Annotated in this window: 54 protein-coding genes and 1 pseudogene (1 of these 55 only partly in view); 28 read left to right on the top strand and 27 right to left on the bottom strand. The window is 71.3% G+C overall.

The window, feature by feature from the left end:
* Together A37W_RS0107080 and A37W_RS0107075 are read right to left on the bottom strand one after the other, a co-directional pair.
* Positions 1–4, bottom strand: partial view of an NAD(P)/FAD-dependent oxidoreductase gene (locus A37W_RS0107080; RefSeq protein ID WP_018302330.1) — the beginning only. It extends 1301 nt beyond the left edge of the window; only the first 4 of its 1305 coding nucleotides appear in the window; the start codon lies at positions 2–4; its stop codon lies off the left edge, out of view.
* A gap of 127 nt (positions 5–131) precedes the next feature.
* The gene (locus A37W_RS0107075; protein WP_018302329.1) at positions 132–866 is read right to left on the bottom strand and encodes a class I SAM-dependent methyltransferase; all 735 of its coding nucleotides are present in this window, start codon (positions 864–866) and stop codon (positions 132–134) included.
* An 87-nt stretch (positions 867–953) separates the two neighbouring features.
* On the opposite strand from A37W_RS0107075, the gene A37W_RS0107070 reads away from it, so the two are divergent.
* The gene (locus tag A37W_RS0107070) at positions 954–1472 is read left to right on the top strand and encodes a GFA family protein (protein WP_367834163.1); all 519 of its coding nucleotides are present in this window, start codon (positions 954–956) and stop codon (positions 1470–1472) included.
* A gap of 244 nt (positions 1473–1716) precedes the next feature.
* Here A37W_RS0107070 and A37W_RS0107065 read toward each other — a convergent pair whose 3' ends face one another.
* From A37W_RS0107065 to A37W_RS21145, 3 genes are all read right to left on the bottom strand, one after another.
* A complete protein-coding gene (locus A37W_RS0107065; protein ID WP_018302327.1) occupies positions 1717–3069 on the bottom strand; it encodes a glutamine synthetase family protein in 1353 nt (450 codons plus the stop codon).
* Complete coding sequence (locus A37W_RS0107060; protein WP_018302326.1) at positions 3066–3746, bottom strand: type 1 glutamine amidotransferase; 681 nt, start codon at positions 3744–3746, stop codon at positions 3066–3068. Before A37W_RS0107060 ends, A37W_RS0107065 begins: the two co-directional genes overlap by 4 nt.
* A 157-nt stretch (positions 3747–3903) precedes the next feature.
* Positions 3904–4944, bottom strand: coding sequence for an ion channel (locus tag A37W_RS21145; protein ID WP_018302325.1), 1041 nt, complete (start codon positions 4942–4944; stop codon positions 3904–3906).
* Between the two features lie 531 nt (positions 4945–5475).
* Between A37W_RS21145 and A37W_RS0107050 the strand changes: the two genes are divergently transcribed.
* Complete coding sequence (locus tag A37W_RS0107050; protein WP_018302324.1) at positions 5476–5862, top strand: hypothetical protein; 387 nt, start codon at positions 5476–5478, stop codon at positions 5860–5862.
* A 6-nt stretch (positions 5863–5868) separates the two neighbouring features.
* On the opposite strand, the gene A37W_RS0107045 is transcribed toward A37W_RS0107050, so the two are convergent.
* The 8 genes from A37W_RS0107045 to rlmJ form a co-directional block, all read right to left on the bottom strand.
* Positions 5869–7200 carry a glutamine synthetase family protein gene (locus A37W_RS0107045; RefSeq protein ID WP_018302323.1) on the bottom strand — a complete coding sequence of 444 codons (1332 nt, stop codon included), beginning with the start codon at positions 7198–7200 and terminating at the stop codon, positions 5869–5871.
* On the bottom strand, positions 7200–8009 hold the full coding sequence (locus A37W_RS0107040) for an ABC transporter permease (protein WP_018302322.1): 810 nt from the start codon (positions 8007–8009) through the stop codon (positions 7200–7202). The genes A37W_RS0107045 and A37W_RS0107040 overlap by 1 nt, the downstream gene beginning before the upstream one ends.
* 127 nt (positions 8010–8136) lie before the next feature.
* Positions 8137–9024, bottom strand: coding sequence for an ABC transporter permease (locus tag A37W_RS0107035; RefSeq protein ID WP_018302321.1), 888 nt, complete (start codon positions 9022–9024; stop codon positions 8137–8139).
* 46 nt (positions 9025–9070) lie between these two features.
* Positions 9071–9793 (bottom strand): transporter substrate-binding domain-containing protein, encoded by a 723-nt coding sequence (locus A37W_RS0107030; protein ID WP_018302320.1) that lies wholly within the window; start codon positions 9791–9793, stop codon positions 9071–9073.
* Between the two features lie 184 nt (positions 9794–9977).
* On the bottom strand, positions 9978–10748 hold the full coding sequence (locus A37W_RS0107025) for an ABC transporter ATP-binding protein (protein WP_018302319.1): 771 nt from the start codon (positions 10746–10748) through the stop codon (positions 9978–9980).
* Positions 10749–10833: 85 nt separating this feature from the next.
* Positions 10834–11592: a phosphate/phosphite/phosphonate ABC transporter substrate-binding protein gene (locus A37W_RS0107020; protein ID WP_018302318.1), complete on the bottom strand. Its 759-nt coding sequence runs from the start codon at positions 11590–11592 to the stop codon at positions 10834–10836.
* Between the two features lies 1 nt (position 11593).
* Entirely contained in the window at positions 11594–12037 is a 444-nt protein-coding gene (locus A37W_RS0107015; RefSeq protein WP_018302317.1) for a tellurite resistance TerB family protein, read from the bottom strand.
* A gap of 556 nt (positions 12038–12593) precedes the next feature.
* Positions 12594–13370, bottom strand: coding sequence for a 23S rRNA (adenine(2030)-N(6))-methyltransferase RlmJ (rlmJ, locus tag A37W_RS0107010; RefSeq protein ID WP_018302316.1), 777 nt, complete (start codon positions 13368–13370; stop codon positions 12594–12596).
* A gap of 99 nt (positions 13371–13469) precedes the next feature.
* On the opposite strand from rlmJ, the gene A37W_RS0107005 reads away from it, so the two are divergent.
* On the top strand, positions 13470–14204 hold the full coding sequence (locus A37W_RS0107005; protein ID WP_018302315.1) for a MipA/OmpV family protein: 735 nt from the start codon (positions 13470–13472) through the stop codon (positions 14202–14204).
* Between the two features lie 131 nt (positions 14205–14335).
* Positions 14336–14914 (top strand): EF-hand domain-containing protein, encoded by a 579-nt coding sequence (locus A37W_RS22740; protein WP_018302314.1) that lies wholly within the window; start codon positions 14336–14338, stop codon positions 14912–14914.
* A 135-nt stretch (positions 14915–15049) separates the two neighbouring features.
* Here the strand turns inward: A37W_RS22740 and pyrG are convergent, their stop codons facing one another.
* The 6 genes from pyrG to A37W_RS0106970 all read right to left on the bottom strand — a co-directional run bounded on the left by pyrG (position 15050) and on the right by A37W_RS0106970 (position 18385).
* Complete coding sequence (gene pyrG, locus A37W_RS0106995) at positions 15050–16693, bottom strand: CTP synthase (protein ID WP_018302313.1); 1644 nt, start codon at positions 16691–16693, stop codon at positions 15050–15052.
* A 144-nt stretch (positions 16694–16837) separates the two neighbouring features.
* Entirely contained in the window at positions 16838–17203 is a 366-nt protein-coding gene (secG, locus tag A37W_RS0106990; protein WP_018302312.1) for a preprotein translocase subunit SecG, read from the bottom strand.
* A 40-nt stretch (positions 17204–17243) separates the two neighbouring features.
* Positions 17244–17594, bottom strand: coding sequence for a hypothetical protein (locus tag A37W_RS0106985; protein WP_018302311.1), 351 nt, complete (start codon positions 17592–17594; stop codon positions 17244–17246).
* A gap of 54 nt (positions 17595–17648) precedes the next feature.
* Complete coding sequence (locus A37W_RS24520) at positions 17649–17780, bottom strand: hypothetical protein (RefSeq protein ID WP_018302310.1); 132 nt, start codon at positions 17778–17780, stop codon at positions 17649–17651.
* Position 17781: 1 nt separating this feature from the next.
* Positions 17782–17997, bottom strand: coding sequence for a helix-hairpin-helix domain-containing protein (locus A37W_RS0106975; protein ID WP_018302309.1), 216 nt, complete (start codon positions 17995–17997; stop codon positions 17782–17784).
* Entirely contained in the window at positions 17990–18385 is a 396-nt protein-coding gene (locus A37W_RS0106970; RefSeq protein WP_018302308.1) for a DUF6524 family protein, read from the bottom strand. The genes A37W_RS0106975 and A37W_RS0106970 overlap by 8 nt, the downstream gene beginning before the upstream one ends.
* Before the next feature lie 184 nt (positions 18386–18569).
* On the opposite strand from A37W_RS0106970, the gene A37W_RS0106965 reads away from it, so the two are divergent.
* Entirely contained in the window at positions 18570–19862 is a 1293-nt protein-coding gene (locus tag A37W_RS0106965; protein WP_018302307.1) for an adenylosuccinate synthase, read from the top strand.
* On the top strand, positions 19862–20077 hold the full coding sequence (locus A37W_RS0106960) for a DUF2842 domain-containing protein (protein WP_018302306.1): 216 nt from the start codon (positions 19862–19864) through the stop codon (positions 20075–20077). Before A37W_RS0106965 ends, A37W_RS0106960 begins: the two co-directional genes overlap by 1 nt.
* A 313-nt stretch (positions 20078–20390) precedes the next feature.
* Here A37W_RS0106960 and A37W_RS22735 read toward each other — a convergent pair whose 3' ends face one another.
* A complete protein-coding gene (locus A37W_RS22735) occupies positions 20391–23087 on the bottom strand; it encodes a hypothetical protein (RefSeq protein ID WP_018302305.1) in 2697 nt (898 codons plus the stop codon).
* Positions 23088–23232: 145 nt separating this feature from the next.
* On the opposite strand from A37W_RS22735, the gene A37W_RS0106950 reads away from it, so the two are divergent.
* The gene (locus tag A37W_RS0106950) at positions 23233–23925 is read left to right on the top strand and encodes a thiamine pyrophosphokinase (RefSeq protein WP_018302304.1); all 693 of its coding nucleotides are present in this window, start codon (positions 23233–23235) and stop codon (positions 23923–23925) included.
* Here the strand turns inward: A37W_RS0106950 and A37W_RS0106945 are convergent.
* From A37W_RS0106945 to A37W_RS0106930, 4 genes are all read right to left on the bottom strand, one after another.
* Positions 23867–24796: a DMT family transporter gene (locus tag A37W_RS0106945; RefSeq protein WP_018302303.1), complete on the bottom strand. Its 930-nt coding sequence runs from the start codon at positions 24794–24796 to the stop codon at positions 23867–23869. The genes A37W_RS0106950 and A37W_RS0106945 overlap by 59 nt on opposite strands.
* Positions 24797–24969: 173 nt before the next feature.
* The gene (locus A37W_RS0106940; protein ID WP_018302302.1) at positions 24970–25380 is read right to left on the bottom strand and encodes a hypothetical protein; all 411 of its coding nucleotides are present in this window, start codon (positions 25378–25380) and stop codon (positions 24970–24972) included.
* Between the two features lie 78 nt (positions 25381–25458).
* A complete protein-coding gene (locus A37W_RS0106935; RefSeq protein ID WP_018302301.1) occupies positions 25459–26832 on the bottom strand; it encodes an L-serine ammonia-lyase in 1374 nt (457 codons plus the stop codon).
* A complete protein-coding gene (locus A37W_RS0106930) occupies positions 26832–27497 on the bottom strand; it encodes a glutathione S-transferase family protein (RefSeq protein WP_018302300.1) in 666 nt (221 codons plus the stop codon). The genes A37W_RS0106935 and A37W_RS0106930 overlap by 1 nt, the downstream gene beginning before the upstream one ends.
* A gap of 613 nt (positions 27498–28110) precedes the next feature.
* Between A37W_RS0106930 and rpiA the strand changes: the two genes are divergently transcribed.
* The 6 genes and pseudogenes from rpiA (at position 28111) to A37W_RS0106895 (ending at position 35217) form a co-directional block, all read left to right on the top strand.
* Complete coding sequence (rpiA, locus tag A37W_RS0106925) at positions 28111–28896, top strand: ribose-5-phosphate isomerase RpiA (protein ID WP_026198340.1); 786 nt, start codon at positions 28111–28113, stop codon at positions 28894–28896.
* A 237-nt stretch (positions 28897–29133) separates the two neighbouring features.
* A complete protein-coding gene (locus A37W_RS0106915) occupies positions 29134–30570 on the top strand; it encodes an FAD-dependent oxidoreductase (RefSeq protein ID WP_026198350.1) in 1437 nt (478 codons plus the stop codon).
* A gap of 91 nt (positions 30571–30661) precedes the next feature.
* Positions 30662–31849: an FtsH protease activity modulator HflK gene (gene hflK / locus A37W_RS0106910; protein ID WP_018302297.1), complete on the top strand. Its 1188-nt coding sequence runs from the start codon at positions 30662–30664 to the stop codon at positions 31847–31849.
* A 4-nt stretch (positions 31850–31853) separates the two neighbouring features.
* A pseudogene (hflC, locus tag A37W_RS21130) lies at positions 31854–32706 on the top strand (protease modulator HflC); the annotation flags it as partial.
* A gap of 399 nt (positions 32707–33105) precedes the next feature.
* Entirely contained in the window at positions 33106–33303 is a 198-nt protein-coding gene (locus A37W_RS0106900) for a DUF2065 domain-containing protein (RefSeq protein WP_018302295.1), read from the top strand.
* A 441-nt stretch (positions 33304–33744) separates the two neighbouring features.
* Entirely contained in the window at positions 33745–35217 is a 1473-nt protein-coding gene (locus tag A37W_RS0106895) for a Do family serine endopeptidase (protein ID WP_018302294.1), read from the top strand.
* Positions 35218–35289: 72 nt separating this feature from the next.
* Here A37W_RS0106895 and A37W_RS24020 read toward each other — a convergent pair whose 3' ends face one another.
* The 3 genes from A37W_RS24020 to A37W_RS0106885 all read right to left on the bottom strand — a co-directional run bounded on the left by A37W_RS24020 (position 35290) and on the right by A37W_RS0106885 (position 38116).
* Entirely contained in the window at positions 35290–36213 is a 924-nt protein-coding gene (locus tag A37W_RS24020; RefSeq protein WP_018302293.1) for an ABC transporter ATP-binding protein, read from the bottom strand.
* Positions 36210–37154 carry an ABC transporter ATP-binding protein gene (locus tag A37W_RS24015; protein ID WP_018302292.1) on the bottom strand — a complete coding sequence of 315 codons (945 nt, stop codon included), beginning with the start codon at positions 37152–37154 and terminating at the stop codon, positions 36210–36212. Before A37W_RS24015 ends, A37W_RS24020 begins: the two co-directional genes overlap by 4 nt.
* A 65-nt stretch (positions 37155–37219) precedes the next feature.
* Positions 37220–38116 carry a LysR family transcriptional regulator gene (locus A37W_RS0106885; protein ID WP_018302291.1) on the bottom strand — a complete coding sequence of 299 codons (897 nt, stop codon included), beginning with the start codon at positions 38114–38116 and terminating at the stop codon, positions 37220–37222.
* A 133-nt stretch (positions 38117–38249) separates the two neighbouring features.
* Here A37W_RS0106885 and A37W_RS0106880 point away from each other — a divergent pair, with 133 nt between their 5' ends.
* From A37W_RS0106880 to A37W_RS21110, 15 genes are all read left to right on the top strand, one after another.
* Positions 38250–40175, top strand: a complete 1926-nt coding sequence (locus A37W_RS0106880) for an ABC transporter substrate-binding protein (RefSeq protein ID WP_018302290.1) — start codon at positions 38250–38252, stop codon at positions 40173–40175.
* Positions 40176–40227: 52 nt separating this feature from the next.
* The gene (locus A37W_RS0106875; RefSeq protein WP_018302289.1) at positions 40228–41265 is read left to right on the top strand and encodes an ABC transporter permease; all 1038 of its coding nucleotides are present in this window, start codon (positions 40228–40230) and stop codon (positions 41263–41265) included.
* The gene (locus A37W_RS0106870) at positions 41262–42134 is read left to right on the top strand and encodes an ABC transporter permease (RefSeq protein ID WP_018302288.1); all 873 of its coding nucleotides are present in this window, start codon (positions 41262–41264) and stop codon (positions 42132–42134) included. The genes A37W_RS0106875 and A37W_RS0106870 overlap by 4 nt, the downstream gene beginning before the upstream one ends.
* 10 nt (positions 42135–42144) lie before the next feature.
* Positions 42145–43803 carry a serine hydrolase domain-containing protein gene (locus A37W_RS0106865; protein ID WP_018302287.1) on the top strand — a complete coding sequence of 553 codons (1659 nt, stop codon included), beginning with the start codon at positions 42145–42147 and terminating at the stop codon, positions 43801–43803.
* Between the two features lie 4 nt (positions 43804–43807).
* Positions 43808–44911 carry a mandelate racemase/muconate lactonizing enzyme family protein gene (locus A37W_RS0106860; RefSeq protein WP_018302286.1) on the top strand — a complete coding sequence of 368 codons (1104 nt, stop codon included), beginning with the start codon at positions 43808–43810 and terminating at the stop codon, positions 44909–44911.
* Positions 44911–46005: an aminotransferase class I/II-fold pyridoxal phosphate-dependent enzyme gene (locus A37W_RS0106855; protein WP_018302285.1), complete on the top strand. Its 1095-nt coding sequence runs from the start codon at positions 44911–44913 to the stop codon at positions 46003–46005. Before A37W_RS0106860 ends, A37W_RS0106855 begins: the two co-directional genes overlap by 1 nt.
* Positions 46006–46016: 11 nt before the next feature.
* A complete protein-coding gene (locus A37W_RS0106850; RefSeq protein ID WP_018302284.1) occupies positions 46017–46814 on the top strand; it encodes a M55 family metallopeptidase in 798 nt (265 codons plus the stop codon).
* A gap of 10 nt (positions 46815–46824) precedes the next feature.
* A complete protein-coding gene (locus A37W_RS0106845) occupies positions 46825–47868 on the top strand; it encodes an N-acetyltransferase DgcN family protein (RefSeq protein WP_018302283.1) in 1044 nt (347 codons plus the stop codon).
* Between the two features lie 77 nt (positions 47869–47945).
* Positions 47946–48818, top strand: a complete 873-nt coding sequence (locus tag A37W_RS21120) for a VOC family protein (protein ID WP_018302282.1) — start codon at positions 47946–47948, stop codon at positions 48816–48818.
* 139 nt (positions 48819–48957) lie between these two features.
* Positions 48958–49908: a TAXI family TRAP transporter solute-binding subunit gene (locus A37W_RS0106835; RefSeq protein WP_018302281.1), complete on the top strand. Its 951-nt coding sequence runs from the start codon at positions 48958–48960 to the stop codon at positions 49906–49908.
* 58 nt (positions 49909–49966) lie between these two features.
* Positions 49967–51913: a TRAP transporter permease gene (locus A37W_RS0106830; protein ID WP_018302280.1), complete on the top strand. Its 1947-nt coding sequence runs from the start codon at positions 49967–49969 to the stop codon at positions 51911–51913.
* Between the two features lie 2 nt (positions 51914–51915).
* A complete protein-coding gene (locus tag A37W_RS0106825; protein WP_018302279.1) occupies positions 51916–52932 on the top strand; it encodes an amidohydrolase family protein in 1017 nt (338 codons plus the stop codon).
* A gap of 10 nt (positions 52933–52942) precedes the next feature.
* The gene (locus tag A37W_RS21115) at positions 52943–53770 is read left to right on the top strand and encodes an MBL fold metallo-hydrolase (RefSeq protein WP_018302278.1); all 828 of its coding nucleotides are present in this window, start codon (positions 52943–52945) and stop codon (positions 53768–53770) included.
* 52 nt (positions 53771–53822) lie between these two features.
* On the top strand, positions 53823–54854 hold the full coding sequence (locus tag A37W_RS0106815) for a uroporphyrinogen decarboxylase family protein (protein ID WP_018302277.1): 1032 nt from the start codon (positions 53823–53825) through the stop codon (positions 54852–54854).
* On the top strand, positions 54854–55837 hold the full coding sequence (locus A37W_RS21110) for a zinc-binding alcohol dehydrogenase family protein (RefSeq protein ID WP_018302276.1): 984 nt from the start codon (positions 54854–54856) through the stop codon (positions 55835–55837). The genes A37W_RS0106815 and A37W_RS21110 overlap by 1 nt, the downstream gene beginning before the upstream one ends.
* Positions 55838–56220: the final 383 nt, after the last annotated feature.

Here is a 56220-nt window from a genome sequence, read left to right as displayed (position 1 = left end):
TCACGATTGGCTCCGTCTTTCGGGACCGGTGCGGGCGACAGGGCGACAGGTCGCGGCAGCCGGGACGCCGGCGATCGAGACTGTGCGCCCGCCTGCGATCCGGCGGACGGACCCGATCACCGGACCCCGCCTCATGAGGGTTTCTCCCAGACCGACACGTGCATCGCGCTCGCCGCGGTGAACGGCTCGCGCGCCCAGCCGCCCCAGCGGTCGCGCAGCCTCAGCCCCGCCATCCGCGCCATGAGGTCGAGCTCGGGCGGACGGGCGTAGCGCATGACCAGCGGCGACAGGCGGACGGCGCCCCCCTCGATCCGGGCCCGCTGGAAGTGCAGGCGCTGGGCGACCGGGTCATGCTCCACCGCCTCGAAGAACAGGCTGTCCATCGCCACGCCGCGCACCTTCATCCGCTGGTTCTCGGTGAAGCCGTCGAAGGAGGGGACGAAGGTCTCGACGAGGAAGGTGCCGCCCGGGGCCAGCCGGTCGGCGACGTTGGCGAAGAGACGCACCTGCGCCTCCTGCGAGGTGAGGTTGAAGATCGTGTTGAAGACGAGGAAGACGCAGGTGAACGGACCGTCGCGGTCCACGTCGGCCATGTCCCCGATGGTGACGGGAATCGCGTCGCCGCCCGGCTTGGCCGCGAGGCGGGCGGCCATGTCGGCGGAGCCCTCGATCCCCTCGATCCGGTGCCCCTTCGCCGCCAACGGCAGCGCCACGCGGCCGGTGCCGATGGCGAGCTCGAGGATGCGGGCTTCCGGTCCGGCAAGGTCCGAGATCAGGTCGACCGACGCGTCCAGCGTCGGCGGCATCGGGCCGTCATCGTAGCTGCCGGCGTAGAGCCGGCCGAACGTGTCGGGCTCGAAGTCCATCGGCGTCTCCTCTCGCCACCTTCTTGACCAATCGGCCCTGCGGATGCCAGTCTCGATGTCGGACGCGGGGTCCCCGACCCTCCGGCGATGCGTTCATCTCTCGACATGCTTGGATACGCGAGGATCGCGATGACCGGATCGACCCGATCGGGCGGCTGCCAGTGTGGCGCCGTCCGCTTTCAAGTGACGAAGACGCTTCAGAACGGCCACGTCTGCCACTGCCGAATGTGCCAGAAAGCGACCGGCGGCCTGTTTGCCGCGCATGTCTCGGTCGAGCGGGCGGACCTCGGCTGGACCCGCGGCGACCCGGCCGAATTCGAAAGCTCGGACGGCATCTACCGCGGCTTCTGCGGAAGCTGCGGCACCTACCTCTACTTCCGCAGGCGAAGCGGAGCGCGGCAGTCCCTGGCAATCGGGGCCTTCGACGATCCAGCGGCCTTCCCGCTGGTCATCGAACTTGGCTGCGAGAGCCGGCTGCCGCAGGTCGACCAACTGGGACGGGTGGAGCGGATCACGTCGGAGGAGGACGACGCGGAAGGAGTGGCCGTGATCGCGCGGACCAACCGGCAGCACCCGGACAGGGACACGGAGGCGTGGTCCGGGTAGGGGAGCCGGAGTCGCCGGCGCCGGCTGTTCCAGGTGGAACGGGGAGCTCGGGACTGGCAGGCCCCATCACGTGAGGGGCAGTTACCGGTCACGGTTTCCGCTGCAGCCCGAGGCGGGTCGGTGCCGACAGATACACCCGTCCCGGGCCTGACCCCGGACCTCCCTGCAATGGAAGCGCCCTGCCGCGCGAGGCCCGGGTCGGGCCCTCGGGGCGGGAGCCACGGTGGACCGTCGGCCTCCGCCCTCAGACGTTCAGCAGCAGGTGCTCCCGCTCCCACGGCGAGATCACCTGCAGGAACTCGTTGTACTCCGCCCGTTTCACGATCGAGTAGACGCGCGCGAATTCCGGGCCCAGCACCGTGTGCATGTCCGCGTTCGCGTCGAAAAGGTCGAGCGCGGCGTACAGGCCCTGCGGGATCTCGTCCTCGGCCTCGTAGGCGTCGCCGCGGTAGCGCTTGTCGGGCCAGATCTCGCGCTTCATCCCCAGATAGCCGCAGGCGAGGGAGGCGGCGATGCACAGGTACGGGTTGCAGTCCATGCCGGCGAGGCGGTTCTCCACCCGCCGCGCGGCGGGCGGCGCGACGGGGACGCGCAGCCCCGTCGTGCGGTTGTCGCGGCCCCATTCGAGGTTGATCGGCGCGGCGTGGTCGCGGACGTAGCGGCGGTAGGAGTTCACGTAAGGCGCGATCACCGCGATCACGCTCGGCAGGTATTCCTGCAGGCCGCCGATGAAGTGGAAGAAATCGTCCGTCTCGCCGCCCTGCGGGCCGGTGAAGATGTTGTGCCCGCGCTTGTCCGTCACCGAATGGTGCACGTGCATCGCGCTGCCCGGCTCGCCCTCGATCGGCTTGGCCATGAAGGTGGCGAAGCAGTCGTGCTTCAGCGCCGCCTCGCGGATCAGCCGCTTGAAGTAGAAGATCTCGTCGGCGAGCTTCACCGGATCGCCGTGCCGCAGGTTGATCTCCAGCTGGCCGGCGCCGCCCTCCTGGGTGATGCCGTCGATCTCGATCCCCTGGATCTCGGCGAATTCGTAGATGTCGTCGATGACCGGGCCGTATTCGTCCACGGCGGTCATCGAGTAGGCCTGACGGGCGGCGGCGGGGCGGCCGGTGCGGCCCATCATCGGCTCGATCGGCTTGGCCGGGTCGACGTTGCGGCCGACGAGGTAGAACTCCATCTCGGGCGCGACCACAGGCGTCCAGCCCTCGGCCTCGTAGAGCGCGACGACGCGCTTGAGCACGTTGCGGGGGGAGCAGCCGATGGGCACGCCCTTCTGGTCGTAGGCGTCGTGGATCACCTGCAGCGTGCCGTCCGCGGCCCAGGGGGCGGCGGAGGCGGTGTCGAGGTCGGGGCGCAGGATCATGTCCGGCTCGGTGAAGCCGCCCTCGCCCGCCGCCTCGCCCCAGTCGCCGGTGATGGTCTGGAAGAAGATCGAGTTCGGCAGGTGGAACTGCTGCTGCTTGTCCCACTTCGCCGCCGGCACCGCTTTGCCGCGGGCGATGCCCGGCAGGTCGGCGATCACGCACTCCACCTCGTCCAGGCGCTTGGTCTCGAGGTAGGCGCGCGCCGCCTCGGGGATCTTGTCCATCCAGCTCATGCCGCGACGCCTTCGCGGAAGAACCGGCCGATCATCGCGGCGAGGCGGTCATTGTCGACCGGCTCGTCCAGAAGCGCGCGGGCGCGGTCGAGGCGGTCCGGCTCCACCGCGGCGCCCCGGGTCTCGATCAGCGCGGCGAGCTGGTCACGGTCGAACTCGGGGTGCGCCTGCACGGTGAAGATCGTGTCGCCGTAGGCCAGCGCCGCGTTCTCGCAGAAGGTCGAGGTGGCGAGGCGCGTGGCGCCGTCGGGCAGGCGCGTCACCTGGTCCTGGTGCCAGGCGTTCAGCGCCAGCGGGCTGCCCTGCCAGTTGTAGTCCGACCGGCCGACGGCCCAGCCGCCCGCGTACTTCTCGACCATGCCGCCGAGGGCCTGGGCGATGATCTGGTGGCCGAAGCAGACTCCCACCAGCGGGCGGCCGTTCTCGCGGATTGCGCGGATCAGGTCCTCGAGCGGGGCGATGAACGGCAGGTCCTCGTAGGCGCCGTGGCGGCTGCCGGTGATCAGCCAGCCGTCGGCGTCGCCGGGGCCGTCCGGGAACTCCATGTCCACCACGTTCCAGGTCCGGAAGGTGAAGTCGTGGCCGGCCAGAAGGTCCTGGAAGAGCCGGGAATAGCCCGCGTCGCCGGGGACCAGGCCCGCGGGCGCATGGCCGGCTTGGAGTATGCCGATAAGCATGAAAGCACCGTTCGTTGAGTGGCGCGGAGGGTAGAGAGCGGCCGGAGGCGAGGCAAGGGGGGCCGCGGGCCCCTGCGGCCCGGACGAGTGCGGGCCGCAGAGCCGGCACCGCGGTTCCGGGAGGGACGCGTCTGAGGGAGGCCTGCGGTGCAGGACCTCATTCGGCGGTGTAGCGGTCCGTCAGGCGCCAGCCGATCTCGCTGGCGAAGAGCCGGAGGATGGCCCCGTTCACCGGCTCGGCCAGGCCGGATCCCTCGGGCAGGGCGATCGAGATCATCTGCGGGTCGAGACTGGTGGTTCGGACCGACAGCGTGAGGCCCCCCGTCTCGTCGAGAGCGTGGCGGACCAGTGGCGCGGTTCCGGCCGCGACGTCCGCCCGGCCCGCCTCGGCGGCCTCCAGCGCCTCGGCGAGCGTGGCGTGGGCGCGGGTCTCGATGCCTTCGTTCTGCAGGAAGGTGGCGGTGGAGGAGCCGTCGACCACGGCGACGGTGCGGTCCCGCAGGTCCTCGGGCACATCCGCCTCGCGCTGCAGGCCGGCCATCGTGACGACGGCGGCGGTGAGCGCGGCGCTGACGGCGAGGCCGGTCAGCATCCACAGCATCGCGACCGCCCGGCCGAGGAGCGTGATCGGGGCCTTGTCGCCGTAGCCGATGGTCGTCAGCGTCACGCCGGCCCACCAGAACCCGTCGCCGAGGCCGCGGAGCGGGCCCTTGGCGAACTGCTCGTCGTTGCGGCGGCGCTCCAGCGCCCAGATCACCGCGCCGACGATCAGCAGCAGGATCGACAGGCCGAGGACGAGGCGCAGGAACTGCCAGGACAGGAACCCTTCCAGCACCGAAAGGAGGCGGTCCTGGCGCGGCGTGGCGAGGCCGAGGGTCGCGGTGTAGAGCGGCAGGGAGAGGTCGAACGCCGCCTCGCGGGCGGGGGTCGCCTGCACGGGAAGGGCGAGATCGACGCCACCGTCCGCGAGGGCGGCGTCGAGGGCGGCCGGGTCCAGCGGGACCAGTTCGTAGGGCCAGCCCTCGCCCTCGGCGATGACGCGCCACATGTCGACCGCCATGCCCATCCACGCCCCGTCCCGGCTCGCCATCGCGAACGGCGGCGCCTCGATCACGCCGACGCGGAGCGGATCGTCCTGCGCCCGCAGGGCGGGGGCGACGAGGCAGAGAAGGAGGGCGAGAAGGGTCGGGCGGGGCATCGGGACGTCCTTGGAACTTCGCGGGCCAACGCGAGCGCGCGGGATCGGGTTCATCCGGCGGGCGTCGCCGGGGGAACGGAGGACGGCGGCACGGGGGGCGGCCGGCCGTCGCCAGGGCGGTTGGGGGGCTGGCCCGGGGCCGTAGGGTGGGTGAAACCCACCGATCTCAACGCGGTGGGTTGCACCCACCCTACAGCGACGCGAGGGCGGCACCTGTGCGCCGACTGACGCTCCTCCGGTGATGGTCCGTGCTTATGGCCCGCCCCCGCACGACCTCTTTCGTCGCGCCGGCGGCGAGGCAGCGTCTTGCCGGGGGGGGGGGCGGCCAGACGCAGCCCGGGCCGCTTCGCGGCTGATTCCGGGCGGGGGGAGGATCGGGTAGGGCGGTGGCTAGCAGCGGACGGACGCCTCCGGCGGTGATGGTCCGCAACTCATGGCGCCCTACCGCTGCTTCCGGGGCGCTTGCGGCTCGACGGGTCGGCGATCCGACGTTAACCTTTCGTTAACCTTCCTTAACGGACCTGCCGCACCGTGCTCGAGGCCGACTTCATCCCGATCCTCTGCGCGCTGTTCCTGAACGGAACGGCGGAGGTCAGCCACGGCTACTCGGTCGGCTACGACCTGCACCGGGTGCGGGTCGACTGCGAGACCGAGACGCAGGTGATCGAGATCGGGCTCGACCGGCGCTCGTCGCTGGACAGCCTGCAGCAGGCGCTGTTCTTCGCCGCGCTCACCGGCAAGGCGCCGGCGGTGGTGCTGATCGACACCGACGGCCGCGAGGGGCCGTACGAGCTGCAGATAAGGACCGCGGCCGAAGCGGCGGGCGTGTCCTACTCGGTCTTCTCCGCGGACTACCTGCTGCGCTGGCAGATGACGTCCTGGTTGCGTGAGCGGCGGGTGACGCTGCCGGGCTCCTGAGCCCGGTCACACCGTATCGAGATACAGCTCGATCTGCTGGGCGGGCGTCAGTTCGGCGATGTAGTGCAGTTCCTGCCGCTTGGTCATGACGAGGTTGTCGATCAGCTGCTGCGGGAAGATGCGGCGGGCGAGGTCCGACGCCTCGAACGCATCGATCGCGTCGGCCCAGGTGGCGGGGATCTGCGGCAGGTCCTGCTCGTAGGCGTTGCCCTCGATGGGCGGCGGCGGCGTCCAGCCCTCCTCGATCCCGACGAGGGCGGAGCCGAGGACGGCGGCGAGGAACAGGTAGGGGTTCACGTCGCCGCCCGCGACACGGTGTTCCACCCGCCGCGCGGCGGGCGAGCCCCCGGGGACGCGCACCGACGCGGTGCGGTTGTCGTGGGCCCAGCAGATGCCGGTGGGGGCGTGGCTCTCGGGGACGAGGCGCTGGTAGCTGTTGGCGTGGGGCGCGAAGATCAGCGACAGTTCGGGGATGCCCTTCAGCGCCCCGGCGATCGCGCTCTTCAGCGCAGGCGTGCCGGCGTGGGTGCCGTCGGCGAAGATGTTGCGGCCCTCGGCGTCCAGCACCGAGAAGTGGCAGTGCAGGCCGTTGCCGGCCCAGTCCTCGTAGGGCTTGGCCATGAAGCTGGCCGCCATGCCGTGCTTGCGGGCGAGGCCGCGGACCAGCATCTTGAACAGCCACGCATCGTCCGCCGCCTTCAGCGCGTCGGGGACGTGGACGAGGTTCACCTCGAACTGCCCCAGCCCGACCTCCGAGATCGCGGCCTCGGCCGGGATGTCCATCTCCTCGCAGCCGTCGTAGAGGTCGTTGAAGAAGATGTCGAAGGCGTCGAGCGCGCGCAGCGACAGGATGTCGGCGCCCATCCGGCGCTTGCCCGAGCGCGGCGAGACCGGCTGGCGGATCTCCTTGCCGCTGTCGTCGACGAGGTAGAACTCCATCTCGGTCGCCACCACCGGCGTCAGGCCGAGGGCCTTGTAGCGGTCGACCACGGCGCGCAGCGCGTGGCGGGGGTCGCCATCGAACGGCCGGCCGTCCTCGGTGGACATCCAGACCGGCAGCAGGGCCGAGGGGGTCGGCAGCCACGGCATCGGCACGTAGCCCCGCTCGGTCGGCCAGAGGACGCCGTCGGGGTCGCCGATCTCGAACACGAGCGGCGAGTCCTCCACGTCCTCGCCCCAGATGTCGAGGTTGAGGACGGAGAGGGGGAAGCGGGTGCCCTCCTCCTCCAGCTTCTTCGCGAATTTCACCGGGATACGCTTGCCGCGCGCCTGGCCGTTCAGATCGGCGGCGCCGCAGCGGACGTTGCGCACGTCCGGGTGATCCTCGAGCCAGCCCATCAGCGCGCCAGCTGCGGCATCATCCGCGGCCGGCGGGCGCGCCGCTCGGCCGGGAGATGGCGGTTGAGGCGGCGGTTCACGGCGCCGAAGACCGCGATGATGCACAAGGTGGCGAGGATGAAGTAGCCGGCGAGGATCGGGTAGGGGACGAACGGGTTGAACGTCTTGTCCGCGAAGTAGGACGCGTAATAGAGGGCGTCTCCCCGCTGCTGCGCCGCCGGGAAGCCGGAGAAGAAGACGAGCGTGGTGGCGTGGAACAGGAAGATCGCCTCGTTCGTGTAGGCCGGCCAGGCCAGGCGCAGCATGGTGGGCCAGGTGATGCGCCGGAACTTCGCCCAGCCGGCGAAGCCGTAGGCGTCGGCCGCCTCGGTGTCGCCTTTCGGGATCGAGCGCAAGGCCCCGTAGAAGATCTCGGCCGAGTAGGCGGCGGTGTTCAGGAACAGGACCAGCGCGGCGCCGAGCCAGGCGGAGGTGAAGGCGCCCCAGGCGGGGTAGGCCGACTTCAGCGACAGGAACAGGAAGTAGGCGAAGAAGAACTGGATGAAGAGCGGCGAGCCGCGGAAGACGAAGACGAACCACTCGGCCGGCTTGCGCAGGAGCGGGTTGCGGGACGCCTTGCCGAGGGCGACGGCGGTGGCCAGCGCGAAGCCGGTCAGCAGCGCGACGGTGCCGAAATAGATGTTCCAGATCATGCCCGAGCCGATCAGCGTGACCTGCTCGCAGAGGGTGAAGTCGCTGCGCGGCAGGAGGCGCTCGCCGATGCCGATGGAGCGCAGGGCGTAGTCGGCGATGGTGGCGGCGCAGGTCACGATGCGCGGCCTTCGGGTGGGGCGGGCAGAAACTGCGCAGTTTCTGGCGCCAGTTTCTGCGCAGAAACTGGCGTACGATCTCCGCGTGGAGATCGTGCACGGAAATCGCGTGATTTCCGGGGGGCGCTCATTGCGTGACCTCCTTGCGCAGCAGCTCGCCCCCCGTCGTCGCCTGGCCGTGGCTGAGGCGACGCATCAGCCGCTCCAGCCCGATCTCGGACACCTTGGTCACGCCGAGGTAGAAGACGAGGAGCGCGAGGAAGTACCACATCCGCCAGTCGCCGTGCGGGTAGTCGGTGAATTGCGGCGTCTTGGTCCCGCCCAGCTCGCGCGCCCAGTAGACGATGTCCTCGACGCCGAGGAGGAACAGCAGCGGCGTCGCCTTCACCAGCACCATCCAGAGGTTGGACAGGCCCGGCAGCGCATAGACCCACATCTGCGGCACCAGGATGCGGCGGAAGGTCTGGCGGCGGGTCATGCCGTAGGCCTCGGCCGTCTCGATCTGCGCGTGCGGCACCGCCCGCATCGCGCCGTAGAGGACGTTCGCGGCGAACGCCCCGAACACGATGGAGAAGGTGAGGACGGCGACGAGGAAGCCGTAGGTCTCGTGCACCCATTCGGGCGCGGTGGACAGCGGCAGCTTGGCCGCGGGGCAGACGAGGAAATCGTTGCCCTGCCGCACCGGGTCCGTCCAATCGGGGCACTTGATGCGGTGGCGGACGTACTCGAACGCCTGGTCGAGGGCGATCACGAAGAACAGGAAGAAGGCGATGTCCGGCACGCCGCGGACGACCGCGATGTAGCCGCGGCCGATCCACGCCACCGGCGGGATGTGGCTGCGCGCCATGACCGCGCCGCCGAAGCCGAAGGCCAGCGCCACCGGCGCGGTGATCGCGAGCAGCAGAAGGACCGTGCCCACCGACCAGTAGATCGCCATGTGCTTGCCCGTGGTCAGGTAGCAGGCGAGCCAGGTCAGGCCCTCGAGGCTAGCGGGATCGGCGCAGGCGGCGAACATGCGGAACTGGCGCGGGGCCGGCCGACCGGCCCCGCGCCCCTTGTCTTCAGTAGGTCGCGACCTGGTCGCCGAACCACTTGACCAGCAGCTCGTTCAGCGTGCCGTCCTCCTTCATCGAGCTGATGGCCGCGTCCATCGCCTCGCGCAGGTCGGTGTCGCTCTCGCGCAGGCCCATGCCGACGCCGCCGCCGAGCGGCACGCGGTCGCCCACGAACATCAGCTCGCCGCCCGACGCCTCGACGATCGGCAGGAGGTAGTCGTAGTCGGCGAAGACCGCGTCGGCCTCGCCCGAGCGGACCGCGGCGACGGTCTCGTCCGGCGTCGCGTACTCGAGCAGCGAGGCGCCGCTCTCGGCGACGTGGCCGGCCTGGATGGTGGCGGTCTGCGCCGAGACGACGCCCGAGGTCACGTCCACGTCCTCGGAGGCGGCGACATAGGCGCTCTCGGTCGGCGGGTAATAGTCCTGGGTGAAGTCGATGACCTCGTCCCGCTCGTCCGTGATGCTCATCCCGGCGATGATCGTGTCGTAGTTGCCCGAGACGAGGTTCGGGATGATCGAATCCCAGTCGTTGGTGACCCACTCGCAGGTCAGCTCGGCCCGCGCGCACAGCTCGTCGCCCAGCTCGCGCTCGAAGCCCGCGACCTCGCCGTCGTCGTCGATGTAGTTGTACGGAGGATAGGCGCCCTCGGTGCCCATGCGCACCACGTCCTGGGCGAGCGCGCCGCCGGCGATCAGCGCGGCGGTGGCCGTGGAAAGGATCAGTTTCATCGTGTCTCTCCCGTTGGGGGCCGCCGGTTCGGTCCGGCGGCTTTTCTCTCTGCCGCACAGGGTTATGCGAAACGGCCGCCTGCGCAAGCCTGCCGCTGCGCCGCGCGTTTCGCGGCGGTGCGGTCGATCGGACCTTCGGCGGACCTGCCGGCCGCGCTGGCGCCGGGCGCGCGGTCCGGGACCCTCATGCCGCCTCTCCCGCCGAGAGGAACTGCCGCAGGCGAGCGGTCTGCGGGTTGCCGAAGACCTGGCCGGGCGGGCCCTGCTCCTCGATCCTGCCCTGGTGGAGGAAGACGACGTGGTCCGAGCAGTCGTTCGCCATCTTCATGTCGTGGGTCACGAGGACCATGGTGCGCCCCTCGTCGGCGAGCGACTTGATGACGCGCACCACCTCCTGCTCCAGCTCGGGGTCGAGGGCGGAGGTTGGCTCGTCGAACAGCAGCGCCTTCGGCTCCATGCAGAGCGCCCGCGCGATCGCGGCCCGCTGCTGCTGGCCACCCGACAGCTGCGCGGGCCAGGCGTCGGCCTTGTCGCCAATGCCGACGCGGTCGAGGTAATGGCGCGCCCGCTCCTCCACCTCCTTCGGATCGCGGCCGAGGACGGTGACGGGGGCCTCCATCACGTTGCGCAGGACCGTCATGTGGGACCACAGGTTGAACTGCTGGAACACCATCGACAGGTTCGTGCGGATCCGCGTGACCTGCGCCCGGTCGGCCGGGTGGCGGCCGAGGCCGCTGCCGCGCCACGCGACCGGTTCGCCGCAGAAGATCACCTCGCCCTGCTGGCTGTCCTCCAGCAGGTTCGCGCAGCGCAGCAGCGTCGACTTGCCCGACCCGGACGAGCCGATGAGGCTGACGACGTGGCCCGCCGGTGCGGCGATGTCGACGCCCTTCAGCACCTCCAGCGTGCCGTAGGACTTGTGCAGGTCGCGGATCTCGATGACCGGCGTGTTCACGTGACTGATGGTCCCCTGTTCCCGCCGGCGAGTAGGGCGCAATTCGGCGGTCCATGCAATGGCGCGGGGCGGGTGCCGTGCCGTCTCAGGCGGCGATTGCCTGCGGATCGGGCGGAACGGCCAGGTCGTAGGCGGTGTCGGGCAGGCGAACGATGCCGCGCAGGCCGAGCGTGGCGGCGTGCTCGGACGGCAGCCCCGCGATGGCGGCGGCGAGGGCGGCGCGGATGGCGTCGGCATGCTCCGGGCGGGCGGTGACGAAGCTCTGCCCCGGGCTGGCGCCGGTGCGGCCGATCACGCGGAGGCGGGCCGCCGCCGGCTCCCACCTCTGCAGCGCGCGCCAGGTGATGGCGTCGATGGCGGCGAGGCCGGCGCGCCCGTCCGCGACGGCGCGGGCGCTCGCGGTATGGGCGCCGGTGGCGAGCGCCGGGGTCAGGAACAGGCCGTTTGCGTCGGCCCAGTGCCAGGGCGCGCCCCAGCCGGACCAGGACAGGGCGTCGTTGTAGGCGAATGGTTCGTGCACGGCGTCCTCGGGGCGGCGCGCCGGATGGTCGTCGCGCACCACGAAGAGCGAGCGGTAGAGGCCGGGCGCGGTGCCGTCCAGGCCGTAGTCGCCGCAGCCGAGGACGGTCAGGCGGCGACGGTGCAGGACGCGGAGCGGCAGGTTGCAGATCTGGCCGAGCAGCAGGTCGTCGCGGGCCCAGCCCGCCATGTGGTCCGTCTCGCGGTCCAGCGACGCCGGCGCGTCGATCCCGTCGGACCGCAGGCGGTCGCGAATGCCGGTCCACAGGGCGTCGTGCGCGGCCGCCGTCTCCGGCCGGTCGTACATCGGCAGGGCGGCGAACATCTCAGCCGAGGCGGGCCTGCACCCGCTGGCGGGCCAGCGCGCTGTCCTGATCCTCGACCCCGAGGAGCGGGGCGACGAGGCGCAGCAGGGCGTCCTCCTCGGTGTCGCGCTCGCCGTCGGCGAGCACCACCTCCCACAGCGCCTCGATCACCGTCGCGCGTTCCTCGTAGGGGATCGCGTCCTTGATCGCGCGGGTGAAGCGGACGGTGTCGGGAGCCTCGGCCTCCAGGGACTCGGCCTCCTCGCGCAGGCGGGCGGCGGCGTCCGGCGTCAGCGCGTCGCGGCGGGCGAGGATGCGGTCGATCCGCGCCCGCTCGTCCGGGTCGTAGCTGCCGTCGGAGCGGGCGATGCGGACGAGGAGCGCGGCGAGCGCGAGGCGGGCGTCGGGATCGGGCAGCCTGTCGGGCTCGGGGGCGGTCAGGCGCTTGAGGAAATCGGCGAACATGGGGGGCGATATAGCGGCGGGGCGGCGGTGCGGAAAGGGCGGGGGTGCTCACGAGGGCGGGGGAGGGCGTGCCGCGAGCCGCCGGGACCGAAGTCCGGGACGGACTTCGGCGCGAAAGCCGGTGCGGCTTCCGGACCGATCTCCGGATCGGAGGTCGTCACCCGCCGTCTCGAAGCCCGACGCCCTCGCGGGCGCGGCGGCACAAGGAGGGGTGCCGGCGCGACGGAGGGCATCGGCTGGCCGCGGGCAGACGCTCCTCCGGTGGAGTTTGTCGCCGCATGGCGCCGTCACGGGCTCCTCCCGAACGTCGCGCAGGCGGCACCGAAGCGTCCGGCCGTGGGGGCGGCCAGCCGCTGCCCGGGCTGCTGGCGCGGCTGATCCCGGGCGGGACCTGTCGCGCCGGGCTCTCGATGAATCGCACCGCACTGCAACCGCGGGGCCCCGGCGCAGGGCCGGGGCGGGTATTCCTGGACCGGAGGGAGGGCCTGACCGGGCGGCGGCAGGTCGCGGCCGGGCCGCTGGCGTGGCTGAGGCCGGCGGGTGGTCCCCGCGTGGCTCAGGCGAGGGTTGCGAAGCGGGCGGCGAGGCGCTCCGCCTCGCCCACGAGGCCCCAGGGCGGGTTCACCACGAACAGGCCGGAGCCGCGCATGCGGTGGCCGGGGCGGACCGGCGGGAAGGTCACCTCGGAGCGGAGGGCGGCCGGGTGGTCGGCGGCCAGCCGCTCCACCATCGGGGCGTGCGGCGCCTGCTCCAGCAGCGGATACCACAGGACGAGGATGCCGACGGGCCAGCGCTTCGCGAGGCGGCGGAACAGGTCGGGCATCGTCTCGTAGTCCGTCTTGATCTCCCACGAGGGGTCGCACAGCAGCAGCCCCCGCGCCGGGTCGGGCGGGCAGACGGCGCGGGCCATCTCCACGCCGTCGCGCTGCTCGACCACGGCGCGGCGGCCGAGGGCGGCGGCGAGGGCGGCGTGTTCCTGCGGGTGCAGCTCGGCCAGCCGCATCCGGTCGTCCGGGCGCAGCAGGTGGGCGGCGATCGCGGGCGAGCCGGGGTAGGCGTCGGGGCCGTGCGCGGCGCGGATGGCGGTCAGGGTGCGCGCGTAGGGGTGGTCCGCGTCGAACCGGTCGGCGGCGCGCACGATCCCGCCTGCCGCCTCGCCGGTCTTCGCGGCCTCCGGCGCGGAGAGGTCGTAGAGAGCGCGGCCGGCGTGGGTCTCGATGTAGGTGAGGGGTTTCGGCTTCCGCGCCATGTAGTCCAGCATCCACGCCAGCAACGCGTGCTTGTGCACGTCGGCGAGGTTTCCGGCATGGTAGGCGTGCTGGTAGCTGAGCATCGCCTGCCTTTAGGCGCGCGCGGCCCGGCCGGCAAGCTTGCCGCGGCGCGCCGGACCGCTAGGCTTGGGTTCATCCCCGTTCCGTGTCCGAGAGCCCCCATGATCCGTTCCGCCCTCCTCGCCGCCCTCGCCCTCGCGCCCGCCGCCGCCGCGGCGCAGGAGAGCGGCAACCGCCTGGTCTTCCGCCTCGGCGGCGGCGTCGCCTCGACGCCCGGCTATTTCGGCTCGGGCGAGTCCGAGCTGGGGCCGGACTTCGCCTTCTCCTTCGCCTACGGCCGGATCGGCGGGTTCGAGTTCGGCGATCCCGACCCCTATGCCCCGGCCAGCGGCCTCGGCTTCGGCGCGTCGTTCCGGCTGGTGCCGGAGCGGACGGCGGAGGACTACCCCGAACTCGCCGGCCTGCCCGACCTCGACCAGTCCGTCGAGCTGGGCGGGCAGATCAGCTATGCCGGTCCGGGCTACGAGGCCTTCGCGGCGGTGCGCTACGGCGTGACCGGGCACGAGAGCGTCGTCGCCGAGGCGGGAATCGACGCCGTGGTCCGGGTGCAGCCGGATCTCGTGCTGACGCTGGGGCCGCGGGTCCTGTACGGCTCGGACGACTACGCCGCCTACTACTTCGACGACCCGCGGGTCGGCTACGAGGCGGAGGGCGGGCTGATCTCGGCCGGGCTCGAGGCGGGCTTCGACTGGCGTTTCGCCCCCGCGTGGAGCCTTTACGGCGACGCCCGCTACGACCGGCTGCAGGACAGCGCGGCGGACAGCCCGCTCACGCTGGACGACGAGCAGGTCAGCGTCTCGCTGGGGGTGACGCGGGTCTTCGACCTGCGGTTCTGACGGGCGGGAGCGGGGCCTCACGGGCACTTGAAGCCCGGACCCCGAAAGGCCGGAACGGCGCCTTGCGGCCATCGTTGGTGTGACGGACGGCGGGCCTCCTGCCCGCCGAGACACACCGAAGGAGGACGCACATGCTCCGCCTCGACAAGAACACCACCCTCGCCCTCGGCACCGCGCTGGCCCTCGTCGCCGGCCCGACGCTCGCCCAGACCGCGAGCGACTGGGACCTCGACGGTGACGGCACGCTGACCCGCGACGAGTTCACGCAGAGCGTCGGCGACGCCGGCGTCTTCGCCAACTGGGATGCCAACGACGACGGCATGATAGACCAGGACGAACTCGCGGGGGGCGCGTATGACCGCTACGACGCCGACATGAACGCCGAGCTCGCCGGTTCGGAGTTCGAGAGCGCGCAGACCGATTTCGGCCCCGAGGGTCGTTGGTCCGCGGGCGCGGACTGGACGTCGGACTACGCGGGCTGGGACGTCGATGCGGACGGCCTGCTGACCCGTGACGAATTCCGGACCGGGTTCGCCGACACGCCGGTCCTGAACGATTGGGACATCGATAGCGACGGAATGCTGAACGAGGAGGAATTCTCGGGCGGCGTCTACGGTGGCTACGATCCCACCGGCGCCGGCTACATCCAGGAACCCGGCCTGGCCGGTGTCGAGACCGACATGGGCGATGAGGGCTTCTGGAGCTCCTGACCCCGGACGTCTTTCCCGAGAGGAGGGGCCGGCCGAAAGGCTGGCCCTTCTTTCGTTCGGTAAGCGCGAGGGAAATTCGACGAACTTCCCTCTGGCGCGGATGAAATTTCGTCGAAATTTCTTCGCGGGCCGGCGTCAGACCAGCCGCGACGTCTCCACCGCCGCCCGCACGAAGTCGGCGAACAGCGGATGCGGCGCGAAGGGCTTGGACTTCAGCTCGGGGTGGAACTGCACGCCGATGAACCAGGGGTGGTCGGCCCATTCCACGATCTCGGGCAGGCGGCCGTCCGGCGACATGCCGGAGAAGCACAGGCCCGCGCCCTCCAGCTTTTCCCGGTATTTCACGTCCACCTCGTAACGGTGGCGGTGCCGCTCCTCGATCTGGCCCGCGCCGTAGACCTCGGCCACGCGGGAGCCGGCCTTGAGGTTGGCGGTGTAGGCGCCGAGGCGCATGGTGCCGCCCTTGTCGTCCTCGACCTTGCGGGCGACGACGTGGTTGCCCTGGATCCACTCCTTGAGGTGGTAGACCACGGGCTCGAACCGGCGGACGCCCGCCTCGTGGTCGAACTCCTCGGACCCGGCGGTGACGAGGCCCGCCTTGTTCCGCGCCGCCTCGATCACCGCCATCTGCATGCCGAGGCAGATGCCGAGGTAGGGCACGCCATGCTCGCGCGCGAACTGGGCGGCCTTGATCTTGCCTTCGGTCCCGCGCTCTCCGAAGCCGCCGGGGACGAGGATCGCGTGGTAGCGCTCCAGCCAGGGCGCCGGGTCCTCGCGCTCGAAGATCTCGGCGTCGAGCCAGTCGGCGCGCACCTTCACCCGGTTCGCCATGCCCCCGTGGGTCAGCGCCTCGGCGATGGATTTGTAGGCGTCTTCCAGCTGCGTGTACTTGCCGACGATGGCGACGCGGACTTCGCCCTCGGCGTTCTCCAGCCGGTCCATGACGTCGGTCCAGCGGTCGAGGTTCGGCCGCGGGGCGGGGCTGATGCCGAAGGCGTCCAGCACCGCCTGGTCGAGGCCCTCGCGATGGTAGGCGAGCGGCGCCTCGTAGATCGTCTTCAGGTCGTAGGCGGCGACGACGTGTTCCTTGCGGACGTTGCAGAAGAGGGCGATCTTCTCGCGCTCCCGCTCGGGGATCGGATGCTCGGACCGGCAGACGAGGACGTCGGGGGCGAGGCCGATGGACTGCAGCTCCTTCACCGAGTGCTGGGTCGGCTTGGTCTTCAGCTCGCCCGACGCGGCGAGGTAAGGCAGGAGGGTCAGGTGCATCAGGATGCACTCGCCCTTGGGCTTCTCGTGGGCGAACTGGCGGATCGCCTCGAAGAACGGCAGCCCCTCGATGTCGCCGACCGTGCCGCCGATCTCGCAGAGCATGAAGTCGACCTCGTCCTCGCCGATGCGGAGGAAGTCCTTGATCTCGTTGGTGACGTGCGGGATCACCTGGATGGTCTTGCCGAGGTAGTCGCCGCGGCGCTCCTTCTCGAGCACCGTGGAATAGATGCGGCCCGACGAGACGCTGTCGGTCGCGCGGGCGCTGACGCCGGTGAAGCGCTCGTAATGGCCGAGGTCGAGGTCGGTCTCGGCGCCGTCGTCGGTGACGAAGACCTCGCCATGCTCGAACGGGCTCATCGTGCCGGGATCGACGTTGAGGTAGGGGTCGAGCTTGCGCAGCCGCACCGTGAAGCCGCGGGCCTGCAGGAGCGCGCCGAGCGCCGCCGAGGCGAGGCCCTTGCCGAGCGAGGAGACCACGCCGCCGGTGATGAAGACGTAACGCGCCATATGTCCGATTTCCCCGCAAGTCCGCCAGATCAGCGCGGAGGCCAGATGCGAATCTCGCCGCCCCACGGGACTCCAGCAATAATAGATGAAGCGGGGCGCCGCAACCGCCTCCGCAAGATGTAGAGGGGCAGCGCCCCGTTTCCGTCAGTCGGCGTCGGGCACGAGCGGCGCGTCGCCGCCGCCGGCCGTCGGCGGCAGCAGGCCGTCGCCGGTGCCGAGGTCGGCCGGCGCTTCCGTCGCGGGCGCGGGCGCGTCCTGCAGCCGGTCGATCACCGAGGCGCCGGCGTCGTTGCGGGCGGCGATGATGGTGAGCGCGATGGAGGTGCAGATGAAGGCGATGGCGAGGATCCACGTGGCCTTGCCGAGGGCCGTCGCCGCCGAACGGCCGGTCATCGCCCCGCCACCGCCGCCGCCGATCCCGAGGCCGCCGCCTTCGGACCGCTGCATCAGGACGATGACGATCAGCGACAGCGCGAGGATCAGATGGACGATGAGGATGACGTTTTCCATTGACGCTCGCTGTGTTCGCCGGTGCCGGACCGCGGCGTATCTAGAGGGTCGGGGGCGGGCCCGCAACCCCGCTCCGCCCGCCTGGGCCGAGCGGCGGCGCGGCGGCGCCGCGGCCGCGGACCAGCAGGCCGGCGCAGATCAGGAGGAGGCCGAAGATCAGCGGGCCGGGCGCCGCGATCAGCGCCGTGCCGAGCGCGCCGAGCGCCGGCGGCGGCGCCCCCGCCTCCGCCGCACTCTCGCGGAGGGCCATCAGGTCGCGGACCGCCTGCGCGACCTGCCACGCCGGCCAGGCCACGCCGACGGCGATCAGGCCGCGGCCGGCCCACAGGCGGACCGGCCCGGGCGGACGCGACCCCTCCCGCCGCCGGCGCGCGGCGAGACCGGCGGCCACCGCGCCGAGGCCGAGGACGAGACCGATGAGGATCGGCAGGATCGAGGCGACGCCTCACATCACCGCCTGCTGCGGTTCCAGCCCCCGGCCGGACTGCCACAGGAGGCCCGCCTTCTGCGCCGCGCCCATCCCGCCGGCGAGGCAGATCACCGCCAGGATGCCGAGGATCCAGGCGAGGGTCCGCATCTCAGGGCGCCGGAGCGCGGAAATGCAGGCCGCGCGCCGCCAGCGCCTCGCGCAGCTGGCCGATTCCCTTGGGCCCCATCCCGTGCAGCCCGCGCACCGCGTCCTCGGTCATCCGGGCCACGTCCTCCAGCGTGCTGGCGCCGGCGCCCTCCAGCGCCCGGCGCGCCGGCCGGGACAGGCCGGGCGGCAGGCCGGCGGAGGGGCGGGTGTCATCCATCGTTGTCGTCGACCTCGAGCTGACCGGACAGGCGGCGCCACAGGATCGACCAGTACATGCCGATGGCGAGGACCAGCGACATCCCGAACAGCCCGATCCAGGTGTTCACCGACGGATTCTGCAGGCTGATGAGGCCGCGGTCCACCAGCACCCAGACGAGGGCCGCGACGAGCGCGACCACCAGCGCCATGCCCAGCGCCCCGATGGAGCGCAGGGTCGCCGTCAGGTAGACGATGTAGGCCACGACGAGGACGAGCGCGAACAGCACGGTCAGCGGCGTCTCGGTCGCGTAGTTCCGCGTCGCCCAGGAGATGAAGTTCAGCTCCGTCGGGTTGTACGTCGCCGCCAGAAGCGCGAACGCGAAGAGCCAGCGCCAGACGAACCCCATTGTCTTCTCCGTCCTGTTCCCGGCGCCGACGTTATTCAGACGGACGGCCGGGGCCAAGCGTCCGGGCGTCCTGCGGCCGCGCGGGACGTCCGGGCGCGGCGGCATGGCCACGGCCAAGTCGCTGTTCCGTCCGCCCGCGTCCTCGCCTATACGGGCGCCGGTCCGGCGGACGAGGGGAGTATCAATGGCCAACGTGGTCGTCGTGGGCACCCAGTGGGGTGACGAGGGCAAGGGCAAGATCGTCGACTGGCTGAGCGAGCGGGCGGACGTCGTCGCGCGCTTCCAGGGCGGGCACAATGCCGGCCACACGCTCGTCGTGGGCGACGAGGTCTACAAGCTGCACGCGCTGCCGTCGGGCGTAGTCCGGGGCGGCAAGCTGTCGGTCATCGGCAACGGCGTGGTCCTCGATCCCTGGCACCTGATCGGCGAGATCGAGGGCATCCGCGGGCAAGGGATCGAGATCACCCCCGAGACGCTGATGATCGCCGAGAACGTGCCGCTGATCCTGCCGTTCCACGGCGAACTGGACCGCGCGCGCGAGAGCCAGAACTCCGTCGCCAAGATCGGCACGACGGGCCGCGGTATCGGCCCGGCCTACGAGGACAAGGTCGGGCGCCGGGCGATCCGGGTCGCCGACCTCGCCGACGACGCCACGCTGGAGCTGCGGGTGGACCGCGCCCTCGTGCACCACAACGCGCTGCGCGCCGGGCTGGGGCTGGAGGCGGTGGACCGTGCCGACCTGCTGGCGCGGCTGCGCGAGATCGCGCCGGCGATCCTGGAATATGCCGCCCCGGTCTGGAAGGTGCTGACCGAGGCGCGGCGCGCCGGCAAGCGCATCCTGTTCGAGGGGGCGCAGGGCGCGCTCCTCGACATCGACTTCGGCACCTACCCTTACGTGACCTCGTCCAACGTCATCGCCGGTCAGGCGGCGACGGGGACGGGGATCGGGCCCGGCGCGATCGACTTCGTCCTCGGCATCGTCAAGGCCTACACGACGCGCGTCGGCGAGGGGCCGTTTCCGTCGGAACTGCTGGACGAGGACGGCCAGCGGCTGGGCGAGCGGGGGCACGAGTTCGGCACGACCACCGGGCGCAAGCGCCGCTGCGGCTGGTTCGACGCCTGCCTGGTGCGGCAGACCTGCGCGACGTCCGGCGTCAACGGCATCTCGCTGACCAAGCTGGACGTCCTCGACGGATTCGAGCGGCTGAAGATCTGCACCGGCTACGAATTGGACGGCGAGCGTTACGACTACCTGCCCACCGCCGCCGACCGGCAGGCGCGCTGCACGCCGGTCTACGAGGAAATGGAAGGGTGGAGCGAGAGCACCGTCGGCGCGCGATCCTGGGCGGACCTGCCGGCGCAGGCGATCAAGTACATCCGCCGCATCGAGGAGCTGATCGGCTGCCCGGTGGCCATGGTCTCGACCTCGCCCGAGCGCGAGGACACGATCCTCGTCACCGACCCGTTCGCCGACTGATGGCGCTGTCGCACAAGGCCCGCAAGCGGCTGTCGCTGCTGATCCTGGTGATCGGGCTGCCGGCCTACATCGTGGTCGCGGTGACGATCGTGAACCTGTTCGACCGGCCGCCGATCTGGCTGGAATTCGCGATCTACGTGGCGCTCGGCATCGTCTGGGCGCTGCCGTTCCGGGCGATCTTCCGCGGCGTCGGCCGGCACGATCCAGACGCCTGATCCGGCGGAGCGGCTGGCGCCGCGTTCTTCTTGTCTCGCCTGCGGGCCTTGCGGCCCTCGGCTCGGGCCGCGCGTGGCAGCCCGGGCGCCACGACGGGAGGGGGGGCGGCCGTGGCTGCGTCCGTGGGGAGACCCCTCGGGCGCGGCCCGGGGTGGATGGGCCGGCCAGCGTATTTGGGTGACATGCGAAGGGCAGGGTGCCGCCCGTTCGGCGCCGTCCGGCGTGGGGAGAGGGCGGGACGACGCGGAGGCAGAAACGGGAACGGGCCCCCGCGAGGGAGCCCGTTTCCGCATTTCGTGAGGCTGGCCGCGGTCAGCCGGCGGCGCGCTCTGGGTGGAAGCGGGTCGCCTCGGTCACGGCGAAGCGGCCGTTGCGGACCTTGGCGATCCGGCCCTGGCGCAGGAGCGTGCCGAAGGAGCGCAGCTCGTCCTCGCGGCTGAACTCGCCGGTCGCCATCTCGCGCACCTTGTTCACGAGTTGCGGCCGGGAGAAATCCGGCGCCTTCTCGACGAACGAGGTGTAGGCGGCCGCGGCCTCGAGCAGATCCGGCAGGTCGTGGGCGCCCATCTCGGAGGCGAACTGGGCGAAGCCGGTGTCGGCCTTCGGCGCGGGCGCGGCGGGCGCGCTGTCCGCCACGTCGTCGAGGGTGACGCGGCGCGGGCGGACCGGCTGGACCGGGCGGGCGTCGGCGTTCGGCTCCGGCAGGTCGACCCGCTGGGAGGCGACGAGCTTCAGCGGCGCCGGGCGCGGCCGTTCCGAGCGATGCTCCGCCCCGGCTTCGGGACGGCGCGGTCGGACCACCTGGCGCAGGTCGTCGCGGAAGGCGGCCTCGTCGGTGTGCCGCTTGCCGTCGCCGAGCTGTCGGTCGGCCTCGGCGGCGGCGACGGCGGCCTTGAGGCCGGTCATCGCCTCGCGGCGCGAGCGGGCTTCGGGGGCCGACAGCTCTCCCTCTGCGCGGGACATCAGGCGCGAGATCGAATCCTCGTCGTCCTCGGGCTCGCGCTGCAGCCGCGAGCGGGCGGCGTCGTCCACGGCGGCAGGGGCGTCGGCATCGGCGTCCTCGTCGTCGTGCCGCGGGGCGACCCGGGCCTCGTCGTGCCGGGCGGCTTCGCCCGCGGACGCGAGGCCGTCGTCCTCGTCGTCGCTGTCGAGCCAGGCGCGATCGTCGCGATCCGCGTCTTCCGCCCCGGCGGCGGTCTCGGCGTGAACCGCTTCGGCCTCGTCCCCGGCGGAGAGAGCGTTGGCGGGGAGTTCGCTCTCCCGATCGGGTGCGGGCTCGATCCCGAACGGCTCGTCCGTCCCGGTCCGGTCCTCGGCGAGGGCGGCCGCGAGGGTGCGTTCGATTTCGTCGTCGTCGTCGTCGTCGTCGTCGTCGGCGGCGGCGAGGTCGGTCCCGGCATGGTCGTTCGGGGCGGCGACGGTCGAGGAGTCGACCGTCTCCGTCGCGGCCCTGTCGCGGCCGGCAAGATCGTCGTCGGTGAGGACGGCCTCGTCCCAGAAGCCGGCGGCGTCGTCCTCGTCCGTCCCGGCCTCGAGCGCGGCGAGTTCCGACATCAGCTCGGCCTCGTCCTCGTCCGAGAGGGTGCCGGCGGCGTAGTCCTCGGACGCGAGGCGGTCGGGGTCGAAGGCGGCGTCGTCGAAGGCCTCCTCGGCGTTGCCGTCGTCGTCCTCGTCGTCCTGCGCGGCCTCGGCGAACGCGTTCTCCGCCTCGTCGTCGCCGGTGTCGGGCGTGCGGACGCGGGCGATGGCGGCCTCGAAGTCGCTGCGGCTCATGCGGATGACACGGGCGCGCACGGGCTCGTCGTCGTCGGCGTCGAGGGCGAGAAGGTCGTCGACCTCCTCCTCGGCGGCATCGGCGAGGTCCGCATCCGCGTCGGCATAGGTGGCCGGCGCGGCCTCGTCGTCGTCCTCGCCCGCGGGCTCGGAGGCGGTATCCTCGCCGGCCGCGCCGACGACGGGAAGGTCGCCTTCCTCGGCCTCGCTCGCGTCATAGGTGCCGGCGACGTAGGCGCTGAGATCGACGAGGCCGGCGGTGTCGTCCTCGGGCTCGGTCCCGGCGGGGTCCGCCATGCCGGGTTGGTCCGGCGCGTCGGCCGCGTCGTCCTGAAACGCCGCCTCGTTCTCGAACGCCTCGGCTTCGACGGCCTCGGGGAGCGATTCGCCAGCGTCCTTTCCGGCGTCGGCGTCGCGGTCCTCGGAGGCGGGATCCTCGATGGCCGCGGCGTCCGCGGCGGCGATGTCGTCCTCGGCTGCGGCGGTGTCGGCAGTGTCGTCGGCGACGTCGCGTGCCCGGTCGCCGTCCAGGACGTCGCTGTCGGGGGCGGAGAAGTCGGCCTCGGGGAAGCTGCCCTCGTCGTCCATGCTGGCGAAGCCGACCATGGGCGCGTCCTCGCCGCCGTCCTCGGCGGCGACGGGGGCCGCGGGGGCGGCATTGCGGCCGACGACCGCCCGGATGCGGCGCAGCTTGGCGGCGACGCTGTCGTCGTCGGCCAGGGGCGGCATCGCGGGGGCGGCGGTGGCGGTCGTACCTGGGGCAGACGCGGCAGGGGCGGGAGCGGCAGGGGCGGGAGCCTCCGCCGGCGCGGCGGCCGCGAGCAGTGGGGAGGTGTCCTCCCCGACCGCGGCGCCGGCGGACGGCTCCTCCTGGTCCGCGGCGCCGGCGTGGGCCGGCGGCGGAAGATCGTCGGCGGCGGCGGGCGCGGCCGGTTCGGGCGTCGGCTCCTCGGCCGCGGGGGCAGGAGGCGCCGCTGCGGGGGCCAGCGCGCTGAGCACGATTCCCCGGCTGTCGCTGCGCGCCTCGACCCGGCGCGACACCTCGCGCTCGGCGATTCGGGCCAGCATCTCGGCGTCGGGGGTCGGCGGCTCTGCGCCGAAATACCTGTCGTCGGCGGCGAGGTCGCGGAAATATTCCGCGATCGCCTTCATCGTGGAGAAGGAATCCTCGAACCCTTCCAGCGTGCACGAGAACGTGCCGTAGGATACCGTGAGGATCTTGCTCGATCCAACCATTGCTCGCTCGCTTTCTCCCATCCAGCAACAAACCGTTTACCACGGATCGGGACGGAAACCGGACCGGGACCGGGTTGCGGGACGCTCGATTTCGTGACCCTTTCGTGGCGCCGGTTTCCCGGCCGGAAACAATGAGGCGGTCCTGATGGTCCTCGTTCGGTCCGATCGGCCCGTGACCCTCCTCGGCGGGGCCGACTTTAGGCGCACCGATCTTGATGAGGCGTTAAGCCTCGCGCCGGCTCTCGTCGCCGCGGACGGAGGCGCCGATGCGGCGCTGACCGCTGGCGTGACCCCTCGGGCGGTCATCGGCGACATGGATTCCATCTCGGACGCCGCGCGGGCCGCCTTCGCCGGCCGGCTCCACCGTGTCAGTGAACAGCAGAGCACCGACTTCGACAAGGTGCTGCGCTCGGTCGAGGCGCCGCTGGCGCTGGCGGTGGGGTTCACCGGCGGGCGGCTGGATCACGAGCTGGCGGTGCTCCACACGCTGCTGGCGCGGCCGGACCGGCCGTGCGTCGTCGTGGGTGCGGAGAGCCTGCTGTTCCTGTGTCCTCCCGCGCTGCGGCTGGACCTCGGTCCGGGCACGCTGGTGTCGCTCTACCCGATGCTGCCCTGCCGTATCGCCTCGACCGGGCTGGTCTGGCCCACGGACGGGATCGACTTCTCTCCCGAGGGGCGGATCGGCACGTCGAACGCGACGGCCGGCGGCGTGGCGACGCTGGCGCCGGACGGGCCGGGGATGCTGGTGATCCTGCCGCGGGCGGCGCTGGAGGCGGCGGTCAGGGCACTGGCGGGGCCGCCCGCAGCCGCGCCGCGCTGGCCCGCTCGCGCCGGATGATCCAGAGGCCGGCCACCATCGTCACCGCGATGCCGAGCGCCGCCAGGCCGTTCGGCAGGTCGCCGAACATCGCCCAGCCGACGAGGGTGGCGAAGGGGATCTCGAGGTACTGCATCGGAGCGAGCGTCGCCGAGGGCGCGTAGCGCAGCGATCCGGTCATCGCGAGGTGCGCGACGGTGCCCAGAAGGCCGAGGAGCAGGAGCAGGCCACCGACCTGCGCCGACGGCAGGATCAGGTCCGCCGGCACCCACAGCAGCAGCGGCAGCAGGAGCGGCAGCGCCATCAGGCCCGAGATCGCCTGCATCCGGACCGGGTCCACCGTGCGGCCGACGATCCGGGCGACCAGCATGAAGAAGGCGAAGACGACCGCGACACCCAGCGGCAGGAGCGCCGGCGCACCGACGGCGGCGAAGTTCGGCTGCACCACCAGGAGCGTGCCGACGAAGCCGACGCCGCAGGCGATCAGGCGGACCGGTCCCACCTCCTCGCCGAGGACGAGGTGGCCGAGGAGCAGCATGATGAAGGGCATGATGAAGGCGATGGCCACCGCGTCGGCGAGGGGGAGGTAGCGCAGGGCGGTGAACATCATCGCGATGCCGGCGATGTGCAGGAGCGTGCGGATCGCGATGAGCCCGAGCGCGCGGCCGTCCGGCCAGGGCGCCGACGAGGCGAGCGTCAGCGGCGTCAGGACCGCAGCCTGGATCGCGAATCGGGCGAGAAGGAGCACCGGCATCGCGACGGCCGTGCCGATCAGCTTGGCCACCCCGTCGCCCAGCGGGGCGAGGACGCAGAAGCCCAGCATCAGGGCGATGCCGAGGAGGGGGCGGTCGGCGCGGGAGGGTGCGGCGGTGGCCGGGGCGGGGGCGCTCATGCCGGCAGGCTAGCCGCGGGGGCGGCGGGGGCAAGGGCGGATGCGGGCAACGGTGGGGCCCGCCGCGCCACGTCGGGAAGAGCGGGCGCGGGCCGCTGGCGGGCGCCGCGTCATCTGCCTGTGGAGGGTCGACGGGCGGCGCAGCCTGCCGTCAGGCCCAGGCGGCCAGGTCCTCAGTAGCAGCCCGAATGGTCCTCGCCCCAGCCGGCGAGGTAGATCACCTGCGGCGTGCTGCCGTAGCCGCAGACGAAGACGCTCACGCCGAACGGCTGCCCCGACGCGACGGCCGCCTCCAGCCCGGGGGCGCGGCCGCCGTTCTGGTAGAGCTGCGGGATCATCGCCCGGACGCTCTGGTTGCCGAAGACCGGATCGTATTCGTCCTGCGGGTGGCGGATATTGAAGCGGTGCACGTTGGCGCGGTCCTGCTGCAGTACGGCGCCGAGTGAGGTCAGGCGGACCCCGCTAGAGTTGCGCATGTCCTCCGGCCCGATCCAGGCGACGTAGTAGGCGAGCTGGTTCCACTGCTGCGCGGCGGCCGGCAGGGCGCACAGGCAGAGAAGGGCGGCGAGGCGAAGGACGTGCATGATGAAAACCCCCTGAAGGTAGATGCGTCAGGGGGCGATGCTAGTCGCCGGACTGCCGTTGCGGCAAGCACCGTCGCCTCAGCAGTTCGGCACGTTCACCGCGAGGCCGCCGAGCGACGTCTCCTTGTACTTCTCGCTCATGTCCGCGCCGGTCTGGCGCATCGTCTCGATTGCGGCGTCGAGCGGGACGAGGTGCGTGCCGTCCCCGCGCAGCGACAGCGAGGCCGCGGAGACGGCCTTGATCGCGCCGAGGCCGTTGCGCTCGATGCAGGGGACCTGGACGAGGCCGCGGACCGGGTCGCAGGTCATGCCGAGATGGTGCTCCAGCGCGATCTCGGCGGCGTTCTCGACCTGCGCCGGCGTGCCGCCGAGGACCGCGCAGAGGCCGGCGGCGGCCATCGCCGAGGCGCTGCCGACCTCGGCCTGGCAGCCGCACTCGGCGCCCGAGATCGAGGCGTTGAACTTGATGAGGCCGCCGATCGCGGCGGCGGTGAGCAGGAACTCGGGCACGCGCGAGGGCGCGGCGCCGGGCACGTTGTCCAGCCAGTAGCGGATGACGGCGGGCATCACGCCCGCGGCGCCGTTGGTCGGCGCGGTGACCACCTGACCGCCGGCGGCGTTCTCCTCGTTCACCGCCATCGCGTAGGCACTCATCCAGTCGTTGATCGTGTGCGGCGCGGCGAGATTGGTGCCGCGCTCGGCGATCAGCGCGTCGCGGATGCCCCTGGCGCGGCGGCGGACCTTGAGGCCGCCGGGCAGCGTGCCCTCGGCCGCGAGGCCGCGGTCGATGCAGTCGTTCATCACCTCCCAGATGCGCTTCATGCCTTGGTCGAGATCGGCGGCGGGGCGGCGGGACAGCTCGTTCGCGCGTTTCATGCCGGCAATGGTGAGGCCCGAGGCGGCGGCCATCTGCAGCATCTCGGCGGCGCTCTTGAACGGGTAGGGGACGGGCGGGCCGTCGTCGGTGCCCTTGCCCGCGGCGAGCTCGTCGGCGGTGAGGACGAAGCCGCCGCCGACGCTGTAGTAGGTCACCTCGGTCACCACGTCGCCCTCGGCGTCGAGCCCTTGCAGGATCAGGCCGTTGGCGTGGCCGGGCAGGGCGGGGCCGCGGTCGAAGACCAGATGCTCGGCCGGGCGGAAGGCGAGCCGCGGCAGGCCCTCGGGATCGACGGTGCCCTCCTCATTGATGCGGGCCAGCTCGGCCTCGGCCTTCTCGGCGTCGTAGTCGTCGGGCCGGAAGCCGGCGAGGCCGAGGATCACCGCCCGGTCGGTGGCGTGGCCGACGCCGGTGAAGGCGAGCGAGCCGTGCAGCGAGGCGCGCACGCCCGCGACGGAGAAGGGCTGACGGCGCAGGTGGTCGAGGAACCGCGCCGCGGCGACCATCGGCCCCATCGTGTGCGACGAGGACGGGCCGACGCCGACCTTGAACATCTCGAAGACGGACAGGAACATCAGGTGGGGCTCCCCTCGGGCGGGTTCGGCGGCTGTGGGCGGGTGACGGGTCGCGCGCCCAGGCCTTCGGCCACGGCGGCGGCGCGGACCGGGGCCGAGGTCTCCCACGCCGCGGCGCGATCGTAAAGGCCGGGCCAGCGGGCGAGGTCGAACCAGGCCGTCTCGCCCCGCGGGTAGAGGGCCAGCCAGCGCAGCATGGGGAAGAGGTAGGCGTCGAGCGCGGGAGCGGCGGGAATGTGCGCCTCGGCGAGGTCGAGGAGGGCGGCGATGCGGGTCCGCGTGGTCGCGATCAGCGGCGGCAGGATGTCGGGCGGGACGAAGCGGGCGGGGCCGAAGAGGATCTGAAGGGCGGGGTGCAGGCTGTTCGACAGCCAGACGAGCCAGGACAGCGCCGCGGCGCGGGTCGGATCGCCGCGCGGCGGCAGGAGGTCGCCGTGGGTCTCGTCCAGCCAGATGAGGATCGCGGCGGTCTCGAACAGCGGGCCGTCCGGGGCCTCGAGGACAGGGATCAGGCCGTGGGGGTTGAGCGCCAGGTAGGCGGTGTCCCTCTGCGCCCGGGCGCGGCGGTCGACGAGACGGGTCTGGAACGGAAGACCCTGCTTGAGCAGCGCGATGCGGATGCACAGCGAGGCGTTGTCGGGGGCGTAGTGCAGGATGAGGGTCATGGGGGGACAATAGGGTGCGGTGCGAGTGGGGGCGGATGGATTGCGACGGGACGCGGGCGGAAGGCGGCGGGGGCGGGCGGCCGGTGGGGCGGGTGCTGCGCGGCAGAGATCCGTCGTCGCCATACCCGCCCCGGGCCTGACCGGCGGCCGCGCGAGGCCCGAGCGGGCCCCCGGTTGGAAGAGGTCGCGGGCCGGGCCCGGGACGGGAGTGGACGAGAGCCAAGTCGTGTCCTCGTTCAGCGCTCAGCCGGGTCAGTCGCGCGGAGATCATATCGGGAGGGGGGCGCCCGGATCAGCCGCGCCAGCGGCCCGGGCAGCGAGTGGCCGCCCCCCGGGCAGACGCTTCCGCGCCACCGGCGAGACGACGGGGATCCGGCGGGGCCCGGCGGGGGCATCAAGCTAAGACGCCCTCAACGCTGCGGCGTCGGAGCCTCTGTTCGCGGCCGGACGCTGCCCTCCGTCGTCCTCGAATAGCACGGCACGGTCGTCTCATGGGCGACGGTCAGGTTCCGCGCGGCAGCGCCACGGCCGGGCGCGATCGGCGCGGGGAGGGTCGCGTCGCTGCGCGGCAGGCGCTATGACGAACGCGCACGTCACGCCCTGGAGACCGCCGATGCCCGCCCCGCTCTCACCCATCGACAAGGCCAAGTACGTGGCCGCCCGCCGCGCCAGCGAATTCGTCGAGAGCGGCATGAAGATCGGCCTCGGCACCGGGTCGACCGCCGCCTGGCTGGTGCGCTGCCTCGGCGAGAGGGTGGCCGGGGGCCTGCGGATTCGGGCGGTGCCGACCTCGTCCCGCACCGCGTCGCTGGCGCGGGAGGTGGGGATCGAGGTGATCTCGCTGGACGAGGCGAAGTGGCTGGATCTGACGATCGACGGCGCCGACGAGGTGGACGGCAACCTCAACCTCATCAAGGGCGGGGGCGGCGCGCACCTGCAGGAAAAGATCGTGGCGACCGCGTCGGACCGGATGGTGGTGATCGCCGACGCCGGCAAGCAGGTCGAGACGCTGGGCGCGTTCCCCCTGCCGATCGAGGTGGTCCCGTTCGGCTGGCAGACGACGCAGCTGCTGGTGGAGGAGGCGCTGATCGGCCTGGACGTGCTGGGTCGGACCACGGCGCTGCGCATGAGCGGCGACGCCCCGTTCGTGACGGACGAGGGCAATCACATCCTCGACCTGCAGCTCGGCCGGATCGGCAATGCGCGGCAGCTGAGCCTCGTGCTGAACCAGATCCCCGGCGTCGTGGAGAACGGCCTCTTCATCGACATCTGCGACGCGCTCGTCGTCGGCCACGGCGACGGTCGGGTCCTGGTACGCGACCTCGCCGAAGGCGGCGTGAGCGAGACGCGCTACGCGCTCGAGGGCGAGGACAACATCTTCACCGAGATCGCGGAGTAGAAGGGGCGCCGGCCGGCGCTCGCGCACGCCTGGCGCCGGCGCATCGCCCCGCCCACCGTCCCCGGGGGGCTTGCCGTGGCGCGAACGTGCGGGGGAGAGGTCGGGAGATCGACGGCGCCATTGGCGTCCCTGCCCTCCGCCGGTTCGCGACAGGGGGCCGGGCCGGCGGCGCCCTCCGCTGGCAATCGGGCACGGGCTGTGGAATACCGCCTCGGACGGGTCGCGCGGGAGATGTTCATGGCCGGGTACGACTACGATCTCTTCGTCATCGGCGGCGGCTCCGGCGGCGTGCGGGCGGCGCGGGTCTCGGCGCAGCTGGGCGCGAAGGTCGCGCTGGCCGAGGAAAGCCGGATGGGCGGGACCTGCGTCATCCGCGGCTGCGTGCCGAAGAAGCTGATGGTCTTCGCCTCGTCCTTCGACGGTGCGCTGGAGGAGGCGAGGGCCTACGGCTGGGAGGTTCCGGACAGCCGGTTCGAGTGGCCGCGCTTCCACGACAGGCTGCGGGCGGAACTGGATCGGCTCGAAGGCGTGTACCGCAAGCTGCTGGACTCCTCCGGCGTGACCGTCTTCGACCAGAGGGCGACGGTGAGCGGGCCGAACGAGATCACGCTCGCCGACGGCAGCACGGTCAGCGCCGCGCACATCCTGGTCGCGACCGGCGGGCACCCGGTGCGGCCGGACATGAAGAACGCGCGGCTCGGCCTGGTCTCGGACGACATCTTCCATCTGGAGGAGCTGCCGAAGTCCATCCTGATCGTCGGCGGCGGCTACATCGCCTGCGAGTTCGCCTGCATCCTCGCCGGGATGGGCGTCGAGGTGACCCAGTTCTACCGCGGCGCGCAGATCCTGCGCGGCTTCGACGACGAGGCGCGCGGGCTGATCGCCGAGAACATGCGCGCCCGCGGCATCGACCTGCATGTCGGCACCGACATCGCCGAGATGACCGCCGCCTCGGCCGAGCGGATCGACCACGGCAGCGGCAGCGACGCCGTGATGGGCGACGACCTGCTCCCGGGCGAGGGCGATCCGGGCTGCCCGGTCTGGGTGAAGGCGACCAACGGGTCCGAGCGGGCGTACGACGCGCTGCTCTTCGCGACCGGGCGGGCGCCGAACAGCAAGGGGCTGGGGCTGGAGGAGGTCGGCGTCGAGATCGGCCGCCGGGGCGAGGTGAAGGTGGACGAATATTCCGCGACCGCCGTGCCCTCGATCCACGCGATCGGCGACGTGACGAACCGGGTGAACCTGACGCCGGTCGCGATCCGCGAGGGAATGGCCTTCGCCCGGACGGTCTTCGGCGGCGAGCGGACCCCGGTCGATCACGACCTGATTCCATCGGCCGTGTTCACCCAGCCGGAGTTCGGCACCGTGGGCATGACCGAGGAGGAGGCGCGCGAGGATCACGCGATCGAAGTCTACTGCAATTCCTTCCGGCCGATGCGCAGCGCCTTCGCCGAGAGCAAAGAGCGGGTGCTCATGAAGCTGATCGTCGACGCGGAGAGCCGGCGGGTGCTGGGGTGTCACATCGTCGCGCCAGAGGCGGGCGAGATGATCCAGCTGGCGGGGATCGCGGTGAAGATGGGCGCGACGAAAGAGGATTTCGACCGCACCTGCGCCGTCCATCCGACGATGGCGGAAGAGCTGGTGACGATGCGGGAGCCGACCCGCACTGCTTGAATTCGGCGCCGATGCGCACATTTTGGGAACACCCGCGCGCCGGCCGGTACTGCCCGGTCCGCGCGCCTGCGAGGAGGGAAGACGCACAGTAATGGCTGGGAACAACGGTGGACCCTGGGGCGGCAACGGCGGTGGCCGGCCCCCCGGAGGCAACGACGACGACAGGCGGCCGCCGCAGCGGCCCCGTCGCCCGAACGGCGACGGTCCGCAGATGCCCGATGTCGATGAATGGGTGAACCGCGGCCGCGAGCAGCTGCGCGTCCTGATGGGCGGGCGGGGCACGGGCGGCAACGGCACCGGAGGCACCGGCGGGTCGGGCGGGCCGCGCCTGACGCGGGGCACGTTCGGCCTGATCGTCCTAGGGCTCGTGATCCTGTGGGGCTTTCTGTCGTTCTACACCGTCCGGCCGGAAGAGCAGTCGGTGGAGCTGTTCCTCGGCGAATATGCCTCGACCGGCAATCCGGGCCTGAACTTCGCGCCCTGGCCTGTGGTCACCTACGACATCGTCAACGTCACCTCCGAGCGGTCCGAGCAGATCGGCCGGCGCGGCGCGCAGGACGGCCAGAGCGGCCTGATGCTGACGACCGACGCCAACATCGTCGACATCGGCTTCCAGGTGGTCTGGAACGTCGCCGACCCCGCCAAGATGCTGTTCAACATCGCCGAGCCGGAAGAGACCGTGCAGGCGGTGAGCGAATCCGTCATGCGCGAGGTGATCGCGGCGTCCAACCTCGCCCCGATCCTCAACCGCGACCGCGGCCTGATCGCGCAGCAGGTGCAGGACGGCATCCAGGCCACGCTCGACGAGTACGAGAGCGGCATCAGCATCGTGCGCGTCAACCTCGACACCGCCGACCCGCCGCCGGAGGTGATCGACAGCTTCCGTGACGTGCAGGCGGCCGAGCAGGAGCGCGACCAGCTCCAGCGCGAGGCCGACCGCTACGCCAACCGCGTCCTCGCCGAGGCCCGCGGTCAGGCGGCCCAGACGATCGAGCAGGCCGAGGCGTATCGCGCCCAGACCGTGAACGACGCCGTGGGTCAGGCCAGCCGCTTCTCCGCCGTGCTGGGCGAGTACCTGCAGGCCGAGGACGTGACGCGCCGCCGCATCTACCTCGAGACGATGGAGCGGATACTCGCGGACACCGACAAGGTGATCCTCGATCCGCAGGTCACCGGCGGCCAGAACGGGGGCACCGGCGTGGTGCCGTTCCTGCCCCTCAACGATCTCATGCGCGGCAACGCCGGTCCTGCCGGCGCCGCCTCGACCGCGGGGAACTGAAGACATGCGCAAGTCGATCTTCCTTCTTCCCGCCCTCGTTGTGATCGTCGCCCTCGGGCTCGGCTCCATCTTCGTGGTGGACGAGCGCGAGAAGGCCCTCGTCCTGCAGTTCGGACAGATCGTCCGGGTGCAGGAGGAACCGGGCCTGGGGTTCAAGATCCCCTTCATCCAGGAGGTCGTGACCTACGACGACCGGATCCTGTCGATCGACACCGACCCGATCGAGGTGACGCCGTCGGACGACCGCCGGCTCGAGGTCGACGCCTTCGCCCGCTACCGGATCGCCGACGTGGTGCGGTTCCGGCAGGCGGTCGGCGTCGGCGGCATCCGCGTCGCCGAGGATCGCCTGACATCGATCCTGAACGCCCAGATCCGCGAGGTGCTGGGTGCCGATCAGGTGACGTCGGACACGATCCTGTCGGAAGAGCGTCGCCTGCTGATGAACCGCATTCGCGACAATTCGCGACGCCTCGCCCTGTCGCTCGGCATCGACGTGGTGGACGTGCGGCTGAAGCAGACGATGCTGCCGGTCCAGAACCTGCAGGCGACCTTCGACCGGATGCAGGCCGAGCGCCAGCGCGAGGCCGAGGACGAGCGGGCGCGCGGCCGCGAGGCGGCGCAGCGGGTGACCGCTCTCGCCGACCGGACCGTGACCGAGACCCTGTCCGAGGCCGAGCGGGACGCCGAGATCACCCGAGGCGAGGCCGACGCCGAGGCGAACCGCATCTTTGCCGAGGCCTACGGGGCGGATCCCGAGTTCTTCGACTTCTACCGCTCGATGCAGGCCTACTCGCTGGCCCTGACCGGCGAGACGTCGACGATGGTCCTGACGCCGCAATCGTCGTTCTTCGACTACCTCTACGATGGCGACCGCGCGGCGCAGCCCCCGACGCCTGGCACGCCGGGCGGTGAGGTCGAGCTGCCGACGCTGGAGCCGGGCGAGACGCCCGACGTGCCGGAGAGCGCGGAGAGCGGGACGCTGCCGTCGACCAGCGACACCATCGGCGAGGTCGAGGGCGACGGCACCGACGAGGCCGCCGACGCCGCCGCGCCGGTGGACGAGGCGCCCGCGCTGGTCGAGGAAGGCACGGCGACCGCGCTCGAGGAGCCGACCGCCGTGACCCCGGACGAGGACGCCTCTGCCGGGGACGCCGAACTGCCCCCGGTGGTGGACGACGGCACCGCCACCGCGCTGGAGGAGCCGACGGCGGTGACGCCGGACGACGACACCGACGGGTCGACGGCGAGCAACTGACATGGCGACGGCGCTTCTCGCGCTGGGCCTCGTACTGATCGTGGAGGGGCTGGTGTGGGCACTGGCCCCTTCGCTTTTGGAGGACCTCCTCGCGGCCCTGCGGAGCCTGACGGTGGAGCAGCGCCGGCTTGCGGGCCTCGCGGCGCTGGCGACCGGGCTGGTCCTGGCCTGGGTGGGCGTGTCGCTGGGCGCGGGCTGAGGGCGATGCGGCGGGGGAGCGATCCCCGGCGCCGCCGGTGCCCGTCCCGAGCCCGGCTTCGGCAGTCCGGGCTGCAACGCTTCTTCGGCCGTCCGCCCCGTCCCGGGCTTGACCCGGGACCTCGGCAGGCCGCGCACACCCGGACGGCGCGAGGCCCCGGGTCGAGCCCGGGGCGGGATTTCGAGCAGGTAACCGCGGACCTGTACGGCGCCTCCGCCCGATCGGACCCGCTACCCCCTCCCTTGCCCGCACGCCCATCCCGTCCCGCAGCACCGCACGCTGCCTTCACAGGGCGTTGACGGCCCGAGAGCAGCCTTTGAGTTGCGGGCGGGGCGTCGTAGGCTCATGTTCGGGCCGCCAAGCCACGGTCCCTGCGAGGGCCGCGCGCTCCCGGCGGGGCGCGGCGCATGCGCGCCCCGGGGGACGGAAAAGGAGACATTCGTGACCACCAAGGCAATCGCAACGACCGCGCCCGTGATCGGCGCCCTCGTCCTGTCCTTCGGCCTCGCCCTCGCTCCGGCGAGCGACGGCGTCGCGCAGGAAATCGAGCCGACGACCGACTCGCGCCCGGCGACCTTCGCCGACCTGGCCGAGCAGGTCAGCCCGGCCGTCGTCAACATCACCACGACCACCACCGTCGCCGGCGGCACCGGGCCGCAGGGCGTCGTCCCTGAGGGCTCGCCCTTCGAGGACTTCTTCCGCGACTTCCAGGACCGCCAGGACGACGGCCCGCGCCGGTCGTCCGCGCTGGGCTCGGGCTTCGTGATCTCGGCCGACGGCTACATCGTGACGAACAACCACGTCATCGAGGGCGCCGACGAGATCACCATCGAGTTCTTCTCGGGCGACACGCTCGAGGCCGAGCTGGTCGGCACCGACCCCAACACCGACATCGCCCTCCTCAAGGTCGAGAGCGAAGAGGACCTGCCCTATGTCGCGTTCGGCGACAGCGACGGGCCCGGCAGCCGCGTCGGCGACTGGGTCATGGCGATGGGCAACCCGCTGGGGCAGGGCTTCTCGGTCTCGGCCGGGATCATCTCGGCCCGCAACCGGGCGCTCAGCGGCACCTACGACGACTACATCCAGACCGACGCCGCCATCAACCGCGGCAACTCGGGCGGGCCGCTGTTCAACATGGGCGGCGAGGTGATCGGCGTGAACACCGCCATCCTGTCCCCGAACGGCGGCTCCATCGGCATCGGCTTCGCCATGTCGTCCGAGGTGGTGCGCAACGTCGTCGACCAGCTGCAGGAGTTCGGCGAGACCCGCCGCGGCTGGCTGGGCGTGCGCATCCAGGACGTCACGCCGGACATGGTGGACGCGATCGACGGGCTCGAGGAGTCGGTCGGTGCGCTGATCACCGACGTGCCGGAAGGGCCGGCGATGGATGCCGGCATGGAAGCGGGTGACGTGATCCTGACCTTCGACGGCAACGACGTGCCCGACACGCGCGAGCTCGTCCGCATGGTCGGCAGTGCGCCGGTCGGCAAGGAGGTCCCGGTGACCGTGCTTCGGGACGGCGAGGAGGTCCAGCTGACCGTGACGCTCGGCCGTCGCGAGGGCAACGTGGATGTCATGCCCGCCTCGCAGCAGGGTGGCGACGAGGAGCCGTCCACCTCCGAGATCCTCGGCCTGACCCTGTCGGGCATCACGCCGGAGCTGACGGAAGAGTACGGCATCGACGCCGAGCAGGGGATCGTCATCACCGAGGTCGATCCGCTGTCCGACGCGGCCGCCAAGGGCATCGCCGCCGGCGACGTGATTACCGAGGCCGGCCAGCAGCCGGTCACGACGGTCGCCGACCTCGAAGCCCGGATCGAGGAGGCGGAGGCCGCGGGCCGCAAGTCCATCCTCCTCCTCGTCCGCCGCGGCGGCGACCCGCGCTTCGTCGCGCTGTCGGTCGGCGAGAGCTGATCCGCGGAGGTTCCGGGAACGTTGAGCGGGGCGCCTTCGGGCGCCCCGTTTCGTCTTTCGGTGACGGATCGTTCAGGCCGCCTGCCGGACGAAGTGGGTCGCCGACACCTGCACCAGCGACGACGGCTCGGGCACGTGGCCCGGCGGACGGATCGCGCTGAGGATCTCGTCGTTCATCAGCGCCCGCCCCTCTGGGCGGCGGCGCGGATCGGCGACGGGGACCATCGACAGCAGCTTGCGGGTGTAGGGGTGCTGCGGATTGCCGAGAACCGACTGACGGTCGCCGATCTCGACGATTTCGCCCAGGTACATGACCGCGACCCGGTGGGCGATCCGCTCCACCACCGCCATGTCGTGGCTGATGAAGATCAGCGCGATCTTCAGCCGCTCCTGCAGGTCCATGAGCAGGTTGATCACCTGCGCCTGGATCGTCACGTCGAGAGAGGCGACCGCCTCGTCGGCGATGATGAGCTTGGGGTCGAGGGCGAGCGCCCGGGCGATGCAGATGCGCTGCCGCTGGCCGCCGGAGAACGCATGGGGAAAGCGCGTGAGCGCGGTGGCGTCGAGCTCCACCAGCCGCAGCAGTTCTTCGGCGCGGGCGCGCAGCTGGCCCGGCGGCACTACCTTGTGCACCCGCAGCGGGTCGGCGATCGCCCGCAGGATCGTCATCCGCGGGTTCAGCGACGCGAACGGGTCCTGGAACACCATCTGCACGTTCCGGCGGAAGTCCTGTAGGCGGCGCGCGGACACGCCCAGCATCTCCTGCCCCTCGAACCGGATCGAGCCCGAGACCGGCCTGTCGAGCTGCAGGATGGAGCGGGCGACGGTGGACTTGCCGCAGCCGGATTCGCCGACGATAGCGAGCGTCTCGCCGGGCGCGACGGTGAAGGACACGTCCTCGACCGCATGGACGCGGCCCTCCACCCGGCCGAACAGGCCGGCCTTGATGTCGAAGCGGGTGACGAGGTTCTCGACCTCGAGAAGCGGCGTGGTCATGCGCCCTCCGCGCTGGTGAGGGTCGCGGCCGTCGGAAACTTCTGCGGATGCGGCGAATCGGCGAGGCTGCCGAGGGCCGGGACGGCGGCGATCAGGGCGCGGGTGTAGGTCTCGCGCGGGGTATCGAAGACGTCGTAGACGCTGCCGGTCTCGATGATCTCGCCCTTCAGCATCACGCAGATCCGGTCGGCGATCTCGGCGACCACGCCCATGTCGTGGGTGATGAAGAGGACCGCCATCCCGATCTCGGCCTGCAGCGCGCGGACAAGGTCGAGGATCTGCGCCTGGATCGTCACGTCGAGGGCCGTCGTCGGCTCGTCGAGGATCATCAGCGAGGGCCGGCAGGCCAGCGCGATGGCGATCATCACCCGCTGCCGCATCCCGCCCGACAGCTGGTGCGGGAACTGCCGCAGCCGCCGCTCGGCGTCGGGCACGCGGACCAGCCGCAGCATGTCCAGCGCGATGCGCCGCGCCTGTTCCTTCGTCTTGCCCTGGTGGCGGACGACCGCCTCGGCGATCTGGTCGCCGACGCGGTAGACCGGGTTCAAGGACGAGATCGGGTCCTGGAAGACGATGGAGACCTCGGCGCCGCGGATGTTGTCCATCCGCTTCTCCGGCAGGTCGAGCAGGTTCACGACCCTGGCGTCCTTCATCCGCAGCCTGATCGAGCCGCGGGTGATGCGGGCGCCGTCATGTTCGGTGAGGCGCATCAGCGTCATCGCCGTGACCGACTTGCCCGAGCCGCTCTCGCCGACGAGGGCCAGCGTCTCGCCCCGGCGGATGCGGAACGAGACGCCCTTCACCGCGGCGAAGGTGGTCTTGCGGGTGAGGGGGAACTCGACCGCGAGGTCGTCGACGGCGAGGACGAGGTCGGGATCGGCCGCAAAGTCGTCGGTCGGGGGAGGGGCGTCGGGCGGGGGAAGGCTGTCGGTCGGGGGCATCGGGGCCTCTGGCACGGCGGAACTTCATGCAAGCCTTGCATCACGATCCGGCCTTGGCAAGGCCGTCAGCCGCCCAGATGCCGCCAGATCGCCTCCACTCCCTGGTGACTCTGCCCAAGACGGCGGCAGAGCAGGATCTCCATGTCGGTCGCCATGTCGTCGGGGCCGATCTGCGCGAGGCGGCCCTCCTCGATCGCCCCCTGCGCACAGGAAAGAGGCAGCCAGCCGATGCCCATGCCGGCGATCGCCATCTGCTTGATGCCCTCGGCCAGCGAGGACTGGTAGACCGTCTGCAAGCGGAGCGACGGCTTCGCGCGGGCCTGGATCATCGCGATCAGCCGGCCGAGATAGCCGTCCTTCCAGGAGTAGGCGAGGAACGGCAGGGCATCGCCGTCCCGGCCGAACTCGTAGATCGGGGTGCCGTCGGACCGGCATCCCGAGACCGGAACAAGCCTGTCCTGTCCGACCTTTAGCGTCCGGTGCGGCCCGCCGCGGGCGGCCTGCGGACCGATGGGACTGTTCCAGACGAGGGCGAAATCGCAGTTCCCCAGCGCCAGCGCCTCGATGCAGTCGCGGTGGTCGCCTCCCATCATGTGGCTGTTGATCGGGCCGAGAGAGTCGCGCAGCTCTCCGAGCCATGCGGGAAAGAAGAACATCTCGATTGTGTGCGGCGCCGCAAAATTGATCACCACGCTCGCCGGAGTGGCATTGTGCTGGCACTCCGTCCGGATGCGGTAGATCTCGTTCACCAGCTCCTGGCAGCGCAGGGCGAAGGCGTTGCCGGTCGGCGTGAGCTGCACGGGGGAGGTGCGCCGATCGACCAGCTCGGCCCCGAGCCAGGCCTCCAACGCCTTGATCCGCCTGCTGAAAGCGGGCTGCGAGACGTTGCGCGAGGCGGCCGCGGCCGAGAAGTGCCGTGTGGCCACCAGTTCGGCGAAATCCTCCAGCCAGATCAGCTCCATCACGCCGCCTCATGCGTTTTCTGCATGATGCATCGCTAGCAGGCATTGGACAGCACGTCCATCCGCTCCCTACGCTTCCCCTGACCGCGCGGCGTCAAGACCGCGGCTTCCGACCACAACAGGGGACGTCCTCATGAAGCAATTTACCGCTCTTCCACTGCTGGCGGCGGCCGGCCTCGCGGCCTCGGCCGCGCAGGCGCAGGTCACCAATCCGGACACGCTGGTCTTTCTGTGGACCGACGACGTGCAGTCGTTCGATCCGGCCTACATCAGCAACACGCCCAGCAGCTACGGCACGCTAAACGTCTACAGCCGGCTCCTCGCCTACGACGGCGAGCAGATATCGGAGTTCGTGCCGGCGCTGTCGACCGAGGTGCCGTCGCTCGAGAACGGCCTGATCGTCGAGGGCGAGGACGGCTCGGTCTCGTACTCGTTCCCGATCCGGCCCGACACCTACGCCCACAAGGTCGGCCTGATGGGCGAGGACGGCACGGTCACCTGGGAATACTACGACGACCTGTCCGAGGAGGAGCGCGCGAACATCGAGCCGGGCTACGGCGTCATCACCGCCGAGGACGTGAAATACTCGCTCCTCCGCGCGATGCTGATGGACGAGAGCTGGATGTCCAAGGCCGTGACCGAGATGATGACCTCGGGCGAGTACACCGACGTCGCGGCGATCGCCGAGGACCTGACCGGCGCCGAGGTGCCCGACCTCGACGAGGCGCAGCTGCAGCAGGTCTACGACGAGCTCGACCAGCTGATCTCCGTCGAGGGTGACACGGTCACGCTGCACCTGGCGCAGAGCTTCCCGGCGACGCTCGGCATCATGGCGCTGCCCTTCGGCACGTCGATCATCGACAAGGAATGGACCGTCGACATGGGCGGCTGGGACGGAGAGCCCACGACCTGGGGCGACTACTTCCGCCCCGAGGCGTCCGAGACCCCGCTCTTCGCCGACGAGAACGGCACCGGGCCGTTCATGCTGGAAGAGTGGGACCGCTCCGAGCGGCGGATCGTGCTGCGGCGGTTCGAGAACTACATGCACGGCCCCGCCTCGCTGGAGCGGGTGGTGCTGCGCACGGTGCCGGAATGGACGACCCAGCGGCTGCAGCTGCTGTCGGGCGACGCGGACGTGGTGTCGGCGCCGGTGGAATTCCTGGACGAGCTGGCGGCGACGGAGGGCGTGAAGGTCGTGGACGGCCTGCAGCGCGTCTTCGGACGGGCGCTGTTCTACGCCTGGCCGCTGCAGGCGCAGGACAACCCGGCGATCGGGTCGGGCCAGCTGGACGGGCAGGGCATCCCGCCGGACTTCTTCGCCGACCTCGACGTGCGGATGGGCTTCAACTACGCGCAGGACTACGACCTGCTGCTGGAGCAGGTGAACCTCGGCAAGACGGTGCAGTCGCGCGGCCCGACGGTCCGCGGGATCATGGGCTACCGCGAGGACTCGCCGATCTACACCTACGATCCGGAGAAGGCCGAAGAGCACTTCCGCGCCGCCTATGACGGGCAGCTGTGGGAGAACGGCTTCACCATGACCGCCTACATGCAGGAGGGGAACACGCTGGCGAACGCCGCGCTGTCGGTCCTTCAGCAGAACCTGGCGCGGATCAATCCGAAGTTCCGGCTGGAGCTGCAGGCGCTGCCCGCGGCCTCGATCATGGACAAGGTGTTCGCCGACGAGCCGACCTCGCCGCTCACCTACATGGGCTGGGGGCCGGACTACTCGGACCCGGGCGGCCCGCTGGGCGCGGCGACCTACTACCTGTCGCCCACGGGCCTCGTCGCCGGCTTCTCGGGCGAGGGCTACCAGGAACTGATGCGCGAGCATTTCCAGCCGCTGCTGGACGAGGCGTGGGCGCTGAACGACCCGGCCGAGCGCGAGCCGATCTACGCCCGCCTGCAGGAGATGAGCCACGAGTACGCGACCAGCATGTTCCTGTGGGAGGACTACACGTACATCGTCACCCGCGACTGGGTCGATGGCTACGTCAACAACATGATCCTCTACGGCGCGTGGGACTTCTACCCGATCACGAAGTCCGCGTCCGAGTGAGGCAGCGGGGCGGCGGCATCTCCCCCGCCGCCCCAACCACAGGCAGACCTGAATGCTCACCTACATCCTGCGCCGGCTGCTGCTCCTGCCGGTGGTCCTTTTCGCGCTCAGCCTGATGATCTTCTCGCTGCAGATGCTGCTGACGCCGACGCAGCGGCTGGCCGCCTACGTCTCGGGGCCCGAGGCGCTGAAGGGCGGGGCCGAGCAGGTCGCCGACCTGATCGAGAAGTACGGGCTGAACGATCCCTTCCTCGTCCAGTACGGCCGCTGGATCGGCGGCGTCCTGCAGGGCAACCTCGGCTGGTCCGAGACCGCCCGCCAGCCGGTCGCCGATGCGCTGATCTCGCTGTTCCCGGCGACGCTGGAGCTGGTACTGCTGGCCTTCACCCTGTCGTTCCTGCTGTCGATCGCGCTCGGCACGCTCGCCGGGGTCAACCTGAACCGCCTGCCGGACCACGTGATCCGGCTCGTCACCATCCTCGGCTGGTCGTTCCCGACTTACGTCTTCGGCCTGGTCATGCTGCTGATCTTCTATGGCGCGCTCGACTGGTTCCCGCCCAGCCGGCTCAGCCAGTGGGCGATGACCGAGGTCCGCTCGGCCGAGTTCGTCCGCTACACCGGCCTCAACACGATCGACGCGCTGCTGAACGGCAACCTGCCCGTGTTCTGGGATGCGCTGCGGCACCTGATCCTGCCGGTGGTGACGCTGACCTTCGTCTCCATCGCCTCGCTCACGCGGATCATGCGCACCTCCATGCTCGAGACGCTGCGTCAGGACTATGTCCGCACCGCCCGTGCCAAGGGCCTGCCGCGCCGGGTGGTGGAGCGGCGGCACGCGCGGCGCAACGCCATGCTGCCCGTCGTCACGATGGCGGGGATGGAGCTGGCGGCGATGATGGGCGGGGTCGTCATCACCGAGACGATCTTCGACTACCACGGCCTCGGCCAGTTCGCCGCCGACGCGGCCGCCGCGCTCGACTTCCCGGCGGTGCTCGGCTTCGGCCTCTACTTCGCGGTCGTCCTGGTGGTGATGAACCTCCTCGTCGACGTCATCTATCCCGTCCTCGACCCCCGGGTGCGCCTGAGATGAAGATCGTCCGGTATCTCTTCCTGAACCCGCTTTCGCTGCTCGGGCTCACCCTGCTCCTCGGCTTCGTGCTGGTGGCGATCCTGGCGCCGTACCTCGCGGTGCCCGAGGCCTACCAGATCAGCCCCTACGACACGCCCCGCGCGGGTTTCTGGGCGACGCCGCAGCCGATCTCGTCCGAGGCGTGGTTCGGCACGACGCAAGGGCAGTACGACATCTTCTACGCAGTCGTCTGGGGGACCCGGACCGCCTTCAAGATCGGCCTTGGCGTGGTCGGCCTGTCGGTCGTCATCGGCGTCACCGTGGGCGCCATCGCGGCCTATTACGGCGGCATCGTGGACGAGGTGCTGATGCGGATCGTCGACGTCTTCATGGCGATCCCGTTCCTGATCGCGGCGATGGTGCTGACCACGCTCCTCGGCAAGGGGATCGGGCAGATGATCGTCGCGCTGACGGTCTTCGGCTGGATGGGGTACGCCCGGCTCGTCCGCAGCGAGATCCTCCTCATCAAGGAGATGGACTACGTGAACGCCGCCCGCAGCTACGGCGCGGGCGACCTGCGCATCCTCGCGCTGCACATCCTGCCGAACGCGCTGTTCCCGGTGCTGGTGCTGGCCACGATGATGACCGGCTCGATGGTGCTGACCGCCTCGGCGCTCAGCTTCCTCGGGGTCGGGACCGAGGCGGGCTACGCGGACTGGGGGCAGTTCATCGCCTATTCGCGGAACTGGATCGTCGGCCAGGCCGGCAACCCGTTCCAGTACTGGTACACGCTCTTCTTCCCGGGCGCGGCCATCTTCCTGTTCGTGCTGGCCTGGAACCTCGTGGGCGACGCCCTGCGGGACATCCTCGACCCGCACCACGTCTCCTGAAGGATCCCCGATGCCGTCCCTGTCCGAGTCATCCGTCGCCGCCATCGAGGCGCTGGTCCGTCACGAGGTGGAGGACAAGTCCCTTCCCTCCGTCTCCTGGGCGCTGACCGGGCAGGACGGGCTGCTGGGGCAGGGCCACGTCGTTCGCTCGGGCCTCGGCACGCGCCTGGACGAGCGGTCGCTGTTCCGCATCGGCTCGGTCACCAAGACCTTCACCGCCGTCGCGGTGATGCAGCAGGTGGAGCAGGGGCGCATCGACCTCGACGCCGACGTGTCGCAGTACCTGCCCGGCTTCGCCCCCGAGAACCCCTGGGCCGCCGCGCCGCAGGGGCCGTTCGGCACCGCGGTCACCATGCGCAAGCTGATGAGCCACACGGCCGGGATCACGCGCGAGCCGAAGTCGGGCCACTACCTCGACAGCCAGCGCCCGCCGCTGGCGCAGACGGTGGCCGAACTGGCGGACACCCAGCTCAAGGTCGATCCAAGTACGGGCGTCATGCAGTATTCCAACGCCGGAATCGCCGTCGTCGGCGCGGTGCTCGAGGCGGTGACGGGGGCGGACTACTCCGCCTACGTCACGCAGAACATCTTCGCCCCCCTCGGCATGGACGACACGCACTCCGGCATCGCGCCGGGCGTGCGCGACGTGCTGGCGCCGGCGATGATGTGGACGCTCGACGGCGACACGCCGGCGCCGGTCTTCGACCTCGGCGGCTCTCCCGCCGGCAACATCTTCTCCTCCACCGTCGACATGGCGCGGTACATGACCGCGCTGCTGCGCGGCGGCTACGCGCCGGACGGCACGCCGATCGTGTCGCCCGCGTCGCTGCGGCAGATGTGGCAGGTCGTGGGCCAGCGGCCGCCCGGCTATGCCGGCGGGCAGAAGGGCTACGGCCTCGGCTTCGGCGTCGGGCAGATGGACGGCTGGTCGAGCGCGGGCCATGGCGGGGCGGTCTACGGCTATGCCACGCAGATGACGCTGCTGCCCGAGGCGGGCCTCGGCGTGACGATCCTGAACACTCTGGACTTCGCCAACCAGATCAGCACGCGGCTGGCGAACGACCTGCTGCGCGTCGCTCTGGCCGGCCGCCGGATGGGCGCCGCGCCCCCGCCGCCCAAGGCGCCGCCGCCGATCCCGGCGGACCGGCTGGACCGCCTGCCCGGCATCTACCGCGCCACCGACGGCAGCGAGACGACCGAGATCGTCCGCCGGGACGACCGCCTCTACCTGATGGGCGAGGGCGTGCCGCTGCAGATCCGCCCCGTCTCGGGCGACGACTGGGTGATGGACGGCCGCATCTACGGCCGTGAAGCGGATTACGCGCACCTGGACCTGTCGTTTCCTGCGCCTGGCCGCCTGTCATGGAAGGGCAAGGACTGGGCGCTGGCGCCGGAGCGCCCGGACGAGGAGGTGCCGGAGACGATCGCCCCGCACCTCGGCACCTACGGGCCGGACTTCAACCCGACCTATCTCACCTGGTCCGACGGCGGGCTGAAATGCCTGATCGAATACTTCTGCACGCACGACTGCGAGCCGGCGGGGCAGGGCCGCTTCGTCATGCACGGCCTGCTCTACGAGGCCGAGACGCTGGAGCTCGGCGCGGTGGACGAGGCGGGCCGCAGCGGCATCCGCGTCGGCCCGATGTTCCTGCAGCGGTGGGAGGCCTGACGCCGTGAAAATCACCCGCATCGAACTTTTCCGCGCCGCCCTGCCGCTGAAGCGGCCGTTCCGCATCTCGCTCGGCACCGTCGAGACGGCGGGGACGGTCTTCGTCCGCCTGCACGGCGAGGACGGCCTCTACGGCATGGGCGAGGCGAACCCCTCGCTGCCGATCTGCGGCGAGACGGTGGGCACCGTGACCGCCGCGGCGGAGGTTTACGCCAAGGTGCTGATCGGCCGGCCCGCGCACGACATCGACGGCGCGACCGCGGCGATGCGGGCGGCGCTGCCGGGCAACGTCACCGCGCGGTCGGCCTTCGACATGGCGCTGTACGACCTGCTGGGCAAGCGGGCGGGCCTGCCGCTGTACGCGCTGCTGGGGGGCACCCGGCGGGCGCTCGTCACCGACAACACGATCGGCATCGACACGCCGCAGGCGATGGCGCAGCGCGCGGCCGAGATGCGGGACGCCGGCTTCGAGGCAATCAAGGTCAAGCTCGGCACCACGTATCAGGAGGACGTCGCGCGGATCCGCGCGATCCGCGACGCGGTGGGGGCCGATACGTTCCTGCGGATCGACGCCAACCAGGGCTGGGACCGCGTGACGGCTCTCAAGGTCCTCGCCGACCTCGCCGACGCCGGCATCCAGTATTGCGAGCAGCCGGTCAGGGCGAGCGACACCGACGCCCTGGCCGAGGTCTCGCGCAGCAGCGCGATTCCGGTCATGGCCGACGAGAGTCTGTTCGACGACGTCGACGCCCTGCGCCTCGTCCGGGCCGGCGCCTGCCGGTACTTCAACATCAAGCTGTCGAAGTCCGCCGGCATCCACACCGCCCTGCGGATCAACGGCATCGCCGAGGCGGCGGGCATCGCCTGCATGGTCGGCTGCATGATCGAGACGCGGCTCGGCCTGACGGCGGCCGCGCACCTCGTCTCGGCCCGGCCGAACATCCGCTTCGCCGATCTCGACGGGGCGGACATGCTGCGGGACGATCCGGTCACGGGCGGGATGACCTACGGCGCGGGCGGGGCGATCACGCTGCCGGACGGGCCGGGCCTCGGCGCCGACCTCAGGGACGACGCGCTCGCCGCGCTGGACCGGACCGAGTTCGCCTGATGGCGGCCCTGATGCAGATGGAGTCGCCGCTCGGCCCGCGGATGCGGATCGACGGGCGCGAGGTCGACTATTTCTGCGGCACCTCCTACCACACGCTGCACGGCCATCCGGATGTCATTGAGGCTGCAGTCGCGGCCACCCGCGCCTACGGCCTTGGCCCCGGAACGCGCGCCGACGTCGCGCCCTATCACGAGCTGGCGGCGGAGCTGGCGGACTTCCTCGGCAGCAAGGCGGTGACCTACGCCGTCTCGGGCTACGTCGCGCCCCTCGTCATGCTGCAGGGGCTGCGCGACCAGTTCGACCGCGTCTTCCTCGACGCGGCCGCGCACTACAGTTTCGGCGACGCGGTGGCGACGCTGGAGCAGCCGGTCCACCGCTTCGCCCACCGCGATCCGGACAGCCTGGCGGAGGCGATGGCCGCGCACCTGCGCCCCGGCGAGCGGCCGGTGGTGGCGAGCGACGGCATCTTCCCCTCGACCGGAGCCATCGCGCCGCTCGCCGATTACTGCCGGGTGATGGAGCGCTACGACGGCGCGCTGCTGTGCATCGACGACGCCCACGGGATCGGGGCGGTCGGGCCCGGGGGGCGCGGCGCCTTGGCGCTGCATGGCGTCGAGGGCGAAGGCCGCCACGTCTCGGGCACGACGAGCAAGGCGATGGGCGGGGCCGGCGGCTTCGTCCCCGCGACCGCCGAGCGCGTCCAGAGCATGGGCGCGCGGGTGCGCCTCCTCGCCGGAGCGTCCCCGCCGCCGCCGGGATCGGCCGCCGCCGCGCTGGCCGGCCTGCGCCTCATGCGCTCCGATCCGGGCTTCGCCACCCGCCTTGCGGACAACGTCGTTCGCATGAGGACCGGGCTTCGCGGCCTCGGCCTCGACATCGCGGACAGCCCCGTGCCGATCGTCAGCGTATCCGCGCCGCGGGACCTGACCGAGGTCGCGGACGCGCTGTCCCGGCAGGACATCCTCGTCAAGCGCGTCGCCGGCGGCGGCTATTCCGACGCGCCCGCGCACGAGACGCTGCGCATCGCCGTCTTCTCCTCCCACGCGCCCGAGCAGATCGACCGGCTGGTCGAGGCGCTCGGCGCGCTCCTCTGAAGGACGAACACATGAAGGTCTTCATCAGCGCCGACATCGAGGGCACGGCCGGCATCACCGACTGGGCCGAGGCGATGAAGGACGACAAGGGCTATGCCGAGTTCCGGCAGTACATGACGGACGAGGTCGTCGCCGCCTGCGAGGGCGCCCGCGCCGCGGGCGCGACCGAGATCGTGGTGAAGGACGCGCACCAGACCGGGCGCAACCTCATCATCGGCGACCTGCCGGCGGACGTCCGGGTCGTCAGGGGGTGGAGCGGGCATCCCCACAAGATGATGTGGGGGATCGACGAGAGCTTCGACGCCGCGCTCTACACCGGCTATCACAATTACAACGGCTCCAACACGAACCCGCTCGCGCACACCTTCACCGGCGCGCTGCGGCTGCGCCTCAACGGCGAACTGGCGTCGGAGTTCACGATCAACAGCCTGTGCGCCGCGGCCCTGGGCGTGCCGTCGGCGTTCCTGTCCGGCGACGCCGGCATCTGCGCCGGCGCGGCCGAAGCGGTGCCCGGCATCACCACCGTCGCGGTCAGCGAGGGGCACGGGCCGGGCACGATCTCGATGACGCCCGCCCGCGCGAGGGCGGCGATCCGCGAGGGGGTCGAGGCGGCCTTGTCCGGCGACCTGGCCGGCTGCCTGCCGCAGGTGCCGGAGCGGATCACGCTCGATTTCGGCTATCCCAACCCGACCAGCGCCTACCGCGCCTCCTGGTATCCCGGGGCCGAGCTCGTCGGACCCTGCGACGCGCGGTTCGAGACGGACGACTATCACGAGGCGCTGCGCGCGCTTCTCTTCATGACGTTCTGAGGGACCGGACATGAACCGCCACACCGGATCCCTCGCGATCCGCAAGCCCTACCTCCTGCTCGTCGGCGACCAGAGCGAACCGGTCTTCGCCAAGACCGCCTTCGGCCTGCGGGACTGGTGCGGCGAGGATTGCGTCGGGCAGATCCGGTTCGCGGACGGCGCGGTGGATCTGGGGCTGCCGGACTACACGCCGGCCGACGCCGCGCGGTCGGGGGCGCAGACGGTGGTGATCGGCGTCGCCGTCCCCGGCGGCGGGCTGTCGGCGGAGTGGCAGGAGGTGCTGCTGGCGCTTCTCGAGGCCGGGTTCGACATCGCCTCGGGCCTGCACGACGCGCTGGAGGACAATCCGGCGCTGGTGCTGCGGGCGCGGGCGCTGGGCCGGCGGCTGCACGACGTGCGGCGCTTCGCGGGCCCGCTGAAGGTCGGGACCGGGCGGCGGCGGACCGGGCGGCGCCTGCTGACCGTCGGGACCGACTGCGCGGTCGGCAAGAAGTACACCGCCCTCGCCGTCGCCCGCTGGCTGCAGGATGCGGGGCATCCCGCGACCTTCCGCGCGACCGGTCAGACGGGGATCCTGATCGCGGGCGAGGGCATCGCGGTCGATGCCGTGAAGGCGGACTTCGTCTCGGGCGCCGCCGAGGCGCTGTCGCCGGACGCGGCGCTCGGCCACTGGGACGTGGTCGAGGGGCAGGGCTCGCTGTTCCACCCGTCCTTCGCGGCGGTCACGCTCGGCCTGGTCCACGGCTCGCAGCCCGATCTCATGGTGCTCTGCCACGAGGCGGGGCGGACCGTGATCGCCGGCCTGCCGGACTACAGGCTGCCCGACTGGGAGTCCGCCATCGCGGGCTACACCGACGCGGCGCGGCTCACCAATCCCGGTGCGCGGGTGGCGGCGATCTCGCTGAACTGCGGCCGCCTGCCGGCGGAGGCGCGGGCGGCGGCGGTGGCGGGGGCCGAAGCGGCCACCGGCCTGCCGGTGTTCGATCCGATGGCGAGCGCCCCGGACAGCGCGGCGGTCCGTGCCCTCGTCGGGGCCTGCGCGGCACTGGACTGACCGATCGGTGGCGCGCGGGGCGGCTTTCGTCCGCCGCCGCGACGTGGGAGGGTCCGGTCTCGCGACGGGAGGACGACATGACGAACCTGATTGCCCGGATGGGCTACATCCTGCTGGCAGTGCCCGACCCGCGGGCCAGCGCGACCGACCTGGCGGACGTGCTGGGGGCTGGCGCGGGTGGCGAAGGTGCGGACCGGGCGAGCCTGTCGGTCAGCGACCGGGCGGCCGAGATCGTCTATCTGCGCGGCGAGACGCCGGGCGTCGTCGCGGTCGGGCTCGAGGCGCCGGACGAGGCGGCGGTCGCGGAAGTGACTTCGCGGGTCCGGGCGGCCGGGCTGGACATCCTCAGCGAACGTCCCGCGGTGGACGGCGTCACGCGGGCGGTGCGCTTCGCCACGCCCTTCGGGCCTGTCCTGGAGGTGCACACGCCGGTGCCGCGGACGGGGCGGCCGGTGCCCGGCCTCCTGCGGCTCGATCACGTGAACCTGCGGGCGTCCGACCCCAAGGGCATGCAGGATCTGCTGGCAGATGTTCTGGGCATGGAGCTGTCGGACCGCACGGCGGGATACGAGAGGGCGTGGTACCGCGCCGCGGACGGCTTCCACCACACGCTCGCCGTCGGGCCGGGGCGCGGCATCCATCATTATTCGTTCCAGTGCGAGAGCGCGGCCGCCATCGTCGCCCTCGCCGACCGGCTGGGGCGGCAGGGCCGGCGGCTGATCTGGGGGCCGGGGCGGCACGGGCCCGGGAACAACGTCTTCTCCTACTTCGCCGACCGCGACGGCACCGTCTGCGAGGTCTGCTGCGAGATGGAGCGGATCGACCGGTCGGCGCCGCGGCAGGCGGGCGTCTGGGACATGGACGATCCGGCGACGATGAACCTGTGGGGCGCGCCGATGCCGGCGGATTACGGCCCGATGCTGACCGAGTTCGTGCCGGCGCCGTCCTGAGAGGGTTGCCATCGCCGCCGGCGTCCGTAAGGTTCGACATCGTCAATCGACGGCACACAATATTGAATGGCGTGACGCCCATGCGGCCGGGAGAGCCGCGGGGGCAGTCGATCCGCCAGGGTCAGGGAGGACCATCACGATGACCATGAAGGCAACCATTCTCGCCGCCGGCCTCGCCGCCGTCGGCACCCTGCCGGCCGCCGCGCAGACGCTGGGCATCGGCACGATGGGGCAGGGCACGTCGGGCTATTCGATGGGCGCCGCGATCGCCAGCGTGCTGGCCGATGCCGGCATCGACGCCGTGGTGCAGCCTGCCACCGGCACCAGCGCGTTCCTGCCGCTGGTCGATTCGGGCGAGCTCGACTTCGGCATCGCCAACGCGATCGAGATCGCCGAGGCGCATGAGGGGCAGGTCGCCTTCGAGGGCCGCCCGCTGGAGAACGTGCGCATGGTCGCGCGCCTCTTCCCGTTCCGGGTCGGCGTGTTCGTCCGCGACGACAGCGACATCATGAGTGTCGAGGACCTCGCCGGGCACAGCGCCACCTACGGCTTCACCGCGCAGGTCACGCTGAACCGGGTGATGGACGCCTACCTCGCCACCGGCGGCCTGACCGGCGACGACATCGAGCAGGTGCTGGTGCCGAACGTGGTGCGCGGCGCGGACGACTTCGCCGCGGGCAGCGTCGAGGCGGCGATGTTCGCGATGGGCTCGGGCAAGGTGACCGAGACCGACGCCGCGGTCGGCGGCCTGCGCTTCCTGCCGCTCTCGGACGATCCCGAGGCCGAGGCGCGGATGCAGGAGATCGTGCCCCAGGCCTATATCGGCACCGTCGAGCCGGCCGAGAACCTGACCGGCGTGGACGAGGCGATGCCGGCGATGTTCTACGACTACGTCCTCGTCGCCGGCGCGCACGTTCCGGACGAGGTGGTGCAGGAGGCCGTGATGGCCCTGCAGCAGAACCAGGAGGCGCTGGCCGCGTCGTTCGGCAACTTCTCCGAGATGGACCCGGACGCGCTTTATTCCGACATCGGCGTGCCCTACCACGACGGCGCGATGGCCGCCTATCAGGAGCTGGGCCAGGCCGAATGATCAGGGCCGCCGGGCCGCGCCGTCCCCGAGGGGACCGCGGCCCGGCGGAGCCACGTCCATGAGCGATCCGACCGTCCCCGACGCGGAGCGTATGCCCTCCGCCATCGACCGCGCCTACGGGCGCGGCGCGACGCTGCTTGCCGGCCTGATGTCGCTCGCCGCGATCGCCTTCGCTCTCGACGTGCCGCGGCGGATCGGGCTGCAGCTCTATACCGAGCAGTATCTCGCGCTGATCCTCGCGCTGACGCTGGGCATCGCGTTCCTGAAATCGCCGCGCTTCCCGGGGCCGTGGCGGGCGATCGACGCGCTCCTCGCCGCGCTGGGGTTCGGCGCCGCGATGTACATCGCGGTCCGCTACCCGGTGCTGGTGAACGAGCTGGTCTACCGGCCGCTCGACGGGACGATCATCTCGGTCGTCCTCACGCTTCTGGCGACCGAGGCGGTGCGCCGGGCCACGGGGTGGGGCCTGACGCTCGTCGTCGTCGGTTTCCTGATCTACGGCCTGGTCGGCCACCTGCTGCCGTTCGGGATGAGCCGGCAGATCCTGCCCGACCGCCTGTTCATCTACGTCGCCGCCGACACCAACGGCATGATCGGCCTGCCACTGATGGTGGCCGCGACGGTCGTCTACGCCTTCATCCTGATGGGTCAGGTCCTCGAGAAGTCGGGCGGCAGCGCGTTCTTCAACGACCTCTCGCTCGCCCTCGTCGGCCGGGCGAAGGGCGGGGCGGCGAAGATCGCGGTCGTCTCGTCGTTCCTGTTCGGCAGCGTGTCTGGCAGCGCGGTGGCGAACGTCGTCGCCTCGGGCGTGGTCACGATCCCGATGATGAAGAAGGCCGGCTACAAGCCCAAGGTCGCCGCCGCGGTCGAGGCGCTCGCCTCCACCGGCGGCCAGCTGGCGCCGCCGATCATGGGCGCCGCGGCCTTTCTGATGGCCGAGTTCCTGCAGATCTCCTACGCGACGGTCGTCCTCGCCGCGGTGATCCCGACGCTGCTCTACTACGGCTCGATCATCCTCTACGTGCACGTCCACGCCAGCGCGAACGACCTGTCGATCCCGGCGGACGTCGAGGTGCCGCGGGCGGGAGAGGTGCTGCGCGACGGCTGGCACTTCGTCCTGCCGTTCGTGATCCTGATCTGGACGCTGTTCTGGCTGAACTGGCGGCCCGAACTGGCGGCGCTGGCCGCGGCCGCCTCGCTGGCGGTGCTGGCCCTCTTCGTCCCCTACCGGGGCGAGCGGGCGAGGGTGCGCGACATCCTCGCCGTGCTGCCCGGGACCGGCGTCGCGGTGGTCGAGATCATCGCTATCTCGGCCGTGGCCGGCATCGTGATCGGCGTCCTCAACATCACCGGGCTGTCCTTCTCGCTGACGCTGTCCCTGGTGAAGCTGGCCGAAGGCAGCGTGTTCGTCCTGCTGCTGATCGCGGCGCTCGTATCCATCGTGCTGGGAATGGGCATGCCGACCGTCGGCGTCTACGTCCTGCTCGCCAGCCTGATCGGCCCGGCGCTGATCCAGGCGGGGCTCGACCCGGTCGCCAGCCACATGTTCCTGCTGTATTTCGGCATGCTGTCGATGATCACGCCGCCGGTGGCACTGGCCAGCTTCACCGCCGCGTCGATGGCGCGGGCGAACCCGATGGAGACCGGGTTCCAGGCGGTCAAGATGGGCTGGGTCGCCTATCTCATCCCGTTCATGATCGTGTTCGAGCCGGGGCTCGTCATGCGGACCGGCTGGGCCGCGACGGCGTGGAGCGTGATCCCCGCCGTTGCGGGCGTGGTCTTCGCCACCGCCGCGATCTACGGCTGGATGTTCCGCCACCTCGGCGCGGCGGAGCGGCTGGCCCTCGCCGCGCTCGGCCTCGTCGCGCTGTTGCCGATCCACCGCTTTCCGGGGATCAGCCAGCTTCCCAACGTCCTCGCCATCCTCGCCGGAGTCCTGCTCCTCGCCGCCATCTGGCGGTCGGCGCGGGGGGCGAGCCCATCCCTCACGTCACGGAGTTCCTGAAGATGAAGAAGATCGACGCGTTCAACCACATCTGGCCCGAGAAGTTCTTCGAGGCGCTGATCGCCGAGATCGGGACGATGACCGCGATCACCAAGCGGTCCGGGGACGTGCCGATGATGACGAACCTCGACCGCCGGTTCGAGGTGATGGACATGTTCGGCCCCGAGTACCAGCAGATCCTCTCGCTCGCCTCGCCGCCGCTCGAGAAGTTCGGCGCCCCCGACGTCGCGGTGAAGCTGGGCCGCATCGGGTCCGAGGAGATGGCGAAGCTGTGCCAGGAGCATCCGGACCGCTTCCCGGGCTTCATCGGCACCGTGCCGGTGACCGCGCCGGACCGCATGGTCGAGGAATGCCGGCACGCGGTGGAGGATCTGGGCGCGCTGGGGATGCAGATCTTCACCAACGTCGAGGGCCGGCCGATGGACCTGGCCGAGTTCGAGCCGCTCTACGAATACATGGCCAGCGCCGGCAAGCCGCTGTGGCTGCACCCCGCGCGGGCCGAGAACTTCGCTGACTACCAGTCCGAGAGCCGCTCGGAATACGAGATCTGGTGGACTTTCGGCTGGCCCTACGAGACCTCGGCCGCGATGGCGCGCCTCGTCTTTTCGAAGATGTTCGACAAGTATCCCGGGCTGACGGTCATCACCCACCACGCCGGCGGCATGGTGCCGTTCTTCGAAGGGCGCGTCGGCCCCGGCTGGGACCAGATGGGCAAGCGCACGTCCGACCGGGACCTGTCGGTCGCGCGGACCTCGCTGAAGCGGCCGCACCTGGAATACTTCAAGGAGTTCTACGCCGACACCGCGTCCTTCGGGTCGCGCAAGGCGATCGAGCACGCGATCGAGTTCTTCGGCGAGGACCGCGTCGTCTTCGCCTCGGACGCGCCGTTCGATCCCGAGGGCGGGCCGATGTACATCCGCGAGACGATCGAGATCGTCGACGCGCTCGACATCTCGGAAGAGCTGCGGGCGAAGATCTACCACGGCAACATCGCCGCGCTGACCGGCCTCAAGCTCTGAAGGAGGACGCATGGATCACGCGATCACCCACAGGGTCGGAGACATCGAGCTGTCGGTCCTGACCGACGGCGCCAGCGAGTTCGGAGCCGAGCTGTTCCCCTCGACCGATCCGGCGCATGTCGACGCGCTCCTGAAGGCGCACGGCGAGACGGCCGTGCGCACCAACTTCAACGCCGTGCTTGCCCGGACGGGCGGGCGGACGGTGCTGATCGACGCCGGCCCGCGCGACCTGTTCGGGCCGGCCTGCGGGCACCTGCACGACGGTCTGGCCGAGGTGGGCGTCACGCCCGAGGAGGTCGACACGATCTTTTTCACGCACCTGCATCCTGACCACATCGCCGGCACCATCACGGCCGAAGGCAGGCCGGTCTTCCCGAATGCCGAGCTGGTGGTGACCGAAGGCGACCGCGCCTTCTGGTCGAACGGCATCCCGAACGCGCCCGAGACGCTGCAGCAATGGCAGCAGCTGGCGCAGGCGGTGCTGGCGGCCTACGGCGACCGCTTGCGGGTAATTGAGGGCGAGGCCGAGATCGCGCCCGGCGTCACCGCGCTGCCGCTGCCGGGGCACACGCCGGGGCACTCGGGCTACCGCGTCTCGTCGGGCGGAGGCGAGCTGGTCCACGTGGGCGACATCGTCCACGCGCCGCACCTGCAGCTTCAGGACCCCGAGATCGCCGTCGCCTTCGATATCGACGCCGACACCGCGCGGGCGACCCGCAAGCGCCTGCTCGACCAGCTCGCCGCGGACGGCGCACTCGTCACCGGCGGGCACCTGCTGCGCCCGGCGATCGGCCGGGTGGTGCGCGAGGGCCAGGGCTACGGGCTGGAGCGGGCCTGACGCCGGCCCGACGAAAACGGCCCTGCGACCGGCGGGGCGGAGAGAGGACACGATGACCCAACACCTGTTCCCGACGTCCCTCGTCGGCTCCTACGCCCAGCCGGACTGGCTGATCGACCGCCAGAAGCTCGCCGGGCGATTCCCGCCGCGGGTCCGCGCGACCGAACTTTGGCGCGTCGATCCCGAGTACCTCGAGCAGGCGCAGAACGACGCCACGCTGATCGCCATCCGCGACCAGGAGAGGGCGGGCCTCGACATCATCACCGACGGCGAGATGCGGCGCGAGAGCTACTCCAACCGCTTCGCCACCGCGCTGGAGGGCGTGGACCTCGACAATCCGGGCACCGCGCTCGACCGCTCGGGGCATCCCAACCCGGTGCCGCGGGTCACGGGCCGGATCCGGCGGATGCACGCGGTCGAGGCGGACGACGTGCGGTTCCTGCGCGCCAACACCGACCGCCGCATCAAGATCACCGTGCCCGGCCCCTTCACCATGTCGCAGCAGGCGCAGAACGACTGGTACGACGATCCCGGCGAGATGGCGCAGGACTACGCCGCCGCGGTGAACGAGGAGATCCGCGATCTCTTTGCCGCGGGGGCCGACATCGTGCAGATCGACGAGCCCTACATGCAGGCCCGCCCCGACCCGGCCCGCGCCTACGGCGTCGCCGCCCTGCAGCGGGCGCTGGAGGGGGTCGAGGGCGAGACGGCGGTGCATATCTGCTTCGGCTACGCCGCGATCATCCACGAGCGGCCCGAGGGCTACTCGTTCCTGCCCGAACTCGCGGCGGTACCCTGCGACTGCGTCTCGATCGAGACGGCGCAGTCGAACCTGGACTGCTCGATCCTGGAGACGTTGCCGGAGAAGAAGATCATCCTCGGCGTGCTGGACCTGTCGACCCACGAGGTCGAGACGGCCGAGACAGTGGCCGCCCGCATCCGCCGCGCGCTGCCGCACGCGGACGCCGCGCGGATCGTGCCGGCGCCCGATTGCGGGCTGAAATACCTGCCGCGCGACGTCGCCTTCGGCAAGATGAAGGCGCTGGCCGACGGCGCGGCGATCGTGCGGGCGGAGGCGTCCTGATGGCCGGCACCTTCCCGGCGGTCGAGTACGATCCCGTCGAGGATCGCCTCGTCGCGGTCGACGTCCCGGTCCCCGATCCGGGGGCGGGCGACCTGCTGGTCGAGATCGCCGCCGTCTCGGTGAACCCGGTCGACCTCAAGCAGAAGCAGCGGCACCCGAAGGACGCCGGGCGCATCCGCCTCGGCTACGACGCGGTCGGTCGGGTGCGGGCGGTGGGCGAGGGGGTGAGCGGCTTCGCGCCCGGAGACCGGGTCTGGTACGCGGGCGACGCCACGCGGCCGGGCACCAACGGGGCGCTGCACCTCGTCGATTACCGCCTCGTCTCGACGGCGCCCGAGGGCGTCTCGGACGAGGACGCGGCGGCGATGCCGCTCACCTCGATCACCGCCTGGGAGGCGATGTTCGAGAGGATGGGCTACGCGACCGAAGGGCAGGGGCAGGCGCCCATGCTGATGATCAACGGCGCGGGCGGCGTCGGCTCGGTCGCGCTGCAGCTGGCGCGGCGGGCCGGGATCGCGGCGACCGCGACCGCCTCGCGGGACGAGAGCCGCGACTGGTGCCTGCGCCACGGCGCGGCCGAGGTGGTGGATCACGCCGCGCTGGGCGACCTCGCCGATAGCGCCTTCGGGACGATCTTCTGCGCCCATTCCACCGCGCACTACCTGCCCGAGATGGCGCGGCTGGTCCGGCCGCACGGCACCATCGTCTCCATCGTCGGCGCGCCCGAGCCGCTGGACACGCTGCCGCTGTTCCGCAAGAGCGCGGCCTTCGCCTACGAATACATGTTCGCCCGCTCGCTCCACAACGCCGAGCCGGAGCGGCAGGGCGCGATCCTGGACCGCGTCGCCCGGCTGATGGAGGCGGGGGAGATCGTCTCGACCCGGACCGGGACGCTGCAGGGGCTCACGCCCGAGACGATCGGCGAGGCCCACCGCCGCAACGAGGCGGGCGGTCAGATCGGCAAGCTGGTGATCGTGGCGTAAGGGGCGGACTCGTGTCGCAAGAGGTCCCGGCTCAGGGCCGGGACGGGTGACGCTAGGTGCGACCCGCCCCGGCCCCCGAGCCGGGGCCCCGAGGGGATGGCGCGAGGTCCCTGTCTAACGAAATCATGTCAATGTGCTGGTGGCGGACGGCATCCCGTGAGGTCCCAGGGCTTGGAGCCCGCGAGCCGGCGCGGGAGCCGTCCGCCTTTGGATCGTCAACCTGAACAGTTGCTTGGGGCTGCGTGACCAGACCCCGCACCGACAGGGACAGGAGAAGATCATGACAGAAGAGTGCATCGGCGTCGACGTCTCGAAGCGGTGGATCGACGTGCATCATCCGCAGACCGGACCGGCCCGTCTGGCCACCGAGCCCAAGGTCCTTC

It is taken from the genome of Wenxinia marina DSM 24838, from assembly GCF_000379485.1.
GTDB lineage: Bacteria > Pseudomonadota > Alphaproteobacteria > Rhodobacterales > Rhodobacteraceae > Wenxinia > Wenxinia marina.
The sequence above is the reverse complement of the archived record's forward strand: the minus strand, read 5'-3'. Positions and strand labels throughout refer to the sequence as shown.

Coding starts and splice junctions, on each gene's coding strand:
- A37W_RS0107075 (WP_018302329.1), bottom strand. CDS start 866: ATGGACTTCGAGCCCGACACGTTCGGCCGGCTCTACGCCGGCAGCTAC.
- A37W_RS0107070 (WP_367834163.1), top strand. CDS start 954: ATGCGTTCATCTCTCGACATGCTTGGATACGCGAGGATCGCGATGACC.
- A37W_RS0107065 (WP_018302327.1), bottom strand. CDS start 3,069: ATGAGCTGGATGGACAAGATCCCCGAGGCGGCGCGCGCCTACCTCGAG.
- A37W_RS0107060 (WP_018302326.1), bottom strand. CDS start 3,746: ATGCTTATCGGCATACTCCAAGCCGGCCATGCGCCCGCGGGCCTGGTC.
- A37W_RS21145 (WP_018302325.1), bottom strand. CDS start 4,944: ATGCCCCGCCCGACCCTTCTCGCCCTCCTTCTCTGCCTCGTCGCCCCC.
- A37W_RS0107045 (WP_018302323.1), bottom strand. CDS start 7,200: ATGGGCTGGCTCGAGGATCACCCGGACGTGCGCAACGTCCGCTGCGGC.
- A37W_RS0107035 (WP_018302321.1), bottom strand. CDS start 9,024: ATGTTCGCCGCCTGCGCCGATCCCGCTAGCCTCGAGGGCCTGACCTGG.
- A37W_RS0107030 (WP_018302320.1), bottom strand. CDS start 9,793: ATGAAACTGATCCTTTCCACGGCCACCGCCGCGCTGATCGCCGGCGGC.
- A37W_RS0107020 (WP_018302318.1), bottom strand. CDS start 11,592: ATGTTCGCCGCCCTGCCGATGTACGACCGGCCGGAGACGGCGGCCGCG.
- A37W_RS0107015 (WP_018302317.1), bottom strand. CDS start 12,037: ATGTTCGCCGATTTCCTCAAGCGCCTGACCGCCCCCGAGCCCGACAGG.
- rlmJ (WP_018302316.1), bottom strand. CDS start 13,370: ATGCTCAGCTACCAGCACGCCTACCATGCCGGAAACCTCGCCGACGTG.
- A37W_RS0107005 (WP_018302315.1), top strand. CDS start 13,470: ATGATCCGTTCCGCCCTCCTCGCCGCCCTCGCCCTCGCGCCCGCCGCC.
- A37W_RS22740 (WP_018302314.1), top strand. CDS start 14,336: ATGCTCCGCCTCGACAAGAACACCACCCTCGCCCTCGGCACCGCGCTG.
- pyrG (WP_018302313.1), bottom strand. CDS start 16,693: ATGGCGCGTTACGTCTTCATCACCGGCGGCGTGGTCTCCTCGCTCGGC.
- secG (WP_018302312.1), bottom strand. CDS start 17,203: ATGGAAAACGTCATCCTCATCGTCCATCTGATCCTCGCGCTGTCGCTG.
- A37W_RS24520 (WP_018302310.1), bottom strand. CDS start 17,780: ATGCGGACCCTCGCCTGGATCCTCGGCATCCTGGCGGTGATCTGCCTC.
- A37W_RS0106975 (WP_018302309.1), bottom strand. CDS start 17,997: ATGGATGACACCCGCCCCTCCGCCGGCCTGCCGCCCGGCCTGTCCCGG.
- A37W_RS0106970 (WP_018302308.1), bottom strand. CDS start 18,385: ATGGGGTTCGTCTGGCGCTGGCTCTTCGCGTTCGCGCTTCTGGCGGCG.
- A37W_RS0106965 (WP_018302307.1), top strand. CDS start 18,570: ATGGCCAACGTGGTCGTCGTGGGCACCCAGTGGGGTGACGAGGGCAAG.
- A37W_RS0106960 (WP_018302306.1), top strand. CDS start 19,862: ATGGCGCTGTCGCACAAGGCCCGCAAGCGGCTGTCGCTGCTGATCCTG.
- A37W_RS22735 (WP_018302305.1), bottom strand. CDS start 23,087: ATGGTTGGATCGAGCAAGATCCTCACGGTATCCTACGGCACGTTCTCG.
- A37W_RS0106950 (WP_018302304.1), top strand. CDS start 23,233: ATGGTCCTCGTTCGGTCCGATCGGCCCGTGACCCTCCTCGGCGGGGCC.
- A37W_RS0106945 (WP_018302303.1), bottom strand. CDS start 24,796: ATGAGCGCCCCCGCCCCGGCCACCGCCGCACCCTCCCGCGCCGACCGC.
- A37W_RS0106940 (WP_018302302.1), bottom strand. CDS start 25,380: ATGCACGTCCTTCGCCTCGCCGCCCTTCTCTGCCTGTGCGCCCTGCCG.
- A37W_RS0106935 (WP_018302301.1), bottom strand. CDS start 26,832: ATGTTCCTGTCCGTCTTCGAGATGTTCAAGGTCGGCGTCGGCCCGTCC.
- A37W_RS0106930 (WP_018302300.1), bottom strand. CDS start 27,497: ATGACCCTCATCCTGCACTACGCCCCCGACAACGCCTCGCTGTGCATC.
- rpiA (WP_026198340.1), top strand. CDS start 28,111: ATGCCCGCCCCGCTCTCACCCATCGACAAGGCCAAGTACGTGGCCGCC.
- A37W_RS0106915 (WP_026198350.1), top strand. CDS start 29,134: ATGGCCGGGTACGACTACGATCTCTTCGTCATCGGCGGCGGCTCCGGC.
- hflK (WP_018302297.1), top strand. CDS start 30,662: ATGGCTGGGAACAACGGTGGACCCTGGGGCGGCAACGGCGGTGGCCGG.
- A37W_RS0106900 (WP_018302295.1), top strand. CDS start 33,106: ATGGCGACGGCGCTTCTCGCGCTGGGCCTCGTACTGATCGTGGAGGGG.
- A37W_RS24020 (WP_018302293.1), bottom strand. CDS start 36,213: ATGACCACGCCGCTTCTCGAGGTCGAGAACCTCGTCACCCGCTTCGAC.
- A37W_RS24015 (WP_018302292.1), bottom strand. CDS start 37,154: ATGCCCCCGACCGACAGCCTTCCCCCGCCCGACGCCCCTCCCCCGACC.
- A37W_RS0106885 (WP_018302291.1), bottom strand. CDS start 38,116: ATGGAGCTGATCTGGCTGGAGGATTTCGCCGAACTGGTGGCCACACGG.
- A37W_RS0106880 (WP_018302290.1), top strand. CDS start 38,250: ATGAAGCAATTTACCGCTCTTCCACTGCTGGCGGCGGCCGGCCTCGCG.
- A37W_RS0106875 (WP_018302289.1), top strand. CDS start 40,228: ATGCTCACCTACATCCTGCGCCGGCTGCTGCTCCTGCCGGTGGTCCTT.
- A37W_RS0106870 (WP_018302288.1), top strand. CDS start 41,262: ATGAAGATCGTCCGGTATCTCTTCCTGAACCCGCTTTCGCTGCTCGGG.
- A37W_RS0106865 (WP_018302287.1), top strand. CDS start 42,145: ATGCCGTCCCTGTCCGAGTCATCCGTCGCCGCCATCGAGGCGCTGGTC.
- A37W_RS0106855 (WP_018302285.1), top strand. CDS start 44,911: ATGGCGGCCCTGATGCAGATGGAGTCGCCGCTCGGCCCGCGGATGCGG.
- A37W_RS0106850 (WP_018302284.1), top strand. CDS start 46,017: ATGAAGGTCTTCATCAGCGCCGACATCGAGGGCACGGCCGGCATCACC.
- A37W_RS0106845 (WP_018302283.1), top strand. CDS start 46,825: ATGAACCGCCACACCGGATCCCTCGCGATCCGCAAGCCCTACCTCCTG.
- A37W_RS21120 (WP_018302282.1), top strand. CDS start 47,946: ATGACGAACCTGATTGCCCGGATGGGCTACATCCTGCTGGCAGTGCCC.
- A37W_RS0106835 (WP_018302281.1), top strand. CDS start 48,958: ATGACCATGAAGGCAACCATTCTCGCCGCCGGCCTCGCCGCCGTCGGC.
- A37W_RS0106830 (WP_018302280.1), top strand. CDS start 49,967: ATGAGCGATCCGACCGTCCCCGACGCGGAGCGTATGCCCTCCGCCATC.
- A37W_RS0106825 (WP_018302279.1), top strand. CDS start 51,916: ATGAAGAAGATCGACGCGTTCAACCACATCTGGCCCGAGAAGTTCTTC.
- A37W_RS21115 (WP_018302278.1), top strand. CDS start 52,943: ATGGATCACGCGATCACCCACAGGGTCGGAGACATCGAGCTGTCGGTC.
- A37W_RS0106815 (WP_018302277.1), top strand. CDS start 53,823: ATGACCCAACACCTGTTCCCGACGTCCCTCGTCGGCTCCTACGCCCAG.
- A37W_RS21110 (WP_018302276.1), top strand. CDS start 54,854: ATGGCCGGCACCTTCCCGGCGGTCGAGTACGATCCCGTCGAGGATCGC.